Source organism: Anaeromyxobacter sp. Red801, from assembly GCF_049201065.2.
Classification (GTDB): domain Bacteria; phylum Myxococcota; class Myxococcia; order Myxococcales; family Anaeromyxobacteraceae; genus Anaeromyxobacter.
Window position 1 is genome coordinate 729,523 of record NZ_CM181236.1, and the last position, 54,777, is coordinate 784,299.

The 54,777-nt window shown below is 74.7% G+C and carries 50 protein-coding genes, 6 tRNA genes and 4 pseudogenes (2 of these 60 cut by a window edge); 39 read left to right on the top strand and 21 right to left on the bottom strand.

Annotated features, from left to right (window positions below; all coding sequences use genetic code 11):
- Positions 1 to 724 carry the 3' portion of a hypothetical protein gene (locus ACOQFB_RS03380; RefSeq protein WP_059437533.1) on the top strand. 53 nt of this gene lie to the left of the window's left edge, so 724 of the gene's 777 nt are visible here — the last part of the coding sequence; its start codon lies off the left edge, out of view; it ends in the stop codon at positions 722 to 724.
- A gap of 72 nt (positions 725 to 796) precedes the next feature.
- Positions 797 to 1,879: a methyl-accepting chemotaxis protein gene (locus ACOQFB_RS03385; protein WP_059437532.1), complete on the top strand. Its 1,083-nt coding sequence runs from the start codon at positions 797 to 799 to the stop codon at positions 1,877 to 1,879.
- 3 nt (positions 1,880 to 1,882) lie between these two features.
- On the opposite strand, the gene ACOQFB_RS03390 is transcribed toward ACOQFB_RS03385, so the two are convergent.
- The 5 genes from ACOQFB_RS03390 to acs all read right to left on the bottom strand — a co-directional run bounded on the left by ACOQFB_RS03390 (position 1,883) and on the right by acs (position 7,081).
- The gene (locus tag ACOQFB_RS03390; RefSeq protein ID WP_011422449.1) at positions 1,883 to 2,338 is read right to left on the bottom strand and encodes a pyridoxamine 5'-phosphate oxidase family protein; all 456 of its coding nucleotides are present in this window, start codon (positions 2,336 to 2,338) and stop codon (positions 1,883 to 1,885) included.
- Positions 2,339 to 2,410: 72 nt separating this feature from the next.
- A complete protein-coding gene (gene yfcF / locus ACOQFB_RS03395) occupies positions 2,411 to 3,052 on the bottom strand; it encodes a glutathione transferase (RefSeq protein WP_421608639.1) in 642 nt (213 codons plus the stop codon).
- Between the two features lie 94 nt (positions 3,053 to 3,146).
- Complete coding sequence (locus ACOQFB_RS03400) at positions 3,147 to 3,860, bottom strand: FKBP-type peptidyl-prolyl cis-trans isomerase (protein ID WP_059437530.1); 714 nt, start codon at positions 3,858 to 3,860, stop codon at positions 3,147 to 3,149.
- Complete coding sequence (locus tag ACOQFB_RS03405) at positions 3,857 to 5,095, bottom strand: AI-2E family transporter (protein ID WP_059437529.1); 1,239 nt, start codon at positions 5,093 to 5,095, stop codon at positions 3,857 to 3,859. Before ACOQFB_RS03405 ends, ACOQFB_RS03400 begins: the two co-directional genes overlap by 4 nt.
- Positions 5,096 to 5,182: 87 nt before the next feature.
- Complete coding sequence (gene acs, locus ACOQFB_RS03410; RefSeq protein ID WP_421608640.1) at positions 5,183 to 7,081, bottom strand: acetate--CoA ligase; 1,899 nt, start codon at positions 7,079 to 7,081, stop codon at positions 5,183 to 5,185.
- A gap of 344 nt (positions 7,082 to 7,425) precedes the next feature.
- On the opposite strand from acs, the gene ACOQFB_RS03415 reads away from it, so the two are divergent.
- The 4 genes and pseudogenes from ACOQFB_RS03415 (at position 7,426) to mpl (ending at position 11,058) form a co-directional block, all read left to right on the top strand.
- The gene (locus ACOQFB_RS03415; protein ID WP_059437527.1) at positions 7,426 to 8,391 is read left to right on the top strand and encodes a S66 peptidase family protein; all 966 of its coding nucleotides are present in this window, start codon (positions 7,426 to 7,428) and stop codon (positions 8,389 to 8,391) included.
- 77 nt (positions 8,392 to 8,468) lie between these two features.
- A pseudogene (locus tag ACOQFB_RS03420) lies at positions 8,469 to 8,822 on the top strand (serine hydrolase domain-containing protein); the annotation flags it as partial.
- 118 nt (positions 8,823 to 8,940) lie between these two features.
- The gene (locus ACOQFB_RS03425) at positions 8,941 to 9,570 is read left to right on the top strand and encodes a serine hydrolase (RefSeq protein WP_494492571.1); all 630 of its coding nucleotides are present in this window, start codon (positions 8,941 to 8,943) and stop codon (positions 9,568 to 9,570) included.
- A 63-nt stretch (positions 9,571 to 9,633) separates the two neighbouring features.
- Positions 9,634 to 11,058, top strand: a complete 1,425-nt coding sequence (gene mpl / locus ACOQFB_RS03430) for a UDP-N-acetylmuramate:L-alanyl-gamma-D-glutamyl-meso-diaminopimelate ligase (protein ID WP_421608642.1) — start codon at positions 9,634 to 9,636, stop codon at positions 11,056 to 11,058.
- Between the two features lie 127 nt (positions 11,059 to 11,185).
- Here the strand turns inward: mpl and ACOQFB_RS03435 are convergent, their stop codons facing one another.
- Positions 11,186 to 12,220: a cytochrome c3 family protein gene (locus ACOQFB_RS03435; RefSeq protein ID WP_059439153.1), complete on the bottom strand. Its 1,035-nt coding sequence runs from the start codon at positions 12,218 to 12,220 to the stop codon at positions 11,186 to 11,188.
- Positions 12,220 to 13,554 (bottom strand): hypothetical protein, encoded by a 1,335-nt coding sequence (locus tag ACOQFB_RS03440; RefSeq protein WP_059439154.1) that lies wholly within the window; start codon positions 13,552 to 13,554, stop codon positions 12,220 to 12,222. Before ACOQFB_RS03440 ends, ACOQFB_RS03435 begins: the two co-directional genes overlap by 1 nt.
- 257 nt (positions 13,555 to 13,811) lie before the next feature.
- Here ACOQFB_RS03440 and ACOQFB_RS03445 point away from each other — a divergent pair, with 257 nt between their 5' ends.
- On the top strand, positions 13,812 to 14,360 hold the full coding sequence (locus ACOQFB_RS03445) for a TlpA disulfide reductase family protein (protein WP_421608643.1): 549 nt from the start codon (positions 13,812 to 13,814) through the stop codon (positions 14,358 to 14,360).
- On the opposite strand, the gene ACOQFB_RS03450 is transcribed toward ACOQFB_RS03445, so the two are convergent.
- Positions 14,329 to 16,113: a histone deacetylase family protein gene (locus tag ACOQFB_RS03450; RefSeq protein WP_059439156.1), complete on the bottom strand. Its 1,785-nt coding sequence runs from the start codon at positions 16,111 to 16,113 to the stop codon at positions 14,329 to 14,331. The genes ACOQFB_RS03445 and ACOQFB_RS03450 overlap by 32 nt on opposite strands.
- A 15-nt stretch (positions 16,114 to 16,128) precedes the next feature.
- Positions 16,129 to 16,428 carry a hypothetical protein gene (locus ACOQFB_RS03455; protein ID WP_421608644.1) on the bottom strand — a complete coding sequence of 100 codons (300 nt, stop codon included), beginning with the start codon at positions 16,426 to 16,428 and terminating at the stop codon, positions 16,129 to 16,131.
- Positions 16,429 to 16,540: 112 nt separating this feature from the next.
- On the opposite strand from ACOQFB_RS03455, the gene ACOQFB_RS03460 reads away from it, so the two are divergent.
- Entirely contained in the window at positions 16,541 to 17,335 is a 795-nt protein-coding gene (locus tag ACOQFB_RS03460; RefSeq protein WP_421608645.1) for an inositol monophosphatase family protein, read from the top strand.
- A 10-nt stretch (positions 17,336 to 17,345) separates the two neighbouring features.
- Here ACOQFB_RS03460 and ACOQFB_RS03465 read toward each other — a convergent pair whose 3' ends face one another.
- From ACOQFB_RS03465 to ACOQFB_RS03475, 3 genes and pseudogenes are all read right to left on the bottom strand, one after another.
- A complete protein-coding gene (locus tag ACOQFB_RS03465; protein ID WP_421608646.1) occupies positions 17,346 to 18,296 on the bottom strand; it encodes a M23 family metallopeptidase in 951 nt (316 codons plus the stop codon).
- Between the two features lie 86 nt (positions 18,297 to 18,382).
- Positions 18,383 to 18,877, bottom strand: a complete 495-nt coding sequence (locus tag ACOQFB_RS03470) for an ATP-binding cassette domain-containing protein (protein WP_494492572.1) — start codon at positions 18,875 to 18,877, stop codon at positions 18,383 to 18,385.
- A 478-nt stretch (positions 18,878 to 19,355) separates the two neighbouring features.
- Positions 19,356 to 19,823 (bottom strand): annotated as a pseudogene (locus ACOQFB_RS03475) (ATP-binding cassette domain-containing protein); the annotation flags it as partial.
- Between the two features lie 70 nt (positions 19,824 to 19,893).
- On the opposite strand from ACOQFB_RS03475, the gene ACOQFB_RS03480 reads away from it, so the two are divergent.
- Positions 19,894 to 20,154, top strand: a complete 261-nt coding sequence (locus tag ACOQFB_RS03480; RefSeq protein WP_494492452.1) for a hypothetical protein — start codon at positions 19,894 to 19,896, stop codon at positions 20,152 to 20,154.
- Positions 20,155 to 20,203: 49 nt separating this feature from the next.
- On the opposite strand, the gene ACOQFB_RS03485 is transcribed toward ACOQFB_RS03480, so the two are convergent.
- Positions 20,204 to 21,850 carry a sensor histidine kinase gene (locus ACOQFB_RS03485; protein ID WP_421608648.1) on the bottom strand — a complete coding sequence of 549 codons (1,647 nt, stop codon included), beginning with the start codon at positions 21,848 to 21,850 and terminating at the stop codon, positions 20,204 to 20,206.
- A 162-nt stretch (positions 21,851 to 22,012) separates the two neighbouring features.
- Complete coding sequence (locus ACOQFB_RS03490) at positions 22,013 to 23,185, bottom strand: cache domain-containing protein (RefSeq protein ID WP_059438990.1); 1,173 nt, start codon at positions 23,183 to 23,185, stop codon at positions 22,013 to 22,015.
- 229 nt (positions 23,186 to 23,414) lie between these two features.
- Between ACOQFB_RS03490 and ACOQFB_RS03495 the strand changes: the two genes are divergently transcribed.
- Positions 23,415 to 26,204 (top strand): M16 family metallopeptidase, encoded by a 2,790-nt coding sequence (locus ACOQFB_RS03495; protein ID WP_421608649.1) that lies wholly within the window; start codon positions 23,415 to 23,417, stop codon positions 26,202 to 26,204.
- 224 nt (positions 26,205 to 26,428) lie between these two features.
- On the opposite strand, the gene ACOQFB_RS03500 is transcribed toward ACOQFB_RS03495, so the two are convergent.
- On the bottom strand, positions 26,429 to 27,034 hold the full coding sequence (locus tag ACOQFB_RS03500; RefSeq protein WP_421608650.1) for a glutathione S-transferase family protein: 606 nt from the start codon (positions 27,032 to 27,034) through the stop codon (positions 26,429 to 26,431).
- Positions 27,035 to 27,116: 82 nt separating this feature from the next.
- Between ACOQFB_RS03500 and ACOQFB_RS03505 the strand changes: the two genes are divergently transcribed.
- Positions 27,117 to 28,013, top strand: a complete 897-nt coding sequence (locus ACOQFB_RS03505; RefSeq protein WP_421608651.1) for an RluA family pseudouridine synthase — start codon at positions 27,117 to 27,119, stop codon at positions 28,011 to 28,013.
- Positions 28,014 to 28,031: 18 nt separating this feature from the next.
- On the opposite strand, the gene ACOQFB_RS03510 is transcribed toward ACOQFB_RS03505, so the two are convergent.
- The gene (locus ACOQFB_RS03510) at positions 28,032 to 29,246 is read right to left on the bottom strand and encodes an MFS transporter (protein WP_421608652.1); all 1,215 of its coding nucleotides are present in this window, start codon (positions 29,244 to 29,246) and stop codon (positions 28,032 to 28,034) included.
- Positions 29,247 to 29,395: 149 nt separating this feature from the next.
- On the opposite strand from ACOQFB_RS03510, the gene ACOQFB_RS03515 reads away from it, so the two are divergent.
- Positions 29,396 to 30,310, top strand: coding sequence for an aspartyl/asparaginyl beta-hydroxylase domain-containing protein (locus tag ACOQFB_RS03515; protein WP_059439001.1), 915 nt, complete (start codon positions 29,396 to 29,398; stop codon positions 30,308 to 30,310).
- Positions 30,311 to 30,322: 12 nt separating this feature from the next.
- Here the strand turns inward: ACOQFB_RS03515 and ACOQFB_RS03520 are convergent, their stop codons facing one another.
- On the bottom strand, positions 30,323 to 30,970 hold the full coding sequence (locus tag ACOQFB_RS03520) for a CGNR zinc finger domain-containing protein (protein ID WP_237758152.1): 648 nt from the start codon (positions 30,968 to 30,970) through the stop codon (positions 30,323 to 30,325).
- Between the two features lie 121 nt (positions 30,971 to 31,091).
- Between ACOQFB_RS03520 and ACOQFB_RS03525 the strand changes: the two genes are divergently transcribed.
- On the top strand, positions 31,092 to 31,304 hold the full coding sequence (locus ACOQFB_RS03525) for a hypothetical protein (RefSeq protein ID WP_059439000.1): 213 nt from the start codon (positions 31,092 to 31,094) through the stop codon (positions 31,302 to 31,304).
- Positions 31,305 to 31,315: 11 nt separating this feature from the next.
- On the opposite strand, the gene ACOQFB_RS03530 is transcribed toward ACOQFB_RS03525, so the two are convergent.
- A complete protein-coding gene (locus ACOQFB_RS03530; protein ID WP_421608653.1) occupies positions 31,316 to 31,777 on the bottom strand; it encodes a DoxX family protein in 462 nt (153 codons plus the stop codon).
- A gap of 178 nt (positions 31,778 to 31,955) precedes the next feature.
- On the opposite strand from ACOQFB_RS03530, the gene ACOQFB_RS03535 reads away from it, so the two are divergent.
- The gene (locus tag ACOQFB_RS03535; RefSeq protein ID WP_059438998.1) at positions 31,956 to 33,971 is read left to right on the top strand and encodes an ATP-dependent helicase; all 2,016 of its coding nucleotides are present in this window, start codon (positions 31,956 to 31,958) and stop codon (positions 33,969 to 33,971) included.
- 3 nt (positions 33,972 to 33,974) lie between these two features.
- Here ACOQFB_RS03535 and ACOQFB_RS03540 read toward each other — a convergent pair whose 3' ends face one another.
- Complete coding sequence (locus tag ACOQFB_RS03540) at positions 33,975 to 35,144, bottom strand: WD40/YVTN/BNR-like repeat-containing protein (protein WP_059438997.1); 1,170 nt, start codon at positions 35,142 to 35,144, stop codon at positions 33,975 to 33,977.
- Positions 35,145 to 35,389: 245 nt separating this feature from the next.
- Here ACOQFB_RS03540 and rplM point away from each other — a divergent pair, with 245 nt between their 5' ends.
- Complete coding sequence (gene rplM / locus ACOQFB_RS03545; protein ID WP_059438996.1) at positions 35,390 to 35,839, top strand: 50S ribosomal protein L13; 450 nt, start codon at positions 35,390 to 35,392, stop codon at positions 35,837 to 35,839.
- Positions 35,840 to 35,851: 12 nt separating this feature from the next.
- Positions 35,852 to 36,244, top strand: coding sequence for a 30S ribosomal protein S9 (gene rpsI / locus ACOQFB_RS03550; RefSeq protein ID WP_059438995.1), 393 nt, complete (start codon positions 35,852 to 35,854; stop codon positions 36,242 to 36,244).
- Positions 36,245 to 36,323: 79 nt separating this feature from the next.
- Here rpsI and ACOQFB_RS03555 read toward each other — a convergent pair whose 3' ends face one another.
- Entirely contained in the window at positions 36,324 to 37,577 is a 1,254-nt protein-coding gene (locus ACOQFB_RS03555) for a phospholipase D-like domain-containing protein (protein ID WP_059438994.1), read from the bottom strand.
- A gap of 72 nt (positions 37,578 to 37,649) precedes the next feature.
- On the opposite strand from ACOQFB_RS03555, the gene ACOQFB_RS03560 reads away from it, so the two are divergent.
- From ACOQFB_RS03560 to ACOQFB_RS03650, 19 genes and pseudogenes are all read left to right on the top strand, one after another.
- The gene (locus ACOQFB_RS03560) at positions 37,650 to 38,726 is read left to right on the top strand and encodes a lysylphosphatidylglycerol synthase domain-containing protein (protein ID WP_421608654.1); all 1,077 of its coding nucleotides are present in this window, start codon (positions 37,650 to 37,652) and stop codon (positions 38,724 to 38,726) included.
- A gap of 64 nt (positions 38,727 to 38,790) precedes the next feature.
- Entirely contained in the window at positions 38,791 to 40,074 is a 1,284-nt protein-coding gene (locus ACOQFB_RS03565; RefSeq protein WP_421608655.1) for a type IV pilus twitching motility protein PilT, read from the top strand.
- A gap of 12 nt (positions 40,075 to 40,086) precedes the next feature.
- Complete coding sequence (locus tag ACOQFB_RS03570) at positions 40,087 to 40,593, top strand: regulatory protein RecX (RefSeq protein ID WP_059437415.1); 507 nt, start codon at positions 40,087 to 40,089, stop codon at positions 40,591 to 40,593.
- Positions 40,594 to 40,663: 70 nt separating this feature from the next.
- On the top strand, positions 40,664 to 41,695 hold the full coding sequence (locus ACOQFB_RS03575) for an outer membrane protein assembly factor BamD (RefSeq protein ID WP_494492453.1): 1,032 nt from the start codon (positions 40,664 to 40,666) through the stop codon (positions 41,693 to 41,695).
- Positions 41,656 to 42,249, top strand: a complete 594-nt coding sequence (locus ACOQFB_RS03580) for a nuclear transport factor 2 family protein (protein ID WP_494492454.1) — start codon at positions 41,656 to 41,658, stop codon at positions 42,247 to 42,249. The genes ACOQFB_RS03575 and ACOQFB_RS03580 overlap by 40 nt, the downstream gene beginning before the upstream one ends.
- 59 nt (positions 42,250 to 42,308) lie before the next feature.
- A complete protein-coding gene (locus tag ACOQFB_RS03585) occupies positions 42,309 to 43,013 on the top strand; it encodes a tetratricopeptide repeat protein (RefSeq protein ID WP_059437412.1) in 705 nt (234 codons plus the stop codon).
- 197 nt (positions 43,014 to 43,210) lie between these two features.
- Entirely contained in the window at positions 43,211 to 44,266 is a 1,056-nt protein-coding gene (selD, locus tag ACOQFB_RS03590; RefSeq protein WP_082100191.1) for a selenide, water dikinase SelD, read from the top strand.
- Between the two features lie 21 nt (positions 44,267 to 44,287).
- The gene (locus ACOQFB_RS03595) at positions 44,288 to 45,037 is read left to right on the top strand and encodes an N-acetylmuramoyl-L-alanine amidase family protein (RefSeq protein WP_421608657.1); all 750 of its coding nucleotides are present in this window, start codon (positions 44,288 to 44,290) and stop codon (positions 45,035 to 45,037) included.
- Between the two features lie 53 nt (positions 45,038 to 45,090).
- A complete protein-coding gene (rph, locus tag ACOQFB_RS03600) occupies positions 45,091 to 45,810 on the top strand; it encodes a ribonuclease PH (protein ID WP_059437409.1) in 720 nt (239 codons plus the stop codon).
- The gene (locus ACOQFB_RS03605; protein ID WP_059437408.1) at positions 45,807 to 46,526 is read left to right on the top strand and encodes a non-canonical purine NTP pyrophosphatase; all 720 of its coding nucleotides are present in this window, start codon (positions 45,807 to 45,809) and stop codon (positions 46,524 to 46,526) included. The genes rph and ACOQFB_RS03605 overlap by 4 nt, the downstream gene beginning before the upstream one ends.
- Before the next feature lie 76 nt (positions 46,527 to 46,602).
- Positions 46,603 to 46,676 (top strand) — tRNA-Pro (locus ACOQFB_RS03610).
- Positions 46,677 to 46,718: 42 nt separating this feature from the next.
- Positions 46,719 to 46,792: transfer RNA gene (locus ACOQFB_RS03615), tRNA-Arg, on the top strand.
- Between the two features lie 18 nt (positions 46,793 to 46,810).
- Positions 46,811 to 46,883: transfer RNA gene (locus tag ACOQFB_RS03620), tRNA-His, on the top strand.
- A gap of 40 nt (positions 46,884 to 46,923) precedes the next feature.
- Positions 46,924 to 46,997, top strand: a tRNA-Arg gene (locus tag ACOQFB_RS03625).
- A 103-nt stretch (positions 46,998 to 47,100) separates the two neighbouring features.
- Positions 47,101 to 47,173: transfer RNA gene (locus tag ACOQFB_RS03630), tRNA-Lys, on the top strand.
- A gap of 180 nt (positions 47,174 to 47,353) precedes the next feature.
- Positions 47,354 to 48,097, top strand: a complete 744-nt coding sequence (locus ACOQFB_RS03635) for a hypothetical protein (RefSeq protein WP_421608658.1) — start codon at positions 47,354 to 47,356, stop codon at positions 48,095 to 48,097.
- Between the two features lie 28 nt (positions 48,098 to 48,125).
- On the top strand, positions 48,126 to 48,839 hold the full coding sequence (locus tag ACOQFB_RS03640) for a glycosyltransferase (protein ID WP_421608659.1): 714 nt from the start codon (positions 48,126 to 48,128) through the stop codon (positions 48,837 to 48,839).
- 62 nt (positions 48,840 to 48,901) lie between these two features.
- Positions 48,902 to 49,372, top strand: a pseudogene (locus ACOQFB_RS03645) (lipid-A-disaccharide synthase N-terminal domain-containing protein); the annotation flags it as partial.
- A 100-nt stretch (positions 49,373 to 49,472) separates the two neighbouring features.
- Positions 49,473 to 51,146: an ArnT family glycosyltransferase gene (locus ACOQFB_RS03650; RefSeq protein WP_421608660.1), complete on the top strand. Its 1,674-nt coding sequence runs from the start codon at positions 49,473 to 49,475 to the stop codon at positions 51,144 to 51,146.
- A gap of 9 nt (positions 51,147 to 51,155) precedes the next feature.
- Here the strand turns inward: ACOQFB_RS03650 and ACOQFB_RS03655 are convergent, their stop codons facing one another.
- Entirely contained in the window at positions 51,156 to 51,563 is a 408-nt protein-coding gene (locus tag ACOQFB_RS03655; protein WP_059437403.1) for a hypothetical protein, read from the bottom strand.
- A gap of 63 nt (positions 51,564 to 51,626) precedes the next feature.
- Between ACOQFB_RS03655 and ACOQFB_RS03660 the strand changes: the two genes are divergently transcribed.
- From ACOQFB_RS03660 to clpX, 4 genes and pseudogenes are all read left to right on the top strand, one after another.
- A tRNA-Leu gene (locus tag ACOQFB_RS03660) sits at positions 51,627 to 51,708 on the top strand.
- 81 nt (positions 51,709 to 51,789) lie between these two features.
- Positions 51,790 to 53,079: a trigger factor gene (tig, locus tag ACOQFB_RS03665; RefSeq protein WP_421608661.1), complete on the top strand. Its 1,290-nt coding sequence runs from the start codon at positions 51,790 to 51,792 to the stop codon at positions 53,077 to 53,079.
- Positions 53,080 to 53,098: 19 nt separating this feature from the next.
- Positions 53,099 to 53,710 (top strand): ATP-dependent Clp endopeptidase proteolytic subunit ClpP, encoded by a 612-nt coding sequence (gene clpP, locus ACOQFB_RS03670; RefSeq protein WP_012527421.1) that lies wholly within the window; start codon positions 53,099 to 53,101, stop codon positions 53,708 to 53,710.
- 84 nt (positions 53,711 to 53,794) lie between these two features.
- Positions 53,795 to 54,777: pseudogene (gene clpX, locus ACOQFB_RS03675) on the top strand (ATP-dependent Clp protease ATP-binding subunit ClpX); it runs 258 nt beyond the window's last position.

The following is a 54,777-nucleotide window of genomic DNA, read 5'->3' on the forward strand; positions in this document are numbered from 1 at the left end:
GCCCCTGGTCGGCACGGTGATCGAGGCCGCGACGCACCTGGGGAGCCTGGCGCCGGGGGCGCTGCTGCACGCGCACCTCGGCCAGCCGCTCCTGTGGATCATGGACACGACCCCGTTCGTGCTGGGCGGGCTCGGGCGGGTGATCGTCCGCCAGCACGAGGAGCTGGTCCGGCAGAGCGACGCGCTGGTGCGGCAGAGCCAGGAGATCGTGCGGCTGGAGCAGGCGCGCCGCGAGAGCTTCGAGCGGACCGCCTCGGAGCTGGCCCACGCTGCGCAGGCGCTGCTGGCCGACGTCCGCGACATCACGCGCACCACCACCGAGACGGCCGCCTCGGTCCGCGCCACCACCACCGCCATCAACCAGCTCTCGCAGACCGCGGCCGCGGCGTCGCTCACCGCCGACGGCGTCATCGGCCTGGCGCTGCGCGCCGAGCGCGCCGGCGAGGAGGGGCTGCGGCAGGCGGAGGCGCCGGACGCCGGGCTGCCCGCGCTCGCCGAGGAGGTGCGGGGGCTCTCCGCCACGCTGCGCGAGTCGGCGCGCGCCGCCCGGGAGATCGCGCGGGTGGCCCAGCAGCAGGAGGGGGGCATCGAGCTGGCGCTGAAGGCCATGAACCAGATCGCGCTCGCCACCGAGGAGACGGTCACCTCGACGCAGCACGTGGCGCGCGAGGCGCGCGAGCTGGAGGGGCTGGCCGCGTCGCTGCGGGCCGCCACCCGCGCCTAGCCTGGGCGCGGCGATCTGGCGGGCTCCCCCCGCCTGGTGCACAATCGCGCGAATCCGGGAGGGATTCCGCCGATGCGCACCCGTAGCCACGCCACCACGTATGCCCTGTGGGGCGCGCTGTTCGGCGTCCTGTTCCCCGTCGCCGGCACCGTGGTGGAGGCGGCCAGCCGGCCCGAGTACGGCCTGAGCGCGGCGGGCATGGTCCGCGCCATCGGCGGCACCCCGCTGCTCTGGATCATCTTCACCGCGCCCTTCTTCCTGGGCGTGCTCGCGAGCTTCGCCGGGCAGCGCCAGGACCAGCTCGTCGCGATCGAGTCGGTGCGCCGCGACGGCTTCCTGAAGACCGCGTCGGAGCTGTTCACCGCCGCGCAGTCCCTGCTCTCGACGGTCTCGTCCTTCTCGTCCATGACCGCCGAGACCGCCGCCTCGGTCCGCGAGACCACCGCCACCATGGGCCAGCTCGGCCAGACCGCGACGCGCGCGGCGCTGACCGCCGAGACGGTCATCGGCCTCGCGCGCCAGGGCGAGCGCGCCTCCTCCGACGGGCTGCAGGCGGTCGAGGCGGGCATCGGCGAGCTGGCGAAGCTGGCGGACGAGGTGCGCGGGCTCTCGCAGCGGATCGAGGCGCTGAACGGGCGGATGCGCGACGTGTTCGAGATCTCCTCGGTGGTCGGGTTCGTGGCCGAGCGCTCCCAGCGGCTCGCGGACCAGGCCGGGCAGGTGGCGCAGCGGGCCGGCGCGGGGGCGGACGGGTTCCGGGAGGTCGCCGCCGAGATGCGGCAGCACGCCGACGACGCGAAGCGCGCCTCCGGCCAGGTGCGCGCCATCCTGGCCGAGGTCCACAAGGCGATGCTGGCCGCCATGACCGCCGCCGAGGTGGGGATCCGGCGCGCCGAGCAGGGCGCGCAGGTGGCGAGCGGCACCGGCGACACGATCCGGCGCCTCGCCTCGGCGCTGCGCGACTCGTCGCAGGCCGCGCAGGAGATCGCGGCGGTGGCCCAGCAGCAGGACCACGGGATCGACCAGGTGCTGAAGGCGATGAACGAGATCTACCTGGCCACCCAGGAGACCATGAGCACCACGCACGCGGTGGCGACCGAGGCCAAGGCGCTCAACGACCTCGCCTCCGGGCTGAAGCGCGCCGTCGAGGCGTAGCCGCTACTTGCCGCGGGCGGGCGCGCGCTTGCGCGCCGGCGCGGTGAACAGCACCTGCAGGCGCCCGGTCGTCCCGTCGTGCCGCTCGACGTGCTCCGGGATCACGCGCAGCAGCGCCACCTCGCGCGGGTCCGGCCCGGCCGGGAACCAGCGGCTCCAGGACGGGTCCCACAGCTCGGTCATGAGCTTGCGGTCGCGGATCACCTCGCCGGCGCCCGACACCGTGACCGTGGTGCCGTCCTGCGCGTCGAAGAAGATGAGCGCGCAGCGCGGGTCGTGCTCCAGGTCGCGGCACTTGGTCGAGTCCGGCGCGGTCGCGAACCAGATCTCCTCGCCGCGCACCTCGTGGCGCATGGCCATGGGTCGGCAGCGCAGGTGCCCGTCCTCGCCGCGCGTGGCGAGCAGGGCGGTGCGGAAGCGGGCGAGCAGGCTGGCGGTGGCGCGGGGATCGTCGGACATGGAGGCCCTCCCGCCGTCCATGGTGCCACGGCGGGCGGGCGGCGGGGAGGGCGAAGCCGGGGCCGGGGCCCGCTACCGGTCGCGCCAGGCGGTCTGCTTCAGCCACTCGCGCACGGACGGGCGCCGGAACACCCGCTGCGCGTAGACGGCGAGCCGCTCCGGGCAGGGGTCGCCGTTGTGGACGAGCCGCTGCAGCAGCAGCGCGAGGTCCGCGTCCGCGATGGTGAACTCGCCGGCCACGTGCTCCGCGCCGGGCGGGAGGAAGCGGCCCGCCACGGCCACGAGCCGCTCGGCCGCGGCGCGGCCGGCGGGCGTGAACGGCTTCGCCACCGCGCCCTCGAACAGCGTCGCGGTGGAGCGCTCCACCCGCACCTCGAGCACGTCGCTGCGCGCGAACGCCTGCACCATGCGGACGCGGGCGCGCTGCCGCGGGTCGGCGGGGTAGAGCCGCGCGTGGGCGGGCGGGGGGAACACGTCCTCCAGGTACTCGTCGATGGCGGAGGACTCCGCCACCCAGAAGTCGCCGTGGCGCAGCGCCGGGACGCGCCCGGTGCAGGAGGGCTCGGCGTACTCGGGCCGGCGGTGCTGCCCCGCCTCGAGGTCGAGCGCCTCCACGCGGAACGGGAGCCCCTTCTCCTTCAGCGTGACGAAGGCGGAGAAGACGTAGGGGCTGGTCCAGCCCTTGTTGCCGTACAGGACGAGGTCGTCGGTCATGCCGCGCTCTCTATGCGCCGGCGGCCCCGGCCGCAAGCCCGCCTGCGCGGCCGCCGCCCGCCCGCGCGGGGACGGGCGGCGCGCCGCGCGGACGCTACTTCACGATGTCGAGCAGCTCGACGTCGAAGGTGAGGACCGCGTTGCCCGGGATGACGGGCGGGCGGCCCTGCTCGCCGTACGCGATCGCGGCGGGGCAGACGACCTTGGCCTTGCCGCCGACCTTCATCTTCTGCAGCGCCTCGGTCCAGCACTTGATGACGCCGTTCAGCGGGAACTCGGCCGGCTCGTTGCGCTTGCGCGAGGAGTCGAACACCGTCCCGTCCACCAGCTTGCCCTCGTAGTGCACCTTCACCTTGTCGGTGGCGGTCGGGGTGGCGCCGGTGCCCTGCTTCTCCGGGATCACGACCGCGCCGGACGCGGTCTTGATGGCGCCCTTCTCCTTCGCCATCTTGTCGAGGTAGCCGGCGCCCTTGGTCTTCTCGCGCTCGGCGGTGACGGCCATGCGCGAGCGCGCCAGCTCGTTCACCTGCTGCTGCGACTTCTCGTCGAGCTGGAACTTCGGCTTGCCGGCGGCGCCGTCGCGGATGCCCTGGAGCACCTTCTCGAGCTCGCCCGGCTGCAGCGCGAACACGTCCAGGCTCTTGGCCACCGCCAGGCCGACCGAGTACAGCGCGCGGTCGGTGTCGGCGGGCGCCTTGGCGGCGGGGGCGGCCGGCTTGGCGGCGGGCGCGGCGGGCTTCTTGTCCTCGGCGCGCGCCGAGGCGGCCAGCGCCAGGGCGGCGACGAGGGCGATGCGGAACGGCTTCATGTGGGGCTCCCTTTCTGGTCCGGCGTTGACGGGGCCGGTCCCGGCGCTGCGGAGAGGCTCTGGCCGATCGGGACGGCGGCGCGCTCGTCCAGCTCGACCTGCTTCCGGTGCAGGAAGCGGAAGACCGCGACCACCACGCTCGCCACCGGCACCGCCAGCAGCGCGCCCACGATCCCGAAGCTGCGCTCGCCCACCACCAGCGCCAGCACGATGAGCACCGGGTGGATCCGGGCGGCGTCGCCCATGATCTTCGGGTTGAGGACGTACGCCTCGAGCGCGTGGACCACCGTGATCCAGCCCAGCGCCAGCAGGGCCTTGGTGAGCCCGCCGCCGGTGAGCGCCAGGAGCACGATGGGGACGGAGGAGAGGATCGTGCCGAAGATGGGCACGACGTAGAGGACGAAGGCGAGGAAGCCGAGCGCGAACGCGAACGGCACCTTCAGCACCAGCAGGCCGATCAGCGTGAGGACGCCGTTCACCACCATGATGGTGAGCTGGCCGCGCACCACGCCGGAGAGCCCCGCGTCGATCCCGGCGCGCAGCCGGCGCAGGTCGGCGCGCCAGTGCGAGGGGACCACCGTCTCGAACCAGCGCAGGATGCGGGGCGCGTCCATCGAGATGAACGCGGTCAGCATGAACAGCAGCACCACGAAGAACAGCGTCTGGATGGTGCCGGCCAGGATGGCGCGCGAGAACGCCACCACGTCGCTGACCCGGCCGCGCAGCGCCAGCGTGAGGTCGTGCAGCGCGCTCGCCATCCCCGCGGCGAGGTCCACCGAGAACCGGCCGCCGGGGGTGTCGAGCCCGCCGGCCGAGGGCGTGACGTCGAGCGGGATCCCGTAGCGCTGCAGGAACGCGTCGATGGCGCGCGTCCACTCCTGCACCCGCTCCGGCGTGATCGAGGCGAGGAAGTCCCTCAGCTCGAGCAGCGCGCGGATCGCCTCGCGGTACACCGCGGGCAGGATGGAGACCGCGGCGATCCAGACGAGCGTGCCGAGCACGGCGTAGACGACCAGCACCGCGACGACGCGCGGCACCGCCCGCCCGGCCACCCGCTGGCGCGCGATCCCGGCGATGACCGGGTCGATGACGTAGGCGGCGAGCCCGGCCAGCGTGAAGGGCAGCAGCACCGGCCAGGCCAGCGCCACCACCCCCAGCATCATCACCCACAGCAGCGCGGTGAGCGCGTAGAGGCGCGTGCGCGGTCGCCTCCAGAGGGGCAGGTCGGTCTGCATCGGGCGGCGAGTATCGCCGAAAGCGCGGCGCCCCGCCCGTTCCCTTTTCGCGCCGGGAGCGGACGGGGCGGACGTGGGGGAGGGCGATCACTCCTCCAGCGTGGAGACGTCGCCCTCGGGGAGGCCCTGGGCGCGCGCCTTGAGCACGCGCCGCATGATCTTGCCGGAGCGCGTCTTGGGCAGCGAGTCCACGAACGTCACCTTCTCCGGCCGCACGATGGGCCCGAGGTGCTGCGCCACGTGCTGCTTCACCTCGTCCTCCAGCTCGGGGCTGGGCTTGAAGCCCTGGCGCAGCAGGCAGTAGCAGTGGATGGCCTGCCCCTTCACCTCGTGCGGCAGCCCGATGACCGCCGCCTCGGCGATGGCCGGGTGCGCGACGAGCGCGCTCTCGATCTCGGCGGTGCCGAGCCGGTAGCCGGACACCTTGATGACGTCGTCGGTGCGGCCGATGACCCAGTAGTAGCCGTCCGCGTCGCGCTTGGCGGCGTCGCCCGCCATGTAGCGGCCCGGGTACTTCTCCCAGTAGGTCTTCACGAACCGCTCGGCGTCCTTGTAGACGGTCATGGCCATCGCCGGCCAGGGCCGCTCCAGCACCAGGAACCCCTCCTCGCCGTCGGGGACCGGCTTGCCGGTGTCGTCGAGGATCGAGACCTGCTGGCCGAAGAACGGCTTCGCCGCCGAGCCCGGCTTCAGCGGGAGCGTCGGGACCGGCGTGATCATGAACATGCCGGTCTCGGTCTGCCACCACGTGTCCATCACCGGGCAGCGGCCCTTGCCGATGACGCGGTGGTACCACTTCCACGCCTCGGGGTTGATGGGCTCGCCCACCGAGCCGAGCAGCCGGAGCGTGGAGAGGTCGTGGCGGTTCGGCCACGACTCGCCGAAGCGCATCAGCCCGCGGATGGCGGTGGGCGCGGTGTAGAGGATGGTGATGCCGTACTTCTCCACCAGCGACCACCAGCGGTTCGGGTACGGGTAGGTCGGCGCGCCCTCGTACATGAACGTGGTCGCGCCCATGAGCAGCGGCCCGTACACGATGTAGCTGTGGCCGGTGACCCAGCCCGGATCCGCCGCGCACCAGTAGCGGTCCTCGTCCTTGATGTCGAAGACGTACTTGAGCGTGGAGTAGATGCCGACCTGGTAGCCGCCGTGCCCGTGGATGAGCCCCTTCGGCTTCCCGGTGGTGCCGGAGGTGTAGAGGATGTAGAGCGGGTCGGTGGCGTCCATCACCTCGGTCGGGCAGACGCCCGCGGCGAGGGGGAGCTTCATCAGCTCGTGGTACCAGTAGTCGCGGCCCGCCTCCATGCGGACCTCGTGCGCGGTGCGCTGCACCACGATGACCGTCTCCACCGTCGGGCAGCGGCGGACGGCGTCGTCCACCGTCTTCTTCAGCTCGACGATCTTCCCGTTCATGAACCCGCCGTCGGCGGTGATCACGACCTTCGACTCGGAGTCCTCGATGCGGCCCTGCAGCGCGTCCACCGAGAACCCGCCGTACACCACCGAGTGGATGGCGCCGATCTTCGCGGCCGCCAGCATGGCGATCACGATCTCGGGGATGCGGGGCATGTAGATGGTGACGCGGTCGCCCTTCTTCACGCCCATGGCCTTCAGGACGTTGGCGAACTTGGAGACGTCGCGGTTGAGCGCGAAGTACGAGTAGGTGCGGACCTCGCCCTTCTCGCCCACCCACACCAGCGAGAGCTTGTTCTTGCGCCAGGTGCGCTGGTGGCGGTCCAGGCAGTTGTGGACGATGTTGGTCTGCGCGCCCTTGAACCAGCGGTAGAACGGCTTCTCGGAGGCGTCGAGGACCTTGTCCCACTTGCGGTACCACTCGAGCTCCTCGGCCTCCGCGGCCCAGAAGCCCTCGAGGTTCTCGTCGGCGCGCTTCGCCAGCGCGGCCCAGTCCGGCACGCGCGCCTGCGAGACCACCTCGGCGGAGGGGTAGAAGACCTCACCTTCCAGCTGCGTCTTCTTCGAGCTCATCACGGGCTCCTTTTCGCCGGATCGGGCCGGACGTCGCGCGCCGGCTGGGGGCGGCCGGCGCGGCGTGGGGGCATCGGAGATCGAGTCGGACCATCGACATTAGCAGACGGACAGGCGAGCCCCGCGGGTTTTCGTCGCAGCCACGGCCGGCCGGCGGCGGCGGACAAGCGAAGAATCATGCGTCCAGGGCCCGCCGGCAGCGTGTCCCCCGGTGGGTCCCACGCCTCGCCCCGGGCCGCCCGCCCGCACGGAGGGTGACGTGGCGCCGCCGCGGGGCGAGCGCCTCCCGCCTTGGCGGGGACGCCGCCTCGACCCCCACCGGCCGCGCGGTTATCCTCCGCGCCGTGCGCCTCCCCCCGCTGCTGCGCCGCGGCGACCCCGTCCGCGTGATCGCGCCGTCGAGCCCCTTCGAGCCGGAGCAGCTCGCCCGCGGCCTGGCCGTGCTGCGCGACCGGCTCGGGCTCGAGCCGCGCATGCGCGCCGACCTGGGCGCGCGGGCGCGCTACCTCGCCGGCGACGACGCGCGGCGGCTGGAGGAGTGGCGCGAGGCGGTGGCGGACCCGGACGCGCGCGCCATCTTCTGCGCGCGCGGCGGGTTCGGCGCGAGCCGGCTGCTGCCCGACGTGGACCCGGCGCCGCTGCTCGAGCGCCCCAAGGTGCTGGTGGGCTTCTCCGACGTGTGCGCGCTCCACGCGGCGCTCAACCGCGCGGGCCTCGCCACCGTCCACGGTCCGGTGCTCACGCAGCTCGGCCGGGCGCCCGAGGCCGCGGTCGCCCAGCTGGAGGCCCTGCTCATGGGCGGGGCGCCGCGCCCGGATGCGTGGACGCCGCCCGCGGCGGGCGCCGGGCTGGCCGGGACCGCCACGGTCCGGCCGGGCCGCGCGGCCGGACCGCTGCTCGGCGGGTCGCTCACCCTGCTCGCGCACCTGTGCGGCACGCCGTTCATGCCACGGCTGGAGGGCGCGCTGCTGCTGCTCGAGGACGTGGGCGAGAAGCCCTACCGGCTCGATCGCTACCTGACCCAGCTCCGGCTGGCCGGCGCGCTGGACGGGGTGGCCGGGGTGGCGCTGGGCCAGTTCGCGGAGTGCGACGCCGCGGGGGTGCGCGGCGCCGAGGTGGTCCGCGAGCGGGTCTCGGGCCTGGGGGTGCCGGTGGCGGAGGGCTTCCCGGCCGGCCACGAGGACGCGAACTTCTCGGTCCCGCTCGGCGCGCGCGCGACGCTGGTGGCGCCCGGCCCGGGCGACGAGGGCGCGCCGCGGCTGCTGTTCGACGGCTGGTGGGCCCGCGAAGGCGAGGGCGCCGGCCGGTGAGCGCCGCGCTGCCGCCGGTGACGGCCGTGCTGGAGGCGGGCGCGCGGGAGCGCGTCGCGCCGGCGCTCTCGGCGGCGGTGCTCCGCGACGGGCGGCTCGTCCACGCGAGCTGGCACGGCGAGCTGTCCGGGCCCGCCCCGCGCGCGCTGCGGCGCGACGACCTGTTCGACGTGGCCTCGCTCACCAAGGTGATGGCGACCACCACGCTCGCGGCGCAGCTCGTGGAGGAGGGCGCGCTCGACCTCGACGCGCCGGTGGCCGATCGGCTCCCGGGCTTCGAGGCCGGCGGGAAGGCCGGGGTCACCGCGCGCCACCTGCTCGCGCACTCGAGCGGCCTGCCGCGCTGGAGGCCGTACTTCGAGCGCGCCGCCGCGGATCCGGAGGCGGGCGCCGCGTTCCTGCCCCCGGGGCGCCGTCCCCCGCCCGCCGCGCTGGCCGGCGCGTTCGCGCGCGGCCGCGCGCGGGTCCGCGAGGCGGTGCTGGCGGAGCCGCTCGAGGCCGCGCCCGGGGCGCGCGCGGTCTACTGCGACCCCGGCTTCATCGCTCGGGCTGCTCGTCGAGGCGCTCGGGGGCGCGCCGCTCGCGGTGCTCGCGGAGCGCCGGGTGTTCCGGCCGCTCGGGCTCGGCGCCACGTTCTTCCTCGACGGGCTCGACCCGGCCGCCGCCGCCGCCCGGGCCGCCGGCCGCGCCTTCGTCCCGACCGGCGCGTGCCCGCGGCGCGGCGAGGCGGCGCTGCAGGGCGAGGTGAACGACGACAACGCCTGGGCCATGGGCGGCGCCGCCGGCCACGCGGGCGTGTTCTCCACCGCGCCGGAGGTCGCGGCGCTCGGCCAGGCGTGGCTGGAGGCGCTGGAGGGCCGGCCCTCGGTGGTGCCGGCGCGCGCCGCCGCCGCCTTCGCCGAGCGGGATCCGACCCCCGGCAGCGAGCGCGCCCTGGGCTGGGACACTCCCAGCCGCGGCGCCTCGTCGCTGGGCGGCCGGCTGGGGCGAGGCCCGCGGGGCGCGCTCGGCCACCTCGGGTTCACCGGGACCTCGCTCTGGATCGACCGCGACGCCCGCCTGGTGTGCGCGCTGCTCACCAACCACGTCCACCCCGCCGGCGAGAGCGACCGGCCGCGGATCCGCGCCTTCCGGCAGCGCTTCCACGACGCGGTGGCGGAGGCGCTGGGGATCGGGTAGGCCCTGCATCTCGCCGCCGCGCCCGCGCCCGCGCGCGCCCGCCGGAGCGGCACCGGAGCGAACGTGATCGACTGGAAGAGCGTGAAGCGCATCCACCTCATCGGCGTGGCCGGCACGGGCATGGGCTCGTTCGCCGGCATGCTGAAGGCCGCCGGCTACCAGGTCACCGGCTCGGACGAGAACGTCTACCCGCCCATGTCCACCCAGCTCGAGCGCTGGGGCATCGAGGCGATGACGCCCTACGACGCCGCGAACCTCGGCCGCGCCCGGCCCGACCTGGTGGTGGTGGGCAACGTGGTGCGCTCGGTGAACCCGGAGGCGGCGGCGGTGCGCGAGCGGGGCCTGCCGCACGTCTCGTTCCCGGCGGCCCTGGGCGAGCTGTTCATCGGCCCGCGGCACGGCGTGGTGGTGGTGGGCACGCACGGCAAGACCACCACCTCCGCGATGATGGGCTTCGTGCTGCACCACGCCGGACGGGATCCGTCGTTCCTGGTGGGCGGCGTGACGCGCGACTTCGACTCGAACTTCCGCCTGGGGAGCGGCCCGCACTTCGTGGTCGAGGGCGACGAGTACGACACCGCCTACTTCGACAAGGGGCCGAAGTTCCTCCACTACCGGCCGCGCACCGCCATCTTCACGAGCTGCGAGCTGGACCACGCCGACATCTACCGCGACGAGGCGCACTACGAGTCGGCGTTCGAGCGGTTCGCCGACCTGCTCCCGCCGGACGGCTTCCTGGCCGCCTGCGCCGCGTACCAGAGCGTCCGGCGCATCTCCGCGCGGGCGCAGTGCCGCGTCGAGACCTACGGCGTGGACGTCCCCGGCGCCGACTGGGAGGCGCGCGGTTTGTCGCTCGGGCCGGACGGCGCGCGGTTCACGTTGCTGCGCCAGGGCGCGGCGCTCGCCGACGTCCACCTGCCGGTGGGCGGGGCGCACAACGTGGAGAACGCGCTGGGGGTCGCCGCCGCGGCCACCGCGCTCGGGCTCTCCCCCGCCGAGATCGCGGCCGGCCTGGGCGCGTTCCACGGCGTGCGGCGCCGGCAGGAGGTGCGCGGCACGGCGGGCGGGGTGACGGTGATCGACGACTTCGCGCACCACCCGCGCGCGGTGAGGAAGACGCTGGCGGCGGTGCGCGGGAGCTTCCCCGGCGCCCGCGTGCTGGCCGCGTTCGAGCCACGCTCCAACACCAGCCGGCGCAACCTGCACCAGGCCGACTACTCCGACCCGGCCACCTGGTCCGGCGCGGCCGAGGTGTTCGTCCTGCGCCCGGCCCCGACCGACCGCGTGCCCGAGGCCGAGCGCCTGGACGTGGACGCGGTGGTGCGCGCGCTCGCGGCGCACGGGCTGCCCGCGCGCGTGTTCGACGCGGTGGATCCCATGGTCGAGGCCATGGGGGCCGGCGCGCGCCCCGGCGACGTGGCGGTGGCCATGTCGAACGGCGCCTTCGGCGGCATCTGGGGCAAGCTGCTCGCGCGGCTGGGGCGCTGAGCGGCGCGCCGGGCACGCTCGCGGTTCGACAGGCTCACCGCGAGCGGGTTTCGGGGCGCCCTCTGCAAAGGAAACGGCCCGGCCGCTCGCGCGACCGGGCCGTTCGTGTCTCGTCCTGCGCCGCCGGCTACGCGCCGTGGTGGCAGGCCGCGCACATCGCGTTCGACCGGCGATCGCCGGCGTCGTGCTTGCGCGCGAACGACTTCGGGTGCGGGCTCTTCGCCGCGAGGCCGCCGACCTGGTGGCAGGCGACGCACACCGCCGAGGCGCCGTTGTCGTGGCAGCCGGCGCAGGAGGTGATGTCGCGCCGGGCCGCGTCGCCGTGGAAGTGGCCGCTGGCCTTGTCGTTGGCCCAGCCGGCCGGGTGCACCGGGAACGGCGTGAGCGACTTCATGGTCAGGTTCTGCTGCGTGTGGCAGGAGTCGCAGAACGGGCTGCCGTGGCAGCGGCGGCAGCTCGACGGGTTCGCGCCCGCCTCGATCATGTGGCGCGAGACGTAGTCGCCGCGGTGGATGAAGTCGCGCTTCACCTCCTCCGGGAAGATCGAGGAGGGGAGGGCCGGCGTGGTCTGCGACGCGTGGCAGGTGGCGCAGTAGGTCTGGTCGTGGCAGGCCGCGCAGCTCTGCGCGCTGGTCCGCGAGTAGTTGCCGTGCGTCCGGAGCCAGTCGCCCGTGTGCGCGAACGCCGACTCGGGCACGAAGCCCTTCAGGTCGGTGTGGCAGGGCGTGCACTTCGCCTGCGCGAAGTCCATCTGGTGGTTGTGGCAGGAGGTGCAGGCGGCCATGGGCGGCGCCTTGATCTCCTTGTCGCCGGGCTCGGGGAGCGCCTGGTGGCAGGTCTTGCAGTCCTTCACCTTCGCCAGGTGATCCTGGTGCGAGAAGGTGAACCGGACCTCCTTCACCCGCTCGGGCACCTTCACCTGGCCGCGCGCGTCGTCGTGGCAGTCCGAGCAGCTCACGCTCACGTGGCGCTTGGGCTCGAGGCGGGTGGCCTTGTCGATGCCGGAGTGGCAGTCGAGGCAGGCCACGTCGGCCATGATGTGCGCCTCGTGCGTGAACTCGACGGCCGGCTGCTCCGCCGCCGCCGCGGTCACCGTCTTGCTGCTCTTCGCGCCGCAGGCCGCCAGCAGCGCGGCCGCGATCACCGGGACGATCCGGTTCATCACCGCACCTCCCGCACCGTGTAGGTCTGGTTGTAGACGAGCTTCGCCATGACGTCGTAGGTCTGTTCCATGAACGGGGTGACGCCGGCGCGCCCCGCCAGCACCGCGCTGAAGCCGCGGGCCAGCTCGATGCCGCCGCTGAGGGAGCCGGTGACGGCGAAGGACTCGCCGTTCACGTCCTCCTTGAAGAAGTAGCTCATCACGTCGGCCGCGGCGAACACCTTGCCGAAGCCCTGCTTGCCGTAGAGCCGCCCGGCCCAGTAGCCGTTCTCGAGCGCGTCGAGGTAGGTGATCTCGCCGCCCGCCTCGGTGGCGCCGCGGGTCCAGTCGGCGCGCACCACCAGGTCCTGGCCGAGGTAGCTGTTGTCCTCGGCGGTCTCGCCCGGCTCCACCGACAGGTGGTAGTCGCCGCCCACCGAGAAGCCGTGCCCGACCTCGTAGTCCAGGCCCACGCCGTACTCCTTGCGCGTGGAGGCGGAGAACACCGACAGGATCGAGTTCCGGGCCAGGAGCAGGTCCGGCGCCAGGAACCGCCAGTCGGCGGTGACCTCCAGCCGGTGCACCGGCTTCCAGCGCGCCGCCACGCTCGCCTCGCTGAAGCGCTCGTCGTACACGCTGAACGCGCCGAAGCCGGTGAAGGACACGGTCTGGAGCGGCTGCAGGCGGAAGTCCGCGCCCACCTCCTGGCGGACCGGGTCGCCCGCGTCCTCGACCACGTTCGCCGACGCGCCCACGTCCAGGCCGCGCCCGGCGTGGCCGGGGATCGCCAGCGACCAGCCCACCCGGCCGCCGTAGGCGAAGTCGCCGCCGGCCGGGTTCCAGCTCTTCAGGCCGGTGCGGGACGCGAACCGCTGCGCCACCGGCGAGCCGACGTAGCCGGACAGCCGGAAGCCGCCGGGCAGCACCAGGATGGCCTCGCCGCCGTCGATCTGGATCATGCGCGCGACGCCGCTCATGACGTGCTCGCGGCCCAGCCGCAGCGTGAGGCGCCGGTCGAGGAACCTCGCCTGCACCTGGGCGCTCATCAGGTCGCCGGTGAGGGACTCGCTGGTGCCGTTGTCCCAGCGGAGGCTGTCGAAGTCGTAGGAGCCCCAGCCCGAGAGCTGGAGCTGCAGGTCGTCGGCGATCGAGGTGCGGATGTCCCGCGCCGTGATGCTGACGATCTCGTAGGCGGGCACCACGGTGACGAGGTCGGGCTCCTGGCCCAGGCGGCGGTCGCGGGCCTGCTGGCCGGCGGAGACGAGGGTGGTCGAGGTGACCTCGACCGTGTCGGCGCCGGCGCCGGAGGCGGCGAGCAGCGCCACGGCGGCGACGATGTGTCTCGGAGTGCGCATCAGGATCTCACTCGACGGCGGGTCATGATTCACCCGGCGGCGCGGTGTCCGCCGCCCGGGTCGGCGCGGAAGATCGCACAGGCAGGCGTGCGCAATCTTGCGCTAGATCACGCGTAAGCGGGAGGCACGCTCCCACCTGGGATCCGGGCCCGGGGCGGGCGGTCACCTTGCGTGAACCGCCGCGGAGCGCAAGGACGCGTTCACGGCCCGCGCGGCGGTTGCGGGCGGGCCGCCGGGGTCGCGCTTACAATCGGGGGATGCGCCGCCCCCCGCTCGCAGCCGCCCTGCTCGCGCTCGCCGCCGCGTGCGCCGCCCCGCGCCCGCAGCAGCGCCCGATCCCGCGCCCGCCGCCGGGGCCGTCGCGCCTGGTCGGCGCGGAGATCTCGTTCTCGGCCCCGGATCTCGCCGGCCGGGAGGTCCAGGTGGGCGGCGCCGCCGGGCGCGGGCTGGTCCAGGTGGTGGACTTCTGGGCGAGCTGGTGCGAGCCCTGCAAGGAACAGTTGCCGCACCTCGACCGGCTGGCGCGGGACCACCGCGGCGAGGGGCTGCGGGTCACCGGCGTGGCGTTCGACGAGGACCGGGCCGCGGTGGAGGCGTTCCTGGCGCCCGCCCCGGTCGCGTTCCAGATCCTCTGGGATCCGGGCGGGACCGCCCTCGGCGAGCGGCTCGACGTCCAGCGGCTGCCCACGACGCTCGTGATCGACCGGCGCGGGGTGGTGCGCCACGTGCATCGCGGCTACGACCGCGCCGAGGGCGAGAAGCTGGAGGACGAGGTCAGGCAGCTCCTGGCGGAGCCGGCGCCTTGACCGCCGCCCGGGGCGCCTCGGGCAGCAGCGTGAACCGCACCCGCTCGCGCTCGCGCTCCACCTCCCCGGGCTCGGACGGCGACTCGCGCAGCCAGTACGCCATCTCGTCCGCCTCCCACGCGTAGGGCCGCCCGTCGAGGAGCACGCGCCCGTCGGAGACCGCGCGCGTCGCCTCGAGCAGCGGCACCGCCGCGAGGTCCCGGACCAGGGCCTCGAAGCGTCCCTGCCGCTCCGGGTCGATGAACGCGAACGCGTGCCGGGCGGCGTAGGCGGTGTGGAAGTGCGCCGGCCGGAAGGCGACCCCGCCCAGCCCGAGGCGGATGGCCATGCGCGCCAGCATCGACCCGGCCTCGCGCGCCAGCCCGAGCCCCGGCACCTCCTGGCCGGGCAGCCGCGGCCGCCGGTCGCTGAACTGCGCCCGCGGGTTGCGCAGCGAGAGCCAGTGGACGAACAGCACCTCGACCCCGAGCACGTGCCGCCGCTCCAGGATCAGCTCGACGAGCAGGTGCTCCTGCCCCTCCGCCTCGCCGTGGAGCCGCACCCGCTCGCCCAGGCCGGCGGAGTCGAACCCGACCCGGAACTGCCGGTAGCCCATCCGCTCGAGCTGCTCCAGCACGCCGTAGCGGAACAGCGCGTGCTCGATGCCGGAGGCGGTGTAGAAGCCGAGCAGCAGCCGCTGGCGGCGCGGCCGCATGCCGAGGGCCTCCTCGAGGTCCTCGGCGGTGATGTCGCCGGTGTCGCCCAGGTCGCCGGGCAGGATCCGCTGCGAGACCAGCTCGAAGCGGGCGGAGAGCGGGTCGTACTCGTCCGGGATGGGCGCGAGCGAGCCCGCTGCGACGGCCATGCCGGTGCCGGCCAGCGCGCGCCAGGAGCGCCGCGAGTAGCCGCCCGCCGCCAGCCACACGCTGGGCACGAAGTCCAGCTCGGCGGCGACGAGCAGGTCGCGCTCGCGCACGCCGTCGAGGGAGAGCCCGAGCTGGCCGAAGCGATCGCCGGCCAGCACGTCGCCGCCCGCCAGCACGAACGCGAGCTGCGGCCGGGGCATCCGCGAGAGCAGCGCGCCGAGCGCCTCGATGTAGGCGGCGTCGCCGCTGCCGGGCGGCAGCACCGTCTCGTCCACGCCCTCGAGCGGCCCCCAGTCCGACCCGGAGATGGAGCCGATCCAGTGATCGGGATCCTGCGCCAGGCAGGCGGCGATGCCGTCGGGCGGGTGCGCGTCGAGGTCGAGCACCGCCACGCGGCCCGTGAACCCCTCGGCGCGGAGCGCGGCGACCGCGACGGCGACGTCGTTGAGCGGGCAGAAGCCGCCGGCCGCGCCGGGGAACGCGTGGTGGAAGCCGCCCAGCAGGTTGAGCGCCGGGGCGCGGGTGCGGAGCGTCTCGCGCGCCGCGCCCAGCGTGCCGCCGCAGGCCAGCCGGACCGTGGTCATCACCTCGTCCACCGGGACGTCGGACGGGTCCACCGCGAACACCCGCGCCAGCGTCTCGGCGTGGCCCAGCGACTCGAGCAGCTCCGCGCCGTGGACGCGCGCCAGGTCCTCGAACGAGATCCGCCGCGGCGCGCGCCGCCGGGGGCGCGGCACGGCGCCGCACTCGGCCAGCCACCAGGCCACGAAGTCGGCGCGGCGCGGCTCCACACCGGCGCCGGACTCCAGGCCGGAGAGCGGCAGCCGGTAGCGCGGGTCGTACCAGAGCGTCACGTCCCGGCGGTAGAACCAGGAGCGGAGCCGGTACAGGAGGGCGCGCGGGCGCATTGCGCGGCGCCGGGGTCACCCGCGCGGCGGCGGCGCGAACGGCGGCTCGCCGCTGGCCGGCGGGGGCACGCGGGGGGCGCCCTTCTTGCGGCCGGACCAGGCGGACATCATCCAGCCCACGATGGTCTCGAACGCGAGCCAGCCGATCGCGATCCAGACGGCGCCGCTCATCCGGCTCAGGCTGGCGGAGCAGTGGCGGTACTGCACCTCGATCGGATCGGCGACGTAGGTGGACCAGGGCATCGCCCAGGCGACCACGTACACCACCAGGCCGAGGAGGAAGATCGTCCGGAGCACGGCGAGCGCCTTGAGCATCCGGTCATTCTACCAAGCGAGCGGGCCGGGCGCTCCGTCCGAGCGCGCGCGCCGCCGCTGCGGGGCGGGGCGGGGCGGGCTATCCTCCGCGGGCGGAAAGGAGCCGGGGCGGATGAGCGAGGCGACGGAGCTGCGGGAGGGCTGCGCCGAGGCGGCGCGGCGCGGCGGGGCGGTGCTGCGGGAGCGGTGGGGCCAGGCGCGCTCGGTGGAGCTGAAGGGCGAGATCGACCTCGTCACCGACGCGGACCGGGCGAGCGAGGCGGCGGTGCTGGGCTTCCTGCGCGGCCGCTTCCCCGGGGCCGGGATCCTGGCGGAGGAGTCGGGCGCGAGCGGCGGCGGGGGCGGCGAGGCCGGGCTCCGCTTCGTGGTGGACCCGCTCGACGGCACGACCAACTACGCGCACGGGCTGCCGCAGTTCGCGGTGAACGTGGCCGCGCTCGACGGCGCCGGGATCGCCGCCGGCGCGACCTACGACCCGCTGCGCGACGAGCTGTTCACCGCGGCCCGCGGCGGCGGGGCGCACCTGAACGGCGCGCCGCTGCGGGCGTCCGCGCGGGGCGAGCTGGTGCAGGCGCTGCTCGTCACCGGCTTCCCGTACGACGTGCACCAGCGCCACGAGCGGCCGCTCAGGCTGTTCGGCGCGTTCGTGCGGCGCGCCCGGGGCGTGCGCCGGCTCGGGAGCGCGGCGCTCGACCTCGCCTACGTGGCGGCGGGGCGCTTCGACGGCTTCTGGGAGGAGCGGCTCAAGCCGTGGGACGTGGCGCCGGGGATCCTGATCGCGCGCGAGGCCGGGGCCCTCGTCACCGACCTGGAGGGCGGCGACCGGATGCTGGAGACCGGCGACATCCTGGCCGCGGCGCCGGCGCTGCACGCGCCCATGCTGGAGGTCATCCGGCGCGAGGGATAGGCGCGCGCGCTCAGCGCTCGGTGCCGGGCAGCGCGGGTGCCCCGGCGGCGGCGGGCGCGACCGGCGGCGCCGGGACGGCGGGCGCGGCGACGGCGGCCGGCGCGGCCACCGCCCGGGACGGCGCCGGCACGCGATCCGGCGCGACGCCGCGCGCGAAGTCGATGGCGACGAGCGACTCCGGATCGACGAGCAGCCCGTCCACCCGCACGCTCCAGTGCAGGTGCGGCCCGGTGGAGCGGCCGGTCGAGCCGAGCCGCCCGATGCGCTCCCCGCGGCGGACCACCTGGCCGGCGCGGACGTCCACCCGGTCGAGGTGGAAGTAGAGCGTGTAGATGCCCGCCCCGTGCCACAGCACCACGCTCCGGCCGGACAGGTAGGCGTCGCGCACCAGCACCACCCGCCCCGCGTTCGCGGCCGCGACCGGCGCGCCGCGCGGGCCGGTCAGGTCGAGCCCGTAGTGCACGCTCGCCTTCTCGCCGTTCAGCACCCGCTGGTCGCCGTAGCGGCCCGAGGTGGGCGCGCGCCGGGGCAGCGCGAACGGGCGCGAGAACGCGGGCGGCTCGAACGGGCGCGCGTAGGCCTCGGCGAACGCCTTGCGGTCGGCGGCGATGCGCGCCCTCACCTCCTCGGGCGGCTCCACGTACTTCGGCGCCAGGGTGAGCGCGCGCGAGGAGAACCCGGGCTCGACGATCCGCAGGACGCCGCGGAGCGCGGCGCCGGCGGCCTCTGCCTCGGCGGGGAGGTCGCCGGGCGGCGTCTCGATGGGGAGCGCCGCCAGCGCCCGCCACTCCGCGCCGGCGCGCCAGAACGTGAGCGGACGCCCGCCGAGCGTCCCGCGCGGCGCCTCCGGGCCGGCGCCCGCCACGCGCACGAGCACCGCGTCGCCAGGGCGGGCCGCCTCGGGCGCGAGGGTCAGGGACGGGGCGGCGGCGAGCAGGGCGAGGAGCGGGGCGAGCGGCACGCGACGGTGATACCCCCGGGCGGCCCGCGACGCCACCGCCCGGCCGGCGCGCCGTGCGCCCGCCCGCATCGGGCCGGCGGTGCCCGTCAGGCGCCGTCGACGGCGAGCCGGCCCGCCTCGAGCCGCGCGCGCCCGTCCACCGCGCCGGGCAGCTCGTCGGCGTGGTGGGAGACGGCCACGATGGCGGTGCCGGCCGCGCCCAGCTCGTCGAGCACCCGGAGCACCCAGGCGCGCGCGGCGGGGTCGAGCCCGGCGAGGGGCTCGTCGAGCAGCAGCGCCCGCGGCGCCGGCGCGAGCGCGCGGGCGATGAGCACCTTGCGGAGCTCGCCGTAGGAGAGCGACAGCACGTGCCGCTCGAGGAGCGGCGTCACCCCGAGCCGCTCCGCCGCGGCGGCGGCCAGCGCCCGCTCGCGCGCGGTGGGCTCCACCGCGAGCCCGACCGTCCCGGCGAACCCGGAGAGCACGACGTCTGCAGCGCGCGCGTCGAAGCGGTGGCGCGCCTGCAGCTCCGGCGAGACCAGGCCCACGCGGCCGCGCAGGTCCTCGGCGGACGCGCGCGGCCCGAGCCCGAGCCGGTCCACCGCGCCGCGCGCCGGCTGCTCCTCGCCCGCGAGCAGGCGGAGCAGGGTGGACTTCCCGCGCGCCGTTCGGGCCGGTGACCGACCAGCGCTCGCCGGCGCGGACCGTCCAGTCGACGCCGTCGAGCACCGCGCGCCCGTCCACGAGCACGGTGGCGCCGCGGAGCTGGAAGAGCGCGGCGCGCGGGCCGGCGCCGCGCCGCGGCGCGCGGGACGGCGGCGCGGCCTCACCCGCGCCCGCCAGCGCGGCGGCCCGGTCGCCCTCCCACGCGATCCGCCCGCCCTCCAGCCGGACGACGCGGCCGAGCTCGGGCACGAGCTCCTCGGGCCGGTGCGTGGCCATCACCACCGCGACGCCGCCGCGCGCGATCGCCGACACGGTCTCGAGCAGCCCGGCCCGGGCCGGCGCGTCGAGCCCGTCGCAGGCCTCGTCCAGGAACAGCGCCTCCGGCCGCGGCGCGAGCGCCCGCGCCAGCAGCACCCGCCGCCCCTCGCCGCGCGACAGCTCCAGCACCGAGCGCCCCAGCAGCCCCTCCACGCCGAGCGCGCGGGCCACCTCGCGGACCCGCCGCGACTGCTCCGGCGTCGCCGCCTCCGAGGGCCACAGCGCGTCGAAGAAGCCGGAGCGGATCACCGCCTCGACCGGCAGGTCCCAGTCGTTGCGCAGGTACGCGTCCTGGGCCTCGGGCGCGACCCGCGCGAACCGCTCGCGCGCGCCGATGGGGCTCTCGAAGGCCCCGTCCGGCCCGTGGAAGAGGCGGCGCCCGCCGCGCGGATCCGGCCAGAGCTCCCCGCGCAGGAGCCGCAGGAGCGTGGACTTCCCCGCGCCGTTCCCGCCCAGCACCGCCAGCCCCTCGCCCGCGTGGAGCGCGAGGGTGACGTCGGCGAGGACGGGGACGCCGCCCAGGCGGACGTCCACCCGGTCGAGCGTGACGAGCGGCCGGCGCATCCCGGGATGCTAATGCGGACATGCCCGCCAGGGGGTGAAATGCGCCGGCCGGACGCCTGTTCTGGATCACGTGCGGGATCGCTCCCAGGCTCCGGTGGTGATCGTGCGCCGCGGCGCCAGCCCGCGCCGGCTCGCGGCGGTCCTGCGCTGGGTGCGCGCGCTGCTGCCGGCCGCGGTGCTGGTGGTGGATCCCGGCGCCGGGCCGCTCCCGGGCCGCGAGGCGCAGTGGGACGGCGACGACGAGGTGATCGTGATCGACGCGGACGACATCGCCTCCGGCCCGCTCTCGCTCGCCGCCGCGCTGCTGCGCGGCGCGCAGCGGAACGGGTGAGCCGGCGGCCCGCCGCCGCGGCGACGGGAGGGGATGGGTTCACGTGCTCTCAGCCCTGCGCGCGCGCCGGCGCGGCGGCCGGGTCGGCCGGGACCGGCGGCACCGGCGGGTCCGCCGGCCGCTCCGCCGGGATCGCCGGCAGCCGGAGGGTGAAGGTGGTGCCCTGGCCCTCGGTGCTGTCCACCGCGATGGTCCCGCCGTGGCGCTGCACGATGCCGTACACCACCGAGAGCCCGAGGCCGGTGCCCTTCTCCTTGGTGGTGAAGAACGGGTCGAAGATGTGGCTCACCCGCTCCGGCGGCATGCCCGGCCCGTCGTCCGCGAAGGCGATCTCCACCGCGCCCTCGGGCGCGCGCGCGCTGACCCGGAGCCGCCCGCCCTTCGCGCCCATCGCCTCGCAGGCGTTCATCGCCACGTTCACGAACGCCTGGCGGAGCTGCCCGAAGTCGGCGAGCACCTGCGGGAGCGGCGGCAGGTCGCGCTGCAGCTTCACGCCCTGGATGGCGATCTGGTTCGCGATGAGCGACAGCGCCTCCTCCACCGCCGCGCCCGGGTCCACCGGCTTCTTCGCCATGGGCCGCTCGCGCGCGAAGTCGAGCAGGTTGCGGACGATGGCGCTGCAGCGCTGCGCCTCGCGCTCCACCAGCGCCAGGTTGCGCTGCAGCACCGCGCGCCGCGCGTCGTCGGGCGGGCCCTCGGCCAGCGTGCGCGACACCAGCTTCGCGAAGGTGAGGATGCCGGCGAGCGGGTTGTTGATCTCGTGGGCGATGGAGGCCGAGAGCTTGCCCAGGGAGGAGAGCTTCTCGGTGCGCACGAGCTGCTCCTGCGCGTTGCGCAGGTCGGCCGTGCGCGCCTCCACCTGCTGCTCCAGGCCCGCGAGCAGCCCGTTCAGCTCGTCCTCCAGCCGCCGGAGCGAGCAGGTCATGTCGTTGAACGACGCGGCCAGGTTGCCGAGCTCGCCGCGCGAGCGCACCCGCACCTCCACGTCGAGCTGGTCCTTCGCCACGCGCCGCGTGCCCTCGACCAGGGCGGCCACCGGCCCGAGCACCTCGGAGCGGAGGAACAGGTACATGAGCGCCGAGGTCGCGATGATCGCGACCACGAGCAGGGTCACGAAGCCGCGCCGGAACGCCGCCACGCCGGAGAGGATCGGCTCCATGGCCACGTCGGTCTCGAGCAGCCCCAGCACCTGCCGGCCGGGCGGGTGGACGTGGCACTCCGCCGTGGCGCAGGTCCGGTCGTTGTAGATCGGGGTGGTGACCACCAGCCGGCGCCCGGAGGGGCCGCTCTCCTCGCGCCAGCGCTGGTCCGCGGGGACGCGCGAGAGCGGCAGCTCGTGCCCGGCGTGGCAGGGGGAGCAGGAGCGGTGGCCCTTGTCGCGGGTCTGCCCCACCTCCTCCGGCACGCTGGAGAACCGGACCGCGCCGCGGGGGCCGAGGACGCGCATGCGGTCCACGCCCTCCAGCGCGGCGAGCCGGCCGATGGTCCGGAAGTCGTGGCGGTCGGTGGCCGCGAGCAGCGCGGGCTGGCCGACCGTCGTCACCGCCTCGCCGAGCAGCGCGGTCGAGCGGACGACCTGGTCCTGTAGGTGCCGCTCGAAGCGGCGCTCCGCGAGCACCACCGCCGCGAGCGCGAGCAGGGCGAGCAGCACGACCGCGGCCAGCAGCTTGGTGGAGAGCCGGCGCCAGAACGGCACTGCGCGGCCGGACGCACGCCCCGCCGGGACGGCGCCGGCCGGCGCCGGGGCGCCCGTGCCACGCTCCTCGGCTGCGCGCGGTTCCGCCATGATCCCCTTGGCCGATTCCCTCCGGCCCAGGCGCAGGATGCGCCCGCGGGATCCGTGCGGCCTTGCCTCGGGTCAACCGTCGCGGCCGGGGGACGATGCGTCGCGCGGCAACTCGTCGCGGCTGGGGAAGAGCGCCCGCCGCAGCAGCACCTCGAGCCGGGCGATCTCGTCGTCGGTGAGCTCGACCACCCGCCCCGGCGGAAGCCGCTGCTGCGCGGCCTCGCGCTCCAGGCGGCGCTCCAGCCGGCGCAGCCGCGCGAACACCGCGTAGTGCAGCAGCGCCGCGAGCAGCGCGGCCAGCACCGCGCCGAGCCCGGCCAGCACCATGAACGAGCGGAGCATGGCGGCGCGCGCCGCGCCGTGCTCCGCGCTGAAGTCGTGCAGCACGAACAGGCCGCCCACCTTGCGCCCGCCCGCGTCGCGCAGCGGGAAGATGCCGCGCATGTACGCGCGGTCGTCGCGGACCACCTCGCCGAGCGCGACGCCGTCGTCCGGCAGCACCTCGAGGTCGCCCTCGTAGTCGATGATCCCCTCGGTGAAGGTCGTGGTGTCCACCACCACCACGTCGGCCCGGTCGTTCCAGGTGTTGGAGCGCTCGCCGAGCACCTCGGCCCAGCGCCGCTGGTCGAGGAACCGCTTCTTCACCAGGATCCCGTAGTCGTCGCCGGTGCGCGACTTCATCGCGCCCAGGAAGTGGTCGATCTCCTCGGCCAGCTCGAGGTACCCGACCACCTTCCCGTCCTGGATCCAGGGCCGGACCACCCGCAGCGCGAACGCGGTGCGCCCCAGCTCCTTGCCCGCGCCCAGGTCGGCGGTCTCCACCGCGCGCCGGAACGTCACCCGCTCGACCTTGTCGCCGCGCAGCTCGGGTCGGTGGACCCGGAGGAACACGGTCGCGTCGGGCTCGGGGGCGATGAAGTACCAGTGGGTGATCCGGTCCCGCTCGCGCATCGTCTCGAACAGCGGGGCGGCGAGCGCCAGCAGGCGCTCGCGGTCGCGCGCCACGAAGGCCTGGCGGAGGTCGTCCCTCGACAGCAGCGCGTCGAGCGTGGCCGAGAGCTTCTCGATCTCGGCCCGCTCCTGCGAGGCGAACGCCTCGGCCGCGCCGCGCAGCCGCTCGGTGCCGGCCTGCTCCACCTGCTGCTCGACGATCCCGCCGCTCAGGCGGGCGCCGAGGAGCGCCGCCCCGGCGCAGAGGGCGAAGAGGGCGACGAGGAGCCGGAGCTCGAGGGATACGGAGCGCATGGTGGGCGGGCGGGGAGGGTCGGCTGGGGGAAGACGGCGGGTTGCCGCTGCCCCGGAACGCTATCATGCGCCGCGGGTGCGTGGTGACCGGCCCGCGAAGCCCCTGCGCGGACGGTGCGTGCGTGTGCGCGGGCCGGGTGCGCGGCGTCGCGCACCCCCGGCCGGGTTCGAGGCGGCGGCGGCCGTCACGTCCGCCGGATCCCGGCCTCTGCGACCGAACGGAGCCCACATGCCCAACCGCCTCCTCGCATCCCTCACCCTCGCCGGCTTCGCAGCCCTGGCCGCCCTTCCCGCGCCCGCCGCCGCCGCTCCCGCCGCGGCCGCCGTGCGCCTGCCGGAGATCCCGGACCTGCCGTACGTGAAGAGCGTGCTGCCGAACGGCCTCACGCTCATCGTCCACGAGGACCACAAGGCGCCCATCGTGGCGGTGAACGTCTGGTACCACGTCGGCTCCAAGAACGAGCGGCCGGGCAAGACCGGGTTCGCGCACCTCTTCGAGCACCTGATGTTCAACGGCTCGGAGCACTTCGACGACGACTGGTTCAAGGTGCTGGAGCGCGTCGGCGCCACCGACCTGAACGGCACCACCAGCAACGACCGGACCAACTACTTCCAGAACGTGCCGGTGTCGGCGCTCGACACGGTGCTGTGGATGGAGTCCGACCGCATGGGCCACCTGCTCGGCGCCATCACGCAGGCGCGCCTCGACGAGCAGCGCGGGGTCGTCCAGAACGAGAAGCGCCAGGGCGAGAACCAGCCGTACGGGCGCGCGTACGACGTGATGACGCCGTCGCTCTACCCGAAGGCGCACCCGTACTCCTGGACCGTGATCGGCTCGATGGAGGATCTGCAGGCCGCCTCGCTCGCGGACGTGAAGGAGTGGTTCAGCACCTACTACGGCGCGAGCAACGCGGTGCTGGTGGTGGCCGGCGACGTGAAGCCGGACGAGGTGCGCAAGAAGGTCGAGCACTACTTCGGCGACGTCCCGCCCGGCGAGCCCATCGCCAAGCAGCAGGCCTGGATCGCGAAGCGCACCGGCGAGCAGCGCCAGGTGATGCAGGATCGGGTGCCGCAGGCCCGCGCCTACCTGGTGTGGAACACGCCGGAGTGGGGCCACCCGGACGACGACCTGCTCACGCTCGCGGCCCGGGTGCTCGCGTCGGGGAAGAGCTCGCGGCTCTACAAGCGGCTGGTCTACGACGAGCGGATCGCCACCGACGTGAGCGCCGACCCGGGCACCGGCGAGATCGGCTCGACGTTCTTCGTCGAGGCGACCGCGAAGCCCGGCGGCGACCTGGCGAAGGTCGAGCGCGCGGTGCGCGAGGAGGTGGCGCGGCTGGTGGCGCAGGGGCCGACCGCCGAGGAGCTGGTGCGGGCCAAGACCGGCATCCTCGCCGGGTTCGTGCGCGGGGTGGAGCGCATCGGCGGCTTCGGCGGCGTCTCCGACGTGCTCGCCGAGAACCAGGTCTACGGCGGGACGCCGGACGCCTACCGCACCCGGCTCGGGCGCATCCGCTCGGCCACCGCCGCCCAGGTCCGCGACGCCTGCCGCCGCTGGCTCTCCGACGGCGTCTACGTGCTCTCGGTGCTGCCGTTCCCCGAGCTGCACGCCGCCGCCACCGGCGCCGATCGCAAGGTGCGGCCCGAGCCCGGGCCGGCGCCGGCGCCCCGCTTCCCGGCGTTCACGCGCCACCAGCTCTCCAACGGCCTGAAGGTCGTGGTGGCGGAGCGCCACGCGGTCCCGGACGTGCAGCTCGACCTGCTGGTGGACGCGGGCTACGCCTCCGACCAGCACGGCGCGCCCGGGCTCGCGAAGCTCGCGACGGCCATGCTGGACGAGGGCACCCGCGCGCGCTCCGCGCTGGAGATCTCCGACACGCTCCAGCGGCTCGGGGCGCGCCTGGAGACCGGCGCGGACCTCGACACCTCGCTGGTGAGCATGGCGGCGCTGCGCGCGAACCTCGACGCGTCGCTCTCGCTGTTCGCCGACGTGGTGGTGAACCCGGTGTTCCCGGAGGCCGACTTCGAGCGGCTGAAGGCCCAGCAGCTCGCGGGCCTCGGGCAGGAGGCGGCGCAGCCGGTGACGGCCGCGTTCCGCATCCTGCCGCGCCTGCTCTACGGCGAGGGGCACGCCTACTCCAACCCGCTCACCGGCTCCGGCACCGCGGCCACGGTCGGGAAGCTCACCCGCGCGGACGCGGCGCGCTGGCACGCCACCTGGGTGAAGCCGAACAACGCCACGCTGGTGGTGGTGGGCGACACCACCGCCGCGGAGATCGTGCCGAAGCTGGAGCGGCTGCTGGGCGGCTGGAAGGCGGGCGACGTCCCGAGGAAGAACCTGGCGCAGGTGGCGCTGCCGGCGGGGCAGCGGGTGTTCCTGCTCGACCGGCCCGGGTCGATCCAGTCGGTGGTGATCGCGGGCCAGGTCGCCCCGCCGCGGGCGAACCCCGAGGAGATCGCGCAGACCGCCATGAACACGGTGCTGGGCGGCGCGTTCACCTCGCGCCTCAACATGAACCTGCGCGAGGACAAGCACTGGTCGTACGGCGCCCGGGCGCTGCTCACCGACGCCCGCGGGCAGCGGCCGTTCTTCGCGCTCGCCCCGGTGCAGGCCGACAAGACCAGGGAGACGGTGCTGGAGATCCGCAAGGAGCTGGCCGGCATCCGCGGCGCGAAGCCCATCACCGCCGAGGAGGCGGCCGTGGCGCGGGGCACGCTCACGCTGTCGCTGCCCGGCCGCTGGGAGACCTCGCGGGCGGTGGCCCGGTCCATCGCGCAGATCGTCCGCTTCGGCTTCGACGATCGCTACTTCGACGGCTTCGCGCAGAAGGTGGCCGCGCTCGGCCCGAAGGACCTCGCCGACGCGGCCCGCATGGTGGAGCCGGACCGCGTCACCTGGGTGATCATCGGCGACCGCGCCAAGATCGAGCCCGGGCTGCGCGAGATCGGCCTCGGGCAGATCCAGCTCGTGGACGCCGACGGCACCGTGAAGCCCACGGCGGCGGCGGCGGCGCGCTGAACGACAGCGCGTGAGCCGCTGGCGCGGCTCACGCTGTCGTTCAGCGAGGTTCTGACGGGGCTGCGCCCCGCCCCACGGACCCTGAGCCTGTCGAAGGGGCCGCGGGGCCCCACCCGGCTGCGCGGGTCCCGTGACCTCGCGCGCCCGCGTTCGCGGGCTCGCGCGAGGTCCCCGCGGGCGCGGCTGCGCCGCGCGGGGGCCGCGCGTAGCCCGCCGTGCGCGAATCAGTCCGCGATGGCCCGCTTCCAGGCGGGCCGCGCCTTCACGCCGGCGAGCCAGGCCGCCAGCGCCGGCATGCCGTCGATGCCGCCCACCAGCGCCTTGCCCCAGGAGGCCACCGCGCCGGTCACCAGGTCGGCCACGCCGAACGCGTCGCCGGCGAGGAACGGGCGGGTCCGGAGCGCGAGGTCGAGGACGCGCGCGCCCTCCAGGAACCGGGCCTTCTCGGCCTCGATCGCGGCCGCGTCGCGCTCCCCCTCGGGCGGCCGGAGCAGCCCGTGCAGCACCTCGAGCGGCGGCTCCAGCTCGTCCATGGCGAAGAACAGCCACTGGTAGGTGAGCGCGCGGCCCGGCGTCCCGGCCGGCGGGAGCATCCCCTTCTCCGGGAAGCGCTCGGCGAGCCACAGGCAGATCGCGGCCGACTCGAAGATGCGGACCTCGCCGTCCTCCAGCACCGGCACGCGGCCCTGCGGGTGGCGGGCGAGGTGCTCCGGCGTGCGCAGCGCGCCGGCGGCGCGGTCGAGCCGGACCAGCTCGTAGGGAACGCCCATCTCCTCCAGCAGCCAGCGGGGGCGGGTGGCCCGCGTGCGCGGCGCGTAGTAGAGCTTCATCCCGGTGTCCTCCGTGAAGGGTTCGGATCGTTCTAGACCGGGTCGCGGCCCCGCGGGGCCCGGAAGAAGGGGGCCGTTCACGGTGGGTGCGCCCGCCGCGCCGGAGCTCCTGCGCGTGCCCCGCGAGGCGGCCGGCGCCCGGCTGGACCGCTGGCTGGCCGCCGCGCTCGGCGCGACCGCGGAGCGCACCCGCTGGCTGGTGGAGACGGGCCGGGTGCGCATCCGGGGGAAGGCCTGCTCGCCGCACCGCAAGCTGTTCGGCGGCGAGGAGGTGGCGGTCGAGCGCCCCGCGCCGCGCGCGGCCGGGGCGGCGGGCCCGGCGCTGGCGGTGCTGTACGACGACCCGGACTGCCTGGTGGTGGCGAAGCCGCCCGGGCTCGCGGTGGAGGCGGCGGCGCCCGGCGGCGCGTCGGCCGTCGCGGCGGCGAGCCGCCTCGGCGCGTTCGACGTGGACGGCCGCGCCGCGCCCGGCCTGGCGCACCGGCTCGATCGCGACACGAGCGGCGCGCTGCTGCTGGCGCGCCACGACCGGGCGCTGGCCGCGCTGCGCGCCGCGTTCGAGGCCGGCGCGGTCGAGAAGGAGTACCTGGTGCTGGTGGCCGGCGCCCCGCCGCCGGACGGGCGCCTCGACACGCCCTACGGGCGCGACCCGGAGGATCCGCGCCGCTTCACCACGCGGTTCCCGTCCGCCCGGCGCGCGCGGCTGTCCTGGACGGTGGAGCGCCCGCTCCGCGGCGCCGCGCTCCTGCGGGTCCGGCTCGAGACCGGGCGCACCCACCAGATCCGCGTGCAGCTCGCCGAGGCGGGGTTCCCGGTGCTGGGCGACGCGGTGTACGGCGTCCGCGCCGAGGCGATCGCGCGGCAGGCGCTCCACGCCGAGCGGCTGGCGTTCCCGCGGCCGTCGGACGGCGCGCGCGTGGAGGTGCGGGCGCCGGTGCCCGAGGACCTGGAGCGGGCCGTCGCCGTGCTCGCGGGCTGAGCGCCGCCGGCCGGGCCCTCACCCGCGCGGCGCGGCGCGGAGCCCCACCGGCCGCCACGCCAGCCCCGCCAGCGCGAGCGCGCAGAAGGCGGCGCCGGCGCGGAAGGTGGCGGCCGGGCCGAGCCGGTCCCAGAGCAGCCCGGCCAGGCCGCTCGCGATCAGCATCGCGACGCCGCTCACCAGGTTGAACACGCCGAACGCGGTGCCGCGCAGGTCGGGGGGCGCGGTCTCGGCGACCAGGCTCGCGAGCAGCCCCTGCGTCAGCCCCATGTGCACGCCCCACAGCGCGACGCCGGCGACCACCACCGGCCAGCCGCCCTCGTGCGCCAGCACCAGGTCGGCGGCTACGAGCACCGCCAGGCCGGCGGCCAGCAGCCGCGCGTGGCCGGCGCGATCCGAGAGGCGGCCGGCCGGGTAGGCGACGAGCGCGTACACCAGGTTCATCGCCACCATCACGAGCGGCACGAGCGCGAGCGGGATCCCGCCCTGGCGCGCGCGCAGCACCAGGAACGCCTCGCTGAAGCGGGCCAGCGTGAACACCGCCCCGAGCGCCACCACCCACCGGTACTCGCCGCCGAGCCGGCGCAGCGCCTCGCGGCGGATGGGGTTCCGCCGGCGCGCGCCGGCGTGGCGCTCCGGCTCCCGGACGCCGGCCGCGAGCAGCAGGACCGAGAGCGCCCCCGGGATCACCGCGACCCAGAACACCCGGCGGAAGTCGCCGGCCCACAGCAGCATGAGGCCGGTGGCGGCGAGCGGGCCCAGGAACGCGCCCACCGTGTCGAGCGACTGGCGCAGGCCGAACGCGGCCCCGCGCACCGCCGGCGGCGTGAGGTCGGCCACCAGCGCGTCGCGGGGCGCGCCGCGCACCCCCTTGCCCACGCGGTCGAGCAGCCGCGCCGCGAGCACCACCGCGGACGAGGGCGCGACGGCGAACAGGGGCTTCGTGGCGGCGCCGAGCGCGTAGCCGGCCACCGCCAGCGCCTTGCGCCGCCCGAGCGCGTCGCTCAGCACGCCCGAGAACACCTTCACCACCAGCGCCGTGGACTCGGCCAGCCCCTCGACCACGCCCACCGTCAGCGCGCCCGCGCCGAGCGCGGTCACCATGAACAGGGGCAGGAGCGCGTGGATCATCTCCGAGGAGACGTCCATGAGCAGGCTGACGCCGCCCAGCACCCACACGCCCGCGGGGATCCGCTCCGGCGGGCGCCGCCGCTCGTCGACCTGCGCCTGCACGGTCCGCCCCTCCCGCGCCGGGCCGCCCACCCGGCCGCGCGGACACATTAGATCGCCGCGGCGCCCGCCGCGCGCGGTGCGCGCGCCGGGTCCGCGGGATCCCCGCCCGGGAGCGGCCCGCGCGCGTCCCGCGTCATAGAGACGCGGCCGTGAACCCAGCCCTCGTGCTGAAGCTCGGCGCCGTCGGTGCGCTGGTCGGCTCCGCCGCCTACGTGCACCTTCGCGGCCGCGTCCGCCACTCCTTCTTCCGGCAGCTCACCGACCACTCGACGTTCCTCGCGCCCGTGAACGCGCTCGTCTACCTCGCGTCCGCGGTCCCGAGCCGCCCGTTCCTCGACCTCGGCGACTTCCCCGCGCTGGCGCCGCTCCAGGCGCACTGGCGGGAGATCCGCGACGAGGCGCTGCGCCTCCAGTCCGAGGAGCGCATCCGCGCGGCCGACGGCCACGTGGACGCGGGGTTCAACTCGTTCTTCCGCCGCGGCTGGAAGCGCTTCTACCTCAAGTGGTACGGCGAGCCGCTCCCCTCGGCGCGCGCCCGCTGCCCGCGCACCGTCGAGCTGCTGGAGGCGATCCCCGGGGTGCGCGCGGCGATGTTCGCGCTCCTGCCGCCGGGCGGGACGCTCATGGCGCACCGCGATCCGTTCGCGGGCTCGATCCGCTACCACCTCGGCCTGGTCACGCCCGGCTCGGACGCGTGCCGCATCGTGGTGGACGGCGAGCCGTACGCCTGGCACGACGGCGAGGCGGTGCTGTTCGACGAGACCTACGTCCACCACGCGGTGAACCAGACCGACCAGGCGCGCATCATCCTGTTCTGCGACGTGGAGCGGCCCATGCGCTGGCGCGCGGCCGGCCGGATGAACCGCTGGCTCGGCGATCACCTGATGCGCGCCAGCCGGACCCGGAACGAGGACGGCGAGGAGATCGGGTGGGTGAACCGCGCGTTCTCGCGCGTCTACCAGGTGCGGCTGGTGGGCAAGCGGCTCAAGGCCTGGAACCGGCCCACCTACTACGCCGTGAAGTTCGCGCTGCTGGGCGGGCTGGCCTGGCTGCTGCTGGCGTGACGGCGTGGCGGGCTAGCTCTCCCGCTGCTCGCGGGCGCGCTGGTGGTGGCGGCGCGCCTTGGCCTTGTTGCCGCAGTCCTGCATCGAGCACCAGCGGCGCGTGCCGGCGCGGGTCTCGTCCACGAACAGCCAGCTGCACTCGTGCGTCTCGAACAGCCCGCAGACGCGCACCCGGTCGGCCTCGGCGCCGGAGGTGAGCACGTCGGCCGCGGAGGCGACCACCGGCCAGAGCGGCGCGTCCAGCGCGCCGGCGTCCGCCTCCCAGGCCAGCGCGAACGCGTCGCCGCGGCGCTCCAGCCGCCGGTGCGCGAGCGCCGCGCCCAGCGCCGTCGAGAGCCGCTCCACGTCCTCGCCGGCGGGCGCCCGCCGCTCCGCCCGCGCCAGGAAGATCCGGTACAGCGCCTCGCGCAGCGCGATCGCGTCCGCGAACGCGCGCTCCGCCTCGGCGGGGCGCCGGCGCGCCTCGGCCAGGAGGCGGCGGGCGCGCGCGTCGTCCACCGCGCCGGCCTGCCGCGCGAACTCGACGAGATCCGGGTAGCCGGCCAGGCGCTCCCTCGGCGTCACGCCGCGCATCCCGCCGACGGTGTTGGCGAAGTCCAGGCAGAGGCGCCCGCCGGAGAGGTCGAACTGGAAGGGGGGCTGGGTCACGGACGCGGTCACGGAGGCTCCTTTAACCGGCATGATGCCACTTGACAGGTTAGATGGCCAGGGTCAAGCTGTAACCATCTAAACGCGGTTTGCCGGTTATACGCCCGGTATGCCGGTTACAAGGAGAGAGGCCATGGCCCGTTCCGCGAATCCGACCGTCCCCCGCGCCGCGAAGGCCGACGGCTGGCGAAGGCTGATGGACCTGCTGGGGAGCCTGCTGATCCTGGCGGTGTGGCTGTCGCTCTGGGCCTGGGTGGCCGTCGGCGTGGCCGCGCCGCTCGGGCGGATCGGCGCCGGCGCGCCGGGGGCCGCGGTGAGCGCGACGTTGCAGACCCCGGGCGCCTGACGCCGGGACGCCTAGCCTGCCGCCGGGAGCGCCGAGGGGGCGCGCCCGGCGGAGAGCCGGCGCACCAGCGCGCGGTCCACCGAGAGGCGGCCGCCGCCGGTCACGACGAGCGGCAGCGCCAGGCCGAGCGCGAGCAGGTGGTACTCGAAGCCGTCCGGCGCGAAGAACCCGTGCTGCCCGTGCACGGTGACGATGGCGCCGACCATCACCGAGGCGATGCCGAGCGCCGCCAGCCGGGAGAGCACGCCGGCCACGAGCATGAGCGCGCCGACCGACTCGGCGAGGATCACGAGCAGCGCGAGCAGCCAGGGCAGGCCCATGCCCGTGGTGAAGCCGGAGAGGGTGGCCTCCAGGCCGCGGCCGCCGAACCAGCCGAGGAGCTTCTGGGCGCCGTGCGGGAAGATCACCAGGCCCAGCACGACGCGCTGGAACAGGCGGGTGGAGGAGTCGTCGGTCTCGAGGAAACGGATCATGGTGGGGGGACCTCCGGTGTGTGGACCGGCGTACTCCTAACGGCCGCGGCCCGCCCCGGTGCGGCAAAACGGGGAACTCACGGTTGCGCGCCGCGCGACGGCGCGGGCCCGGCGCCGCGCCGGGATTTTCAAGTCTTGCGGGCGACCCGTGGGCGTGCCAGATACGCGACCCCGCGCCATGCTCGACCTCTCCACCCTCAACCCGCCGCAGCGCGAGGCGGTGATGACCACCGAGGGCCCGCTGCTGGTGCTCGCGGGCGCGGGCTCGGGCAAGACCCGCGTCATCGCGCACCGGGTCGCCTACCTGCTCGTACAGGGCGTGGACCCGGAGCAGGTGCTCGCCGTCACGTTCACCAACAAGGCGGCGGGCGAGATGCGCGAGCGGGTGGCCGCGCTGGCGGGTCCGCCCGGGGTGGACGTGTTCGTCTCCACCTTCCACAGCTTCGGCCTGTGGCTCCTCCAGCAGGAGCACGAGGCGGCCGGCCTGCCGCGCCGCTTCGCCATCTGCGACGCCGGGGACCAGCTCGCGCTCGTGAAGCGCTGCATGCGCGAGGTGAGCGTGGACGACCGGAAGTTCGACGCGCACCGGGTGCTCTCGCTCGTGTCGCGCGCGAAGAACGCCGGCAAGAAGCGGATCGTGCCGCGCGAGGCGGGGCAGGGCGACGACTACGACCTCGTCGCCGCCGAGGTGTACCCGCGCTACGAGAAGGCGCTCCGCGCCATGCGCTCGGTGGACTTCGACGACCTCATCGCCCGGCCGGTGGCGATGCTGGCGCACGACCCCGCGCTGCGCGCCCGCTGCCAGGAGCGCTTCCGGTACCTGCTGGTGGACGAGTACCAGGACACCAACGCCGCCCAGCTCGAGCTGCTGAAGCTGCTCTCCGGCGAGCGGCGGAACGTGTGCGCGGTGGGCGACGACGACCAGGCCATCTACGGCTGGCGCGGCGCCGAGGTGAAGAACATCCTGCGCTTCGAGCGGCACTTCCCCGGCGCGAAGGAGGTCCGCCTCGAGCAGAACTACCGCTCCACCGGCCACATCCTCGCCTGCGCCAACGCGGTCATCGCGAAGAACGCCGCCCGCAAGCCGAAGGCGCTGTTCACCGCCGACGGCCCGGGCGAGCCGGTGCGCGTGGTGGCGCTGCCCGAGGAGGAGGACGAGGCGCGGTTCGTGGCCGAGGAGATCGCCCGCCAGCGCGGCGAGGGCCGGCCCTGGAGCCACTTCGCGGTGCTGTTCCGGCTGAACGCGCTCTCGCGCCCGTTCGAGGAGGCGTTCCGCGAGGGCTCCATGCCGTACAAGGTGCACGGCGGGCCCGCCTTCTTCGACCGCTCCGAGGTGCGCGACCTGCTCGCGTACCTGAAGCTCTGCGTGCAGCCCGAGGACGACGTGTCCCTCTCGCGCATCGTGAACGTGCCGCCGCGCGGGATCGGCGACACGTCCATGGAGCGGGTGCACGACTGGGCCATCCCGCGGAAGCTCCACCTGCTCGAGGCGCTGCGCCGGGCGGCGGAGATCCCGGACCTGCCGCGCGGCGCCGCCGAGAAGGTCGCCGCGTTCGTGTCGCTGGTGGACCGGTTCCAGGCGCGCTTCCGCGAGGGGCCGGTGTCGGAGGCCGCGCGCGCGCTGGTGGCGGAGGTGGACCTGTTCAGCCACGTGCGCGCCGGCGTGCAGTCGCTCGAGGCGGGATCGCGCCGGGTGGACGCGCTGGAGGGGCTGCTGCGCTCGCTCGACGGCTACGTCCAGCGCACCGCGCGCCCCTCGCTCGCCACCTGGCTGCAGCGCCTCGCGCTCGACTCGCGCGAGGAGGAGGATCCGGCCGGGGAGGGCGGGATCACGCTCATGACGCTGCACGCGGCGAAGGGGCTCGAGTTCCCGGTGGTGTTCCTGGTGGGCGTCGAGGAGGACTACCTGCCCTGCGCCGGGATCCAGGGCGAGGCCCGCGACCTCGACGAGGAGCGGCGGCTCGCGTACGTCGGCATCACCCGCGCGCGCGAGCGGCTCTACCTGACGCGCGTCGCGGCGCGCTCCAAGCGCGGGAAGCTCCTGCCCCGCACCCCGTCGCGCTTCCTCGACGACCTGCCCGCCGCGGCCCACGAGCAGGTGGACCCGGCCGCGCTCGCCGCGCCGCCGCAGGAGGTGGCGGCGCACACCGAGAGCGTCATGGCCGCGCTGCGGGCCCGCCTGGGCGGGCGCTGACCGTCAGGGTCCGGCGGAGGGCGCGAGCAGCACGTACCCCGCGCCGCCCGGTCCGAAGCCCTCGCAGTTCTGGACCTCCACCACCACCTCGCCGCTCGCGAGCTGCCAGTTCGCGTCGGCGCGCGCCGTCGAGTCGGGCGAGAGCCGCGGGCAGGCGAACACCTCGTCGAAGGCGTCGCCGTCCGCGGACGCGAACAGATGGGCCGACACGTCGCCGGCCGGGTAGACGTCGCCGCCCGGCTCGTGCGCGGCGCCGACCAGGTAGCCGCCCCCGCGCAGCGCGAGCGCCGAGTAGCTCGGGCCGGGCAGCCGGAAGCCGGCCGCGTACGCGCCGCCGAGCGACAGCGTGATCACCCGCGGCTCGACCAGCATGTACGGGGAGTCGATGCCGCCGAGCAGCCCGTCCCTCGTCGCCACCGCGCGGACCAGCACGCCGCCCTCGAGCGGGCCGCGCACCAGCGCCTGGGTGCGGCCGCCGTCGAAGGAGAGGTACGCGCCGCCGGCCCGGTCCCCGTAGAACAGCCAGAGCGCGCCCGTGGCCGGGTCGGCGAGCAGGCCGTGCCCGTGGCGGTGCTCGGAGGTCTCGGCGCGCACCGACCAGGTGAGGCCGGCGTCGGCGCTCGCCCACAGGCGGATGGGCACGCTGGCGCCGGTGAACGACTGGTACTCGAGCAGGAACGTCTCGCCGCCCAGCTCCGCCACGCTGCCCGGGGTCAGCATGCGGTAGTCGCCCAGCGAGAGGACGTCGGTCCAGGTCCGGCCGCCGTCGCCGGAGCGGGAGATCAGGTGGCCGGTCGCGTCGGCCGTGTCGGCGAGCAGCGCGCCGCCCGAGAGGGTGGTGAAGACGCGGATCCCGCGGCCGCCCGGCGTCGGGCCGCGCGGCGTCCAGGTGCGACCGTCGGTGCTGGCGTGGATCCGCGGCGGACCGGAGAGGTTCACGGCGTAGGCGGTCCCGTCCGCGCCGATCCCGAGGAACCGGAAGCCGGTCGCGGTGAACGACACCCCCAGGCGCGGCGGGAGGCTGGATCCGCCGGTCGGGGGAGGGGTGACGACCGGTGGGGTGGGGACCGCCGGGACCGGACCCCGATCGGCCGTCCCCCCGCCCCGCCCGCCGCCCCCGCACGCGGCGAGCAGCAACACCGCGCCCAGCGCCCCGATCCGCCGATCGGCCATACGCCCCTCCCCCGAGCGCAACGTGCGCCGCGCGCCGGCGCGCGGCGTCCGCCGGCCGGGGCGGCGAGCGAGGTCTTGTGGGGAAGCCCCGAAGCCGCTAGATTGCCCGCCGCTTTCCGCTCCCCTCCGGCTGGAGGCACGGCTCGCGTGCCGGGTGCCAGGACAGGGGTCCGATCACGCTTGACAACGGGGCACGCGTCCTCTAAAAGGCGCGTTTCCAAACTCGGGATTCCGCAGGTTTATCCATGTCCAAAGGCACCACGCACAGCGCCACCCGCGCAGAGGCCCTGAACGGTCGGAAGTGGTGGGTCGTCGACGCCACCGACCTGACCGTCGGCCGCGCCGCCACCCGCATCGCCTCGATCCTCAAGGGCAAGCACAAGCCGGCGTACACCCCCTCGATGGACACCGGCGACTTCGTGGTCGTGGTGAACGCCGGGAAGGTCCGCTTCACCGGCAACAAGGAGACCGACAAGGTCTTCTTCACGCACACCATGCACCCGGGCGGCGCGAAGCAGACGCCGATGAACAAGCTCCGCGAGCGGCACCCCGAGCAGATCATCGAGAACGCCGTCCGCCGCATGCTGCCCCGCAACAACCTGGGCCGGCAGATGCTCACCAAGCTCAAGGTCTACGCGGGCGACACGCACCCGCACGCGGCGCAGAAGCCCGAGGCGCTGAGCCTCGCTCAGTAAGGACGATCGCACATGGCTACCCAGGCGAACATGACCGTCGGCCGTCGCAAGGAGGCGGTCGCGCGCGTGCGGCTCGTCCCCGGCACGGGCAACATCACCATCAACGGCCGCTCGATGGACGAGTACTTCGGCCGCGAGACCTCGAAGATGATCCTGGTCGAGCCGCTCAAGCTGGTCGACCAGATGGGCAAGCTCGACGTCTTCGTGAACGCGGCCGGCGGCGGCCTCTCCGGCCAGGCCGGCGCGATCCGCCACGGCATCAGCCGCGCGCTGGTCGAGCTGAACCCGGAGTACCGCCCGGTCCTCAAGAAGGCCGGCTTCATGACCCGCGACGCGCGCGCCGTCGAGCGCAAGAAGTACGGCCGTCCGGGCGCCCGCAAGCGCTTCCAGTTCTCCAAGCGCTAGCCGCTCCGTCCTCCGGGACGCTCACGGCCGGCCCGCGGCGACGCGGCGCCGGCCGTCGTGCGTCCGGGGCGCGGATCGCTCAGAGCCAGGGCTCGGCCACCGCGGCGCCGGCCTCGCGGAGCCGCATCGCCGCCGGCCGCCGCCGCCACGCGCCGGGCTCGATCTCGTACGAGCGCGTCAGGTCCAGCTCGAAGCGCCGCGCCAGCCCGGCCGCCGCCTCGGGCGCGTCGGTCACGATCGACGTCTCCCACAGGAACGAGAGGCTCTGCGAGTCCATGTTGGTCGAGCCGATCGCGCAGGCGCCGTCCGCGAGGATGGTCTTCGCGTGCATCATCGACGCGGCGTACTCGAACACCCGCACCCCGCCCGCGAGCAGCCGCCGGTAGGTCCGGCGCTGCCCGGCCTGCACCAGCGGCACGTCGTGCCAGGGGCCGGGCGCGAGCACGCGCACGTCCACCCCCGCCCGCGCGCGGGCGAGCAGCACGTCCTGGAGCGAGCGATCGGGCACGAAGTAGGAGTTCGCGATCCAGAGCCGGCGGCGCGCCGACGCCAGCAGCGCGTAGCTCATCCGCGCCGCCAGGGTGGCGCGGGCCCAGGCGGGCGTGGACGCGACCACCGCCACGCGGTGCGGCCCCGCGGTCGCGAGCCGCGGGTAGGCCGCGGCGGGGAGCGGCTGGCCGCCCGCCGCCTGGAAGCTGTCGTCGAAGGCGCGCTGCAGATCGCCGACGGCCGGCCCACGCACCCGGGCGGCGGTGTCGCGCCAGCCTTCCTCGCCCACCCCGTTCCCGAGCCAGCTCTTCCAGATCCCGAAGCCGCCCACGAACGCGGTGCGCCCGTCGAACACGAGCACGCGCCGGTGGTTGCAGCGGAACGGGTCGGGCAGCGGCGCGTGGCGCCGGACCTCGCAGCCGCTCGCCACCAGGCGGCGCTCCAGCGCCGGGTCGAAGCGCTTCGAGCCGAACCAGTCGAGCACGATCCGGCAGGCGACGCCCGGGCGCCGCTCGAGCACCGCGCGGCCGATCCGGTCCGAGGGATCGCCGGTGCCGCGCCACATGAACTCGCAGATGTGGATCGACTCGCGCGCGGACCGGATCTCGCGCTCCAGCGCGTCGAAGATCGAGCCGTCCGCGTGCAGCGCGACCTCGTTCCCCTCGCGCACCGGCACGCCCACCTCGCGCTCGAGCAGCACGTCGAGCGGCACGTCGTCCGCCAGGCGGATGAACCGGCGGGCGAGCTGCTGCCGGCGCAGCCGGCGCGAGAGGTGGCCGCCCAGGGCCACCCCGAGCGCGACCGGCAAGGCGCTCGCCAGCACTCCGTCCGTCCTCAGGCGCATGCCCGAAGGTTGGGCACGGGGACGCGGTCCGGGCCCGGGCGCGCGGGCCGTCGCGATGACGACCTTGCCGGCATGTCGCAGCGGGGCGGCGCCGGACGGGGAGTGGTGCTCGCGGCCGCCGCGGCGGGCGGGGCGGTGCTCGTCGCGCTGGTGTTCTTCCGGCCCGAGTGGCGCGGCGGCGCGCCCGCGCTGGCCCCGCGCTTCGACCTGGGCGCGTTCGCCCGCGAGCTCCCGGCCCAGGCCCGCTGGCTCGTCCCGTTCGCGGGGATCACCGCCGCGCTGCCGGCGCTGCGGGCGCTGGTGTGGCGGGCCGCGCTCGCGCCGGCGCGCGTGCGCTGGGCGGACGCGTACCACGCCACCGCGCTCGGCGCGCTCGTGCACAACGCCGTGCCGGGCAAGCTCGGCCCGGCCGCCGCCGCGGCGCTGCTGGCGCGGTTCACCGGGCGGCCGTTCGGGGCGGCGCTGGCGTCGCAGCTCGTCGCGAAGCTGCTCGAGCTCGCGGCGGTGGTGGCGCTCGGCGCGGCCGCCGCCGCGGCGCGCGGGGGCGGCGCGGGCGGGGCCGCGCTCGCGGGCGCGGCGGCGGTGGCGGCGCTGGCCGCCGCGGCGGTGGCGCTGGCCCGCCTCGGCCCGGGGGCGGCCCGCCGGCTGGCGCCGCGCCACGCGCGCTGGGCCGGGCTGGTCGCGGCCGGGGCCGAGGGGATCCGCGGCCTGGCGGCGCCGGCCCGGCTGTCCCGTGCGCTCGCGGCCGGCGCGCTCCCGCCGCTCGCCGCGGCGGCGGCCTACGCGCTCCCGCTCGCCGCGTCCGGCGTCGCCGCCCCGCTCGCCGGCGGCGCGGTGATCCTCGCGCTCGTCACCTTCGGCCAGCTCACCCCGGGCCTGCCGGTGGGCACCGGCGTGTACTACGCGCTCGCGGCCCTGGGCGCGCGCCGGCTCGGGGCCGGGCCGGCGGACGCGGCCGCGCTGGCGGTGCTCACCCATGCCGCCACGGTGCTGACGCTGCTCGCCGTCGGCGCCGCCTCGGCGGCCGTCCGCCGCGACGCCCTGCGCGACGTGCTGCGCCGGGCGCGGGCGGGGCGCCGCGGCGCCGGTCCGGGCGGGGAGGCCGGGGGCGCGCCCGCGGCCGGGCGCCGCTCACGCGCGCCTACATAGGCGCCGCGCGCGGGGGCCGTCCGATTGGATCCGCCGGATCACGAATGCTACCCTCGCCCCCGCGATGGAACTCAACGAGATCCTGCAGGTCGCGCTCCGCGCCGGCGCCTCGGACATCCACCTGAAGGCGGGCCTCCCGCCGATGTTCCGCGTCGACGGCTCGCTGGTGCCGCTGAAGGACGCCCGCCGCCTGCCGCCCGAGGAGATCGCGCGGATGGGCTTCGGGATCATGAACGAGTACCAGAAGGAGAAGTTCAAGCAGACGAACGAGGTGGACCTCGCCTACGGCGTGCCCGGCCTCGGCCGCTTCCGCGTGAACGTCTTCCAGCAGCGCGGCACCCTGGGCGTGGTGCTCCGCGTCATCCCGTTCCGGATCCAGAGCATCGAGCAGCTCATGCTGCCCAAGATCCTGGAGAAGGTCGCGGGGGAGCAGCGCGGCCTGGTGCTCGTCACCGGCACCACCGGCTCCGGCAAGTCCACCACGCTCGCGGCGATGATCGACCACATCAACGCGACCGAGACCTGCCACATCATGACCATCGAGGATCCCATCGAGTTCCTCATCCGCGACAAGCGCTCGATCGTGAACCAGCGCGAGGTCGGGGTGGACACGATGAGCTTCGGGCAGGCGCTGAAGAGCGCGCTCCGGCAGGACCCCGACGTCATCCTGGTGGGCGAGATGCGCGACCTCGAGACGATCGAGACCGCGCTCACCGCGGCCGAGACCGGCCACCTGGTGATGTCCACCCTGCACACCCTCGACGCCACCGAGACCATCAACCGCATCATCTCGGCGTTCCCGCCCTACCAGCAGAAGCAGGTGCGCCTGCAGCTCGGCTCGGTGCTGAAGGCCGTGATCTCGCAGCGCCTGGTGCCGCGCGCCGACGGGAAGGGGCGCGTCCCGGCCATCGAGGTGCTGCTCGCGACGGGGCGCGTCCGCGAGCTCATCGAGGACAAGGACCGGACGAAGGAGATCTCCGACGCCATCTCGCAGGGCCACACCACCTACGGGATGCAGACGTTCGACCAGTCGTTGATGGCGCTGCTCCGCTCGAGCCTCATCACCTACGAGGAGGCGCTGCGCCAGGCCACCAACCCGGACGACTTCGCGCTGCGCGTCTCCGGCGTGAGCGGCACCTCCGACTCGAAGTGGGACTCGTTCGAGAAGCCCGCCGAGGCCGGCACCGCCCCCCGCGCCGCCGCCCCCGGCCAGCCCGCCGCGCCGCGCCCCGCGCCCGGCGCGGCGCTGGGCCGCCTCGCGCCCGGGGCCGCCCCCCGGCCCGCCGCCGCGCCCCGCGCCGGCGGCCAGGGCGGACCGGACGACGACTTCCAGATCGAGCGCTTCTAGCGCCGCGCCCCCGTGCCGTCCCCCGGGCAGACCCCGCTCGCGCGCGCCAAGGCGATCGCGCTCCGCCAGCTCGCGTCCCGCATGCGGACCGAGGCGCAGGTCCGCGCGCGCCTGGCGCGCGACGGGCTGGAGGGCGAGGCGGACGAGACCGTCGCCTGGCTCCGCCGGCTGGGCTACCTCGACGACGCCGCCTACGCCCGGGCCCGGGCGCGCTCGCTGGTCGCGGGCGGCAGGCTCGGGCCGCGCATGGCCGAGCGCCGGCTGGTGGGGGAGGGGATCGGGGCGGGCGAGGCGCGGGCGGCCGTCGCCGCGGCGCTGGCCGGCGAGGCGGGGGAGGATCCGCGCGCCGCCGAGCTGGCCCTGTGCCGCGCGCTGGCGGAGCGCCGGGCGCGGGGGCGCCCGCTCGCGGACCTCGACGCCGCCGGGCGGCGCCGGCTGTCGCGCTTCCTGCTCGGGCGCGGCTTCTCCGGGCCGGTGGTGGCCAGGGCGCTGGGCGTCTACGAGGACCAGGACGGATAGCCCCGAGCCCCGGGGCCCCCGCCCCGGAACGACTGCGCGCCGGCCGGGCCTCTGCTATCTTCCGGGCCCCATGCGCCGGAACCTCGCCCTCGCCGCCGCCCTGTCCGCCGCCGTGGCCCTCGCGGCGTGCGGCACCAAGCACACCACCTTCACCGGCAGCCTGAAGCTCGGGAAGACGCCCGAGGAGAACTACCAGGCCGGCATGGACGAGCTGAAGGCGGACAACTTCACCGAGGCGGTGAAGTTCTTCGAGTTCGTGAAGACGAAGTACCCGTTCTCGAAGTTCGCGGCGCTCTCCGAGCTGCGCCTCGCCGACGTGAAGTTCAAGCAGGACCGGTACCTGGAGGCCGCCGAGGCCTACAAGCAGTTCGTCCAGCTCCACCCCACCCACGAGGACGTGGACTACGCCGAGTACCGCTCCGGCCTGTCCTACTTCAAGGACGCGCCCGGCGAGTTCGCGCTGTTCCCGCCGGCGGCGGAGAAGGACCAGCGGCAGGCCGAGAAGGCGGTGCAGGTGCTCACCGACTTCGTCCAGACCCGGACGCAGTCGAAGTACCTGCCCGAGGCGAAGAAGGTGCTGGCCGAGGCGCAGACCCGGCTGGCGGCGCGCGAGTGGTACGTGGCCGAGTACTACTACAAGCGCTCGCTGTGGGCGGGCGCCGCGGGGCGCTACGAGACGCTGGTGGACAGGTACCCGGGGTCCCGGCACGAGTCCGAGGCGCTCTGGAAGCTCGCCAGCGCCTGCCTGAAGATGGACGAGAAGCACCGCGCCCGGAAGGCGCTCCAGCAGCTCATCGTGAAGCACCCGGGCGACGCGCGCCGGGCCGAGGCCGAGAAGCTCTGCCTCGATCCGCTGAGCCGCCCGCGCCCCCGCCGGCGCGACCGCCGCCCTTCTCCCCAGGCTCCCGCGCCGCGCGCCGCCGCGCGCGCGCCGCGAAGGTCGGCGCGCCCTACCTCGTGCCCCTGGCGCTCGCCGCGATCGCGGCGCTGCTGCTGTGGCGCTACTGGGACCGGTTCGCCGGCGCGGACCTCGCCATCTCCGCCGCCAGCCCCGAGACGCAGGTGCGCGAGGCGCTCCGCCACCAGGACCGCGCGCACCTGAACGACGTCTACGGCTTCAAGTCCGGCGGCACCGCCGAGCTCGTCCCGGTCCGGTTCGCGGACGTCGCGGTGCAGGTGGAGGGCGACCGCGCCTCGGTGCTCGCCATCGTGGAGGCGGACGGGCGGGTGACCTGGCGCGACGAGCGCGCCGACGTCTCCTACGTCGGGCGCGAGGCGTTCGGGATGACCCGCTGCTCGATCGCGCTCTGGTGCGGCGACGGGCAGCAGTTCGCGGGCCTGCGCGGCGTGCTGACGGCGCTGTTCCGCCGCGAGGACGCCTGGAACGCCGGCGACGCGGCCGCGCTGGAGCGGCTGGTCGCGGAGGCCCACGCCGGCGATCGCGCGGCGCTGGGGGCGCGGCTCCGGGCCGAGCTCGCCGCGGCGGCGGGCGCGCGGGCCCGGATCGCGGCCTGGCAGATCCGGGTGGAGCGCGACCGCGCCGAGGTGGGCGAGGACTACGAGCTGGTCCGGGAGGGCCGCGACCCGGAGCGCCGCCGCGCCCGCTACGTGCTCGCGCGCGAGGGCGAGCGCTGGCGCTTCGTGGACGGGCTGTGACGCGCCGACTCTGAGCGCGGCGCGGTCTGGTGTAGACTCCCGCGCCGGGAGGCCCCGACATGGACGACACCTTGAAGCAGGCCCTCGCGCTCGGACGCGGCTACTACCTCAAGAAGGACTACGGGCTCGCCGAGCAATACCTGACCGAGGTCGTCGAGCAGAACCAGTCGTTCGCCGACGTGTACAACATGCTCGGCGTCATCTACCACGACCAGGGGCAGTACCAGAAAGCGCTGCGCGCCTTCGAGGCGGCGCTCCGCATCAACCCCGGCTACACCGACGCGGCGCTGAACCTCGCCGTCACCTACAACGACACCGGCAAGTACCGCGAGGCGCAGGAGACGTACCGCCACGCGCTGTCGCGCTCGGGCGCCCAGCACGGGAAGCTCGACCGCTTCGTGCAGGGGAAGCTCGCGAACATGTACGCCGACATCGGCGACGTGTACCTCTCCTCCGGCCTGTACCAGGAGGCGATCGCCGAGTACCGGCGCGCGCTCGCGCTCGGGCCGGCGTTCGTGGACATCCGCGCGAAGCTGGCCGGCGCGCTGCGCGACGCCGGGGAGCGCGAGGCGGCCATCGCCGAGTACGAGGAGGCGGTCCGCCAGGCCCCGAGCTACGTGCTCGCGCGCCTCAACCTGGGCCTGTCGCTGTTCACGGTCGGTCGCAAGGACGAGGCGGTCGGGCACTGGCAGCGCGTGCTCGAGATCTCGCCCGGCAACCGCAACGCCGAGATGTACCTGCAACTGGCCGCCGGGCAGTCGTAACGGGGCTGCGCCCCGCCCCACCGAGCGGAGCTCGGCGGGGCCCCACCCTGCTGCGCGGGTCCCGTGACCTCGCGCGCCCGCTGACGCGGGTGCGCGCGAGGTCCCCGCGGGCGCGGCTGCGCCGCGCGTACGGGGCTGCGGGCGCGCGCGGCGGCGTCCTCGTTGCCGCGGGGCGCCGGGGACGATATGTCCCGGCCATGAGCGAGGCCGAGAAGACCGTCCGGCTGACCAGCCTGAGCCACGGGGCCGGTTGAGCCTGCAAGATCCGCCCAGCGGATCTGGCGCAGGTCCTGCGCCGCCTCCCGGTCGTCGACGATCCCAGGGTGCTGGTCGGCCACTCGACCCGCGACGACGCGGCCGTGTACGCGCTCGACGCGGAGCGGGCGGTGGTCGAGACGGTGGACTTCTTCACGCCGGTGGTGGACGACCCGTACTGGTTCGGCCGGATCGGCGCGGCCAACGCGTTCTCGGACATCTGGGCCATGGGCGCGAAGCCGCTGTTCGCGCTCAACCTGGTCGCCTGGCCGGTGAAGACGCTGCCCATGGAGATGCTGGGCGAGGTGCTGCGCGGCGGCGCCGAGGTGGCCCGGCTCGCGGGCGCGCCGGTGCTGGGCGGCCACAGCATCGACGACCCCGAGCCCAAGTACGGCATGGCCGTGACCGGCCTCGTCCACCCGGACCGCGTCCTCCGCAACGTGGGCGCCCGGCCGGGAGACCGCCTGCTCCTCACCAAGCCGCTCGGCTCCGGCATCATCACGACCGCCATCAAGCGCGGCATCGCGCCGGCCCCCATGATCGACGCGGCCATCGAGCTCATGTCCGCGCTGAACCGCGCCGCCGGCGAGACGCTGGCGGAGAGCGGCGCGGTGCGCGCGCTCACCGACGTCACCGGCTTCGGCCTGCTCGGCCACGCCTGGGAGATGGCGGAGGGCTCCGGCGTCGCGCTCCGGCTCCACGCCGGCGCCGTGCCGGTGCTCCCGGGCGTGCTCGACCTCGCCGCGAAGGACGTGCTGCCTGGCGGCTCCAAGGCGAACCTGGCCTGGGTGACGCCCGCGCTGCGGGTGGCGCCCGGGGTGGCGGAGGCGCTCCCGGCGGTGCTCGCCGACGCCCAGACCAACGGCGGGCTGCTCGCGGCGGTGGACGGGGCCCGGGCGGGCGCGGTGCTCGAGGCGCTCCGGGCGGCGGGCGTCGCGGCGGTGGAGGTGGGAGAGGTGCTCCCCGGCGACCCGCCGCGGATCGAGCTCGTCCCGTAGCTCCTGCTACAATGCGCGGCCGTGATCGCGCACCTCGCCGCCGCGCTGCTCGCGCTCACCGCCGCCCGCGGGCCGAGCTTCGTCGCCGTGATCGACCCGGGCCACGGCGGCGAGCAGGAGGGGGCGGTCTCGCCCCGCGGCGACCGCGAGAAGGAGCTGACGCTCCAGATCGCCCGGCGCGTGGCGGCCCGGCTGAAGCGCACGGGCGCGAAGGCCGTGCTCACCCGCACCGCGGACGCGTCGGTGCCGCTCGCCGCGCGGGCCGCGCTCGCGAACGCCATCCGCGCCGACCTGTTCGTCTCGATCCACCTGAACTCGATGCCCAGCGCCGAGGCGCGCCGCACCTCCCACGGCATCGAGACCTACTTCCTGTCGGCGGACGCGAGCGACGCCTCGGCCACGGCGGTGGCGGCCCGCGAGAACGCCGACCGGCTGGCCGGCGAGCCCGAGCTGGACCCGTCCGACCCCGTCGCCGCCATCCTGAGCGACCTCGAGGACACCGCGGCCCTGCAGCAGTCCTCCCGCCTCGCCTACGCGGTGCAGGAGCGGCTGGTCGCGGCGCTCGGGGCCGAGGACCGCGGCGTGAAGCAGGCCCCGTTCTACGTGCTCGCCGGCGCGCGCATGCCGGCGGTGCTGCTGGAGGTCGGGTTCATCTCGCACCCGGCCGAGGGTGACCGGCTGCGCAGCGCGGCGTACCAGGAGCAGGTCGCGGGCGCCATCGTCGAGGGGATCGCCGCCTACCGCGCCCAGACGCTCCGGGCGAGCCGCTAGGCGGCGCCCCGTGGGCGTGGCGCGCCCGGCGCGCCCGTGCTAATCCCGCCGCCATGCGAAAGAACGGCCGCGGCCAGCTCGACCTCCGTCCCATCCTCCTCGAGCCCCGCGTCTCCAAGCACGCGGAGGGCTCCTGCCTGGTGCGCTTCGGCGACACCCACGTGCTGTGCACCGCCTCGGTGGACGAGAAGGTCCCGCCGCACGTGTACGGCACCGGCGCCGGCTGGGTGACCGCGGAGTACGGCATGCTGCCGCGCTCCACGCACGAGCGGATGCAGCGCGAGGCGGCCCGCGGCAAGCAGACCGGGCGCACGCTGGAGATCCAGCGGCTGGTCGGCCGGGCGCTGCGCGCCGCGGTGGACCTGCGCGCCATCGGGCCGCGCACCGTCACGCTCGACTGCGACGTCATCCAGGCCGACGGGGGCACCCGCACCGCCGCCATCACCGGCGCCTACGTGGCGCTGGTCCAGGCGGTGCGCAGCATCCAGAAGCGCCGGCAGCTCGCCCAGGATCCGGTGAAGCGCAGCGTGGCGGCGGTGTCGGTGGGGATCGTCGCGGGGGAGGTGCACCTCGACCTCGACTACGACGAGGACTCCACCGCCGAGGTGGACATGAACGTGGTCGCGACCGGCGACGGCGCGCTGGTGGAGGTCCAGGGCACCGCCGAGGGCAAGCCGTTCCCGCGCGCCGAGCTGGACCGGATGCTCGACGCGGCGCTGGCGGGGCTGTCGCGCCTGAAGGAGCTCCAGGAGGCGGCGCTCCGCACGCCGTGAGCCCCGTGGACCTGCTGTTCGGCAGCACGAACCCCGGGAAGCTGCGCGAGCTGCGCCGCCTGGTGGCGGGCCTGCCGGTGCGGGTGGTCTCGCCCGACGACCTGGGCAGGCCGCTCCCGGAGGTGGTGGAGGACGGGGCGACGTTCCAGGCGAACGCCGAGAAGAAGGCCGTCGCCTGGGCGCGCTGGTCCGGGCTGCACGCCGTCGCCGACGACTCCGGGCTGTGCGTGGACGCGCTGGGCGGCGCGCCCGGGGTCCACTCCGCCCGCTGGTCCGATCTCGAGCCCGAGGGCCCGGCCAGCCCGGTGTGCGAGCTGGCGGGCGTGGCCGAGCTGGAGCTGGGGCCGGTGGCGGGGCGGGCCGCCCGCGACGAGCGGAACAACGACAAGCTGCTGGCGGCGCTCTCCGGCCTCCCCGACCCGCGCCGCGGCGCGCGGTACGAGGCGGTGCTGGCGCTCGCCCGTCCGGACGGGACGCTGGTGGGGACCGTCACCGGGACGTGCCCCGGGCGGATCGGCCACGCGCGCCGGGGCGACGGCGGCTTCGGGTACGACCCGCTGTTCATCCCGGCCGCGGAGCTGCGGGGAGGGGAGGGGAGCGGGGCGCGGACCATGGCCGAGCTCACGCCGGAGGAGAAGGACGCCCTCTCCCACCGAGGTGAGGCGTTCCGCAGGCTGCTCCCGCTCCTGGCGACGCTCGCCGCTCGCGGCGCTTGACGGGACGGCGGCGGGTCGGCTAGAGACGGGCGTTCTCGGATCGGCTCAGGGGCGCTCGGCGCCACCGCAGGTGTTCCGGGGCGTAGCGCAGCCTGGTAGCGCGCCTGCCTTGGGCGCAGGAGGTCGCCGGTCCGAATCCGGCCGCCCCGACTCTTTGACAGCAATGGTGATGGCCGGGTGCGCCGGTGACATGCGCCCGTAGCTCAGTTGGATAGAGCGTCGGCCTTCGAAGCCGCAGGTCGGGGGTTCGATTCCCTCCGGGCGCGCTGAGATGAAGATTTACGGTGAGTATAGCTCAATCGGTAGAGCACTGGACTGTGGATCCGGGGGTTAAGGGTTCGAGCCCCTTTACTCACCCACTTTTTCGCCCGACGCCCTGAGGTAACCTTCGACGTACGCGCCCGTAGCTCAGTCGGATAGAGCAGCGGCCTTCTAAGCCGCGGGTCGGGGGTTCGAATCCCTCCGGGCGTGCTGAGATGTGCTGCGATTCCGTCGCGCAGAAGGCGCCGGAGGTCGTTGACAGCCCACCGGGACGCTGCTAATACGGCGCCCCTCGGCCATCCCGAGATGCATCGGGCGCGTAGCTCAACTGGCAGAGCAATGGACTCTTAATCCATAGGTTGAAGGTTCGATTCCTTCCGCGCTCACTCGAAACCCCTGGCGACCCCAGGGGTTTTCGCTTATCCGGGGCATGCCTCGCGGCGCCCCGCGGGCGGCGGGGCGTTGGCCCCCGCCGACGTGGATCCGGGCAGGGGGCCGACGTAGTATCCGCCGCGGCTGCGGCAGGGCGGCGCGCCCGCCCCTCACCCTCGCAGCAGGACTCGAACGTGGACACGGACAAGCGTCACCCCCTGGAGCTCGCCGTCTACGTCCTCGTCGCCGTGGGCATGCTGGTCGGCCTGGCGGCGGCGATCGTGGACGTGCACTGGTTCGAGCAGGTCTACGCCGTGGAGGACGGGCCCATCGAGTGGGCCACCGCCGTCGCGCTGCTGGTCGGCGCCGGGATCGCCGCGGTCACCGCGCGCCGCCCCGGGGCGGGGAACCCGAGCCTCCACCGCCTCACCTGGATCGGCCTCACGCTGCTGTGCTTCTTCGCGGCCGGCGAGGAGATCAGCTGGGGCCAGCGCCTCCTCGGCATCCAGAGCCCCGACTTCTTCCAGAGCCACAACGCGCAGCACGAGACCAACCTCCACAACCTGGTGGTGGACGGCGTGAAGGTGAACAAGCTGGTCTTCTCCCAGCTCTTCACGGTCGCGGCCGCGCTGTTCCTGCTGGTGCTGCCCTGGGCCTACCGCCGCCGGGCCGCGTTCGCGCGGCTGGTGGACGCCTGGGCCGTGCCCGTCCCCCGCGTGCGCCAGGTGATCGCGGTGGTGGCGGCTTTCGCGTTCATCGCGCTGGTGCCGTCGCGCGAGCGGGACGAGCTGCTCGAGTTCGGCGCCACCTGGCTGTTCGCGATGATCCTGCTGTTCCCCCTCAACGCCGCCGCCATCCGCGGCCCGGCCGCCCGCCCCGGCGAGGCCGCCGCGCCCGGGGGCGAGCCGGGCGCGCGCGCCACGGCCGGGCGCCCCTAGCGCCGCGCGTCGCCGGAGCCCGAGGCCCATGGACCCCACGCTCACCATCATCGTCCCGGTCTTCGACGAGGAGGACAACCTCGAGCGCGTCGGCCGCGAGCTGACCGCGTACCTGGACCGCACCTCCACGCCGGCGCAGGTGCTGTTCGTGAACGACGGGTCGCGCGACCGGAGCGGCCCGATGATCGAGGCGCTCTGCGCCCGGGATCCGCGCCTGCACTTCCTCCACCTGGCCCGCAACTCCGGCCTGAGCGCCGCGCTCAAGGCCGGCTTCGACCACGTGGAGACGCGCTGGGCGGGCTACATCGACTCGGACCTGCAGACCTCGCCCGACGACTTCGACCTGCTCATGCCGTTCGCGGCCGACCACGAGCTCGTCACCGGCGTCCGGGTGAAGCGCAAGGACACGCTGGTGAAGAAGCTGTCCTCCCGCATCGCGAACGCGATCCGGCGCTCGTTCACCCACGACGGCGCCAGCGACACCGGCTGCCCGCTCAAGGTGATCCGCGCCGACGTGGCCCGCCGCATCCCGTTCTTCAAGGGGATGCACCGCTTCCTCCCGGCGCTGGTGCAGCTCGACGGCGGCAAGGTGAAGGAGGTGCCCGTGCGCCACTTCCCGCGCGTGGCCGGCGAGTCGAAGTACCACCTGTGGAACCGGCTGCTCGGCCCCACCGCCGACCTGTTCGCCTACCGCTGGATGCGGAGCCGCTACATCCGCTACGAGATCGCGAAAAAGGGATGACCGCCTCGCACCTCTGGATCTTCGCCGTCGGGTTCACCGCCCAGCTCCTGTTCGCCGCCAGGATGCTGGTGCAGTGGTTCCACTCGGAGAAGGCCGGCAAGCCCATCTCCCCGGTGGTCTTCTGGCAGCTCAGCCTGCTGGGCGGGATCCTGTTCTTCGTCTACGGGATCCTGCGCAAGGACTTCGCCATCGTCCTCGGGCAGCTCATCGTCTACTTCATCTACATCCGGAACCTGCACCTCCAGCAGCGCTGGATGACGGTGAGCGCGCCCTTCCGCTGGGCGGCCTACCTCGTCCCGGTGCTCAGCGTCGCGTACCTCGTCTCCAGCGCGCCCGGCAACCTGCGCGACATCCTCGGCAACGTGGAGATCCCGCTCTGGCTCAAGGTGTGGGGCTCGGTGGGCCAGGTGGTGTTCACGTTCCGCTTCGTGATGCAGTGGATCGACTCCGAGTCGCGCAAGGAGTCGGTGTTCTCGAACGGCTTCTGGGTGGTGAGCCTGGTCGGCTCCACCATGATCCTCGTCTACGCCGTGTTCCGCCGCGACCCGGTGCTGTTCTTCGGGCAGGCCGGCGGCGCGGTGGCGTACTCCCGAACCTGGTGCTGGGCCTCCGCACCCAGCGCCGCCCCGCCGCATGAGCGCCGCGCCCGGTCGCGCCGGCCCGCCCGGCCTGGGCGGGCGGGCCCAGCTCCTGCTGCTCGCGGCGCTCTGCGCCTGCACGTTCGTGGTGAACGCGGGCGCGCTCACCGCGAACATCATGGAGTCGCGCAACCTCACCACCGCGCGCGAGATGCTCGAGAAGGGCAACTGGCTGCTGCCCACCATGAACGGCGAGCCGCGGCTGGAGAAGCCGCCGCTGCCGACCTGGGCCACCGCGGTCGCCATGGGGGCGTTCGGCGAGGAGGACCTCGGCCGGCTGCGCCTGCCGGCCGCGCTCGCCGGCGCGCTGCTGGTCGCGTTCGCGTGGCTGCTGGCGCGCGAGCTGACCGAGGACCGGCTCGCGCCGTTCCTCGCCGCCGGCACCGCCGCCACCTCGTTCTACGTGTTCTTCATGGCCCGGGACATCACCTGGGACATCTTCTGCCACGCGTTCATGCTCGGCGCGATCTGGCAGCTGCACCGGGGCCTGGCCCGCCCCGCCGGGCGGCTCGGGAGCTTCGCCGCCGCCGGCCTGCTCATGGGCCTCTCGTTCCTCTCCAAGGGCCCGGTCTCCTTCTTCTCGCTCCTGCTCCCGTACCTGGTGGCGCGGACGCTCTCCTCCGGCGCGGCGCCCTACCGCGCCGCGTGGCGGCCGCTGCTCCTCACGGTGGCCCTCGCGCTCGCCGCGAGCGCGGCCTGGCCGGCCTATGCCTGGCTGACCCGCCCCGAGGCCTCCGCGTACGTCGCGCAGAAGGAGTCCACCGCCTGGATCAACCGGAACGTGCGGCCGTTCTGGCAGTACTGGAGCTTCACCGCGCAGTCGGGCGTGTGGGCCGTGCTCGCCACCGCCGCGCTGGTGTTCCCGTACGCGCGCCGCCGCGTGGCGCGCTACGGCGACTACCGGCTGCTCGCCGCCTGGATCTGGACCGGCGTCCTGCTCCTGTCGCTCTTCCCGGAGAAGAAGGAGCGCTACCTGCTCCCGGTGCTCGTGCCCATGGCGCTCCTCACGGCGCTCTACGTGCGGTCCCTGGCGGACGCGTTCCGGGCCGGCGCCGAGACCCGCGCCGATCGCGCCATCGTCCGGGCGAACGCGTGGCTCATGGCGGCGGTCGCCGCCGCGGTCCCGCTCGCGCTCTGGCTCGCGCTCCGCGCGCGCGGCGTCGCCCCCGGCTGGCCGCTGCTCGCCGCGGTCGCGGCGGTGTTCTGGGCGCTGGCCGCGCTGCTCGGGCACGCCGGGCTCCGCCACCGCCCGCTGGTGATGTGGGGCGGGATGGTGGGGATGGTGGCCGCCGCCTGCGTGCTGGTGCTCGGCCAGGTGCCGGCCATCATCACGCGCAACCCCGGCTACCGCCCCTACGGCGAGCTCCGCCACCGGGCCGACCTCGCCGGCGTGCCGTTCTTCCGCGCCGGCGACGTCACCGGCAAGTTCATCGAGGTGATCTGGGCGAGCGGGCGCGAGATCCACGCCTGGGATCCGCGCGAGCGCCCCGAGCCGCCGGTGGCGCCGCCGCTGCTGCTCATGACCTCGGAGCCGCCGGACCGGGTGCTCGCGCCGGAGCTGGCGCAGCGCTTCCGCGTCGAGGACCTGGGCGTCTACGACGGCGCGGTGGACGCCCGCTGGGGCGGCGGCGCGCTCCGCAACCACGTGGTGGTGCTCCGGCCGCGGTAGCGGCGCGGCCTAGTCCTTCTTGCCGCCCTGGATGACGCCGAAGCGGGGCCGCTTGCGCTCGGGCGGCTTGAGGATCCCGGCCAGCACCGACGGCCACGGGAACGCGCAGTCGAAGCGGCGCCCGCGGAACGTCAGGTTGCAGCGGATCCCCCATTCGTCGAGGAGCACCTCCGGCGTGTCCCGGCCGACCACCAGGTTCACGCGGACCAGCTCCTCCTCGTGGAGGTACTCGGGGATCTCCACCGCGGGTGCGGCCGGCGCGACGATCACGCACTCGATGGCCGAGGCGGTGCGGCAGGCCTCCAGCATCTCGCCGTACCGCCGCTGCAGCGCGAACAGCTCGAGCGCGCCCTGCGACCAGCCCGGGCAGGCGGGCAGGCAGGGGTCGTCGGGTGCATGGTCGTGGTGCGACTCCACGGGGTCCTGTGTACTACAGGACGCGGCTCCCCGTCCTCGCGAGCATGGTAAAGAGGCGCCCGGGGGCGGGTGGCGGAACTGGCAGACGCGCTGGACTTAGGATCCAGTGCCGCAAGGCATGAGGGTTCGAGCCCCTCCCCGCCCACTTCACCCTTGACCCGCCACCGGCGGGCACGTAGCACTAGCCGATTTCCCCGCCCACACACCCGCAAAGGTCGAACAGGACATGAAGATCCAGGTCGAAACGGTCTCCCCCGTCGAGCGGAAGGTCACCATCGAGGTGGACCCCGATCGCGTCGCCAAGGAGCTCGATCGCGCGTACGCCAGCCTCTCGCGCCGCGTGAAGCTGCGCGGCTTCCGGCCCGGCAAGGCGCCGCGCAAGGTGCTGGAGCGCCAGTTCAAGGCCGAGGTGGAGGGCGAGGTCGCCGAGCGGATCGTCACCGAGACGTTCACGGAGGCGGTGCGGGTCGAGGCGCTGCCGGTGGTGGCGGCGCCCAGCGTCTCCATCACCGAGGGTGTGGCCGAGGGGAAGCCCATGCGCTACTCGGCGCGCGTCGAGGTGAAGCCGAAGCTCGAGCCCAAGGACTACAAGGGCCTCGAGGTGACGCGGAAGCCGCCCGAGGTCACCGACGAGGCGGTCTCCGCCGAGCTGACCAAGATCCAGGACTCGATGGCGCAGCTCGTGGCGGTGGAGGGACGCTTCGAGGCCCAGGAGGGCGACTGGGCGGTCATCGATCACGAGGGCACCATCGACGGGAAGCCGTTCGACGGCAGCACGGCGGAGGGGGTGACCGTCAAGGTGGCGCCGGGTCCGATCACCGAGGGCAACGTCGAGGCCCTGAAGGGCAAGAAGATCGGCGACACCGTCGAGCTCGACGAGCCGTTCCCGGCCGATCACCGCGACGAGGCGCTGCGCGGGAAGACGGCGCACATGAAGGTCACGCTGAAGGCGCTGAAGGTCCGCCAGGCGCCGGCGCTCGACGACGCGCTCGCCAAGGAGCTGGGCATCGAGGGCGTCGAGACGCTGGACGCGCTGCGCACCCGGATCCGGTCCGACCTGGAGAAGCGCGAGAAGCGGCGCGCCGAGTCGGAGCTGAAGGACGCGCTGGTGAAGGCGGCGCTCGCCAAGAACGAGTTCGAGGTGCCCCCCGCGCTGGTGGAGCGCGCCATCGACACCATGATCGAGGGCGCGGCCGAGCGGTTCGCCCGCCAGGGCATCGACATCCGCCAGCTCCAGCTCGACGTCTCGCGCATGCGCGCCGACCTGCGCGAGCAGGCGCTCCTCCAGGTGCGCGGCGCCCTGCTGCTCGAGGCGATCGCCGACGCGGAGAAGGTCGAGGTCACCGAGGAGGACCTGGAGGCCGAGGCGGCCCGCATCGCGGACGAGCTGGGGATGCCCCTGGCGAAGGTCCAGCAGCAGACGCGCGGCAAGGACGCGCGCGAGGCGCTAAAGAACAGGATCAGGGAGGAGAAGGCGCTCTCGCTGCTCTCCTCCGCCGCAACCATCCAGCAGTAGCGAACGTCGGAGATCCGCGATGCCCTACATCCCCATGCCGTACGTGGTCGAGCAGACCCACCGCGGCGAGCGCAGCTACGACATCTACTCGCGGCTCCTCAAGGACCGGATCATCTTCCTGGGGACGCCGGTGGACGACGACGTGGCGAACGTCATCATCGCCCAGCTCCTCTTCCTCGAATCCGAGGACCCGGACAAGGACATCAACCTCTACATCAACAGCCCGGGCGGCTCGGTGACCTCGGGGCTCGCCATCTACGACACCATGCAGTACGTGAAGCCCCAGGTGTCCACCATCTGCCTCGGGCAGGCCGCCAGCATGGGCGCCTTCCTGCTCGCGGGCGGCGCCGCCGGCAAGCGCTTCGCGGTGCCGAACGCGCGCATCATGATCCACCAGCTCTCCGGCGGCTTCCAGGGGCAGGCCACCGACATCGAGATCCAGGCCAAGGAGGCGCTCCGTCTCAAGGCCAAGCTGAACGAGATCATGGCCCGGCACACCCGCCAGCCGATCGAGCGGATCGAGCGGGACACCGAGCGGGACTACTTCATGAGCGCCGGAGAGGCGAAGGAATACGGGCTGATCGACGACGTCTTCTTGCACAAGAAGGCGGCGGAGAAGAAGCCACAGTAAGATGAAGGAACAGGCGAGGCGCCGGAGGGCATCCTCACCAGGGGAAGCAGCCGAGGAAGCGGGCTCGCGAACCGGAGGTGGCACGTGGAGAAGCGCGAGACGCTGAGCTGCAGCTTCTGCGGCAAGTCGCAGAAGGAAGTGAAGAAGCTCATCGCCGGGCCGACGGTCTACATCTGCGACGAGTGCATCGGGCTCTGCAACGACATCATCGCCGAGGAGATCGCCGGCGAGGAGAAGCGCGAGCAGAAGCTGCGGGTGCCGCGCCCGTCCGAGATCAAGACCATCCTCGACGAGTACGTGGTGGGCCAGGAGCGGGCCAAGAAGACGCTCGCGGTCGCGGTCCACAACCACTACAAGCGCATCGAGAGCCGCGTCTCCATCGACGACGTCGAGCTGCAGAAGTCGAACATCCTGCTGCTCGGCCCCACCGGCTCCGGCAAGACGCTGCTCGCCCAGACGCTCGCCAAGATCCTCAACGTCCCGTTCACCATCGCCGACGCCACCACGCTCACCGAGGCGGGCTACGTCGGCGAGGACGTCGAGAACATCATCGTCAACCTGCTGCAGGCCGCCGACCACGACATCGAGCGGGCGCAGAAGGGCATCGTCTACATCGACGAGATCGACAAGATCGCCCGCAAGAGCGAGAACCCGTCGATCACCCGCGACGTCTCCGGCGAGGGCGTGCAGCAGGCGCTGCTCAAGATCATCGAGGGCACGGTCGCGCGAACGTCCCGCCGAAGGGCGGTCGCAAGCACCCCCAGCAGGAGTTCCTGCAGGTCGACACCACCAACATCCTCTTCATCTGCGGCGGCGCGTTCTGCGGGCTGGAGCAGATCATCGAGCGGCGCTCCGGCGGGCGCAGCCTCGGCTTCGGCACCGACGTGAAGTCGAAGACCGAGAAGAACGTGGGCGAGCTGCTCGCGATGGTGGAGCCGGACGACCTGCTCAAGTTCGGGATGATCCCGGAGTTCGTGGGCCGCCTGCCGGTCATCACCAGCCTGGAGGAGCTCGACCAGCCGGCGCTGGTGGACATCCTCACCCGGCCGCGCAACGCGCTCGTGAAG

Bases quoted from the DNA above. Each gene is read 5' to 3' on its own strand.
- rph (WP_059437409.1), top strand. From the start codon at position 45,091: ATGCGAAAGAACGGCCGCGGCCAGCTCGACCTCCGTCCCATCCTCCTC.
- ACOQFB_RS03460 (WP_421608645.1), top strand. From the start codon at position 16,541: ATGAGCGAGGCGACGGAGCTGCGGGAGGGCTGCGCCGAGGCGGCGCGG.
- ACOQFB_RS03575 (WP_494492453.1), top strand. From the start codon at position 40,664: ATGCGCCGGAACCTCGCCCTCGCCGCCGCCCTGTCCGCCGCCGTGGCC.
- ACOQFB_RS03400 (WP_059437530.1), bottom strand. From the start codon at position 3,860: ATGAAGCCGTTCCGCATCGCCCTCGTCGCCGCCCTGGCGCTGGCCGCC.
- ACOQFB_RS03455 (WP_421608644.1), bottom strand. From the start codon at position 16,428: ATGCTCAAGGCGCTCGCCGTGCTCCGGACGATCTTCCTCCTCGGCCTG.
- ACOQFB_RS03445 (WP_421608643.1), top strand. From the start codon at position 13,812: ATGCGCCGCCCCCCGCTCGCAGCCGCCCTGCTCGCGCTCGCCGCCGCG.
- tig (WP_421608661.1), top strand. From the start codon at position 51,790: ATGAAGATCCAGGTCGAAACGGTCTCCCCCGTCGAGCGGAAGGTCACC.
- ACOQFB_RS03565 (WP_421608655.1), top strand. From the start codon at position 38,791: ATGGAACTCAACGAGATCCTGCAGGTCGCGCTCCGCGCCGGCGCCTCG.
- yfcF (WP_421608639.1), bottom strand. From the start codon at position 3,052: ATGACCGACGACCTCGTCCTGTACGGCAACAAGGGCTGGACCAGCCCC.
- ACOQFB_RS03535 (WP_059438998.1), top strand. From the start codon at position 31,956: ATGCTCGACCTCTCCACCCTCAACCCGCCGCAGCGCGAGGCGGTGATG.
- clpP (WP_012527421.1), top strand. From the start codon at position 53,099: ATGCCCTACATCCCCATGCCGTACGTGGTCGAGCAGACCCACCGCGGC.
- ACOQFB_RS03390 (WP_011422449.1), bottom strand. From the start codon at position 2,338: ATGTCCGACGATCCCCGCGCCACCGCCAGCCTGCTCGCCCGCTTCCGC.
- ACOQFB_RS03450 (WP_059439156.1), bottom strand. From the start codon at position 16,113: ATGCGCCCGCGCGCCCTCCTGTACCGGCTCCGCTCCTGGTTCTACCGC.
- ACOQFB_RS03435 (WP_059439153.1), bottom strand. From the start codon at position 12,220: ATGAACCGGATCGTCCCGGTGATCGCGGCCGCGCTGCTGGCGGCCTGC.
- ACOQFB_RS03500 (WP_421608650.1), bottom strand. From the start codon at position 27,034: ATGAAGCTCTACTACGCGCCGCGCACGCGGGCCACCCGCCCCCGCTGG.
- ACOQFB_RS03405 (WP_059437529.1), bottom strand. From the start codon at position 5,095: ATGCAGACCGACCTGCCCCTCTGGAGGCGACCGCGCACGCGCCTCTAC.
- ACOQFB_RS03585 (WP_059437412.1), top strand. From the start codon at position 42,309: ATGGACGACACCTTGAAGCAGGCCCTCGCGCTCGGACGCGGCTACTAC.
- ACOQFB_RS03525 (WP_059439000.1), top strand. From the start codon at position 31,092: ATGGCCCGTTCCGCGAATCCGACCGTCCCCCGCGCCGCGAAGGCCGAC.
- ACOQFB_RS03555 (WP_059438994.1), bottom strand. From the start codon at position 37,577: ATGCGCCTGAGGACGGACGGAGTGCTGGCGAGCGCCTTGCCGGTCGCG.
- ACOQFB_RS03540 (WP_059438997.1), bottom strand. From the start codon at position 35,144: ATGGCCGATCGGCGGATCGGGGCGCTGGGCGCGGTGTTGCTGCTCGCC.
- ACOQFB_RS03640 (WP_421608659.1), top strand. From the start codon at position 48,126: ATGGACCCCACGCTCACCATCATCGTCCCGGTCTTCGACGAGGAGGAC.
- acs (WP_421608640.1), bottom strand. From the start codon at position 7,081: ATGAGCTCGAAGAAGACGCAGCTGGAAGGTGAGGTCTTCTACCCCTCC.
- ACOQFB_RS03385 (WP_059437532.1), top strand. From the start codon at position 797: ATGCGCACCCGTAGCCACGCCACCACGTATGCCCTGTGGGGCGCGCTG.
- ACOQFB_RS03650 (WP_421608660.1), top strand. From the start codon at position 49,473: ATGAGCGCCGCGCCCGGTCGCGCCGGCCCGCCCGGCCTGGGCGGGCGG.
- ACOQFB_RS03530 (WP_421608653.1), bottom strand. From the start codon at position 31,777: ATGATCCGTTTCCTCGAGACCGACGACTCCTCCACCCGCCTGTTCCAG.
- rplM (WP_059438996.1), top strand. From the start codon at position 35,390: ATGTCCAAAGGCACCACGCACAGCGCCACCCGCGCAGAGGCCCTGAAC.
- ACOQFB_RS03490 (WP_059438990.1), bottom strand. From the start codon at position 23,185: ATGCGCTCCGTATCCCTCGAGCTCCGGCTCCTCGTCGCCCTCTTCGCC.
- ACOQFB_RS03440 (WP_059439154.1), bottom strand. From the start codon at position 13,554: ATGCGCACTCCGAGACACATCGTCGCCGCCGTGGCGCTGCTCGCCGCC.
- ACOQFB_RS03560 (WP_421608654.1), top strand. From the start codon at position 37,650: ATGTCGCAGCGGGGCGGCGCCGGACGGGGAGTGGTGCTCGCGGCCGCC.
- rpsI (WP_059438995.1), top strand. From the start codon at position 35,852: ATGGCTACCCAGGCGAACATGACCGTCGGCCGTCGCAAGGAGGCGGTC.
- ACOQFB_RS03495 (WP_421608649.1), top strand. From the start codon at position 23,415: ATGCCCAACCGCCTCCTCGCATCCCTCACCCTCGCCGGCTTCGCAGCC.